This window comes from Providencia sp. PROV269, from assembly GCF_028477785.1.
GTDB lineage: Bacteria > Pseudomonadota > Gammaproteobacteria > Enterobacterales > Enterobacteriaceae > Providencia > Providencia rettgeri.
The window spans coordinates 403,084-460,754 of sequence record NZ_JAMPLV010000002.1 but is presented as its reverse complement, the minus strand read 5'-3'; the positions used below and the strand labels follow the sequence as shown (position 1 = coordinate 460,754).

The following is a 57,671-nucleotide window of genomic DNA, read 5'->3' as shown; positions in this document are numbered from 1 at the left end:
GAATTGAGGCTCAGCAAAAACACATTGCGCTTTATGCTCAACCAATTGTGTTCGTATTTGATGTAATTTCTGCGCGCCAGGTTGTATTTCTGGGTTTATCGTAAAGTGCCCCAATGGAGCTAATTGATAGTGTTTTTCAAAGTAGCCATAAGCGTCGTGAAAAACAAAATAACCCTTGTTTTTAGCTGGCTGCAAAATACTAGCAATTTTCTGATCATTTTGCGTCATATTTTCTTTGAATTTACGAAGGTTTACGTCTAGCTTATCTTTTTGTTCAGGATAAAGCTCTACTAAACGCTCATAAATGTCTTGCGCAGCAAAATTTGCAATTTCTGGAGACAACCAGATGTGCATATTATACTCACCGTGGTGATGATGTTCGTGATCCTTGTCATGATTAGCTTCATCTCCATGTTCATGGTCGTGTTCATCTTCATGGGACTCTGCCATAAGAAGTGGCTTAATGTTTTTCTGTTCAGCCAATGCTAGGCGTTTATTCTGTGGTAATGTATTGATTGGCTTCTGTAAAAACATCTCCATATCAGGACCAACCCATACGAATAAATCAGCCTGTTTAATTTTTTTCAAATCAGAAGGTTTAAGTGCATAATCATGGGGCGAAGCACCGTCTGGTAATAAAACTTGTGTCTCAGTGACACCATCTGCAATTCCCGCGGCAATAAAGGCCAGTGGGCGTATTGAGGCCACAACATCAGCATTCGCAGCTGATACCATTGTTGCACTTAATACGGAGCTCGCCACTGCTCCAAAAAGAAATTTGCAGGCAATGTTTTTCGATTTATGTATCATAGCAGTCTTTTTCCGTGATTTTGATTTTGAAATGTTATAATATAACACAACATGAATTCTGCAAGATGTTTTTCACATGCAACCATTACTGACTTTAAATAAGATTTCTGTTTCATTTGGCGAAAAACAGGTTCTCAATGATGTTACCTTTGAACTGAATAAAGGTGATATCGTAACCCTTTTAGGCCCGAATGGAGCTGGAAAATCAACAATTGTACGTGTTGTACTCGGGCTACTTGCCCCTACATCAGGTACTATTACGCGTCCTTCTTCTCTCGCTATTGGCTATGTTCCACAAAAACTTCATTTGGATACGACGCTACCCCTTACTGTTAAACGTTTTATGTTATTAAAACTTGGTGTTCGTAAAGAGCATTTGTTACCTGCACTCGAAAGAGTCAAAGCAACGCATTTACTTGAACAACCGATGCAAAAGTTATCAGGCGGTGAAACACAACGTGTTTTACTGGCTCGTGCCCTACTCAATAAACCGGATCTCCTCGTACTTGATGAGCCAGCTCAAGGTGTTGATATCACAGGTCAAGTTGCACTATATGACTTAATCAACCAATTAAGAACTGAGCTTAACTGCGCTGTATTAATGGTTTCCCATGACTTGCATCTCGTGATGGCAAAAACAGATAAAGTACTTTGCATTAACGGCCATATTTGCTGTTCTGGTGCGCCCGATGTTGTTTCAAACCACCCAGAATTTGTCGCTATGTTTGGTTATCGCGGTGCACAACAACTTGGTGTATACCGCCATCAACATAATCATCAACATGATTTAGAAGGCAATATTATTGTTGGTCACCAGCACAGCAAGGACTGCAAACATGATTGAGTTACTATTACCTGGCTGGATAGCAGGCATGCTACTTGCCATTGCGGCAGGTCCTCTAGGCTCTTTTGTTGTATGGCGCCGAATGTCCTATTTTGGCGATACGCTAGCTCATGCTTCATTGTTAGGGGTCGCATTTGGGCTTCTATTAAATATCAACCCATTCTATGCCGTTATTGCTGTCACTTTACTATTAGCCTTAATTTTGGTTTGGCTAGAAAAACGCCCACAACTTGCCGTTGATACTTTACTGGGTATTATGGCACATAGTTCACTGTCTTTAGGTTTAGTCGTTGTTAGCTTAATGGCTAATGTCCGCGTTGACCTAATGGCTTACTTATTTGGTGACTTACTCTCAGTAAGCTATGAAGATATTATAACGATTTTTATTGGCGTTATTGTCGTTTGTGGGTTGCTTTTTTATCGTTGGCGGGCACTTTTGTCCATAACGGTTAGCCCTGAGCTTGCTTTTGTTGATGGGATTAATATTCAAAGACTGCGTTTATTACTGATGTTAGTTACCGCACTAACAATTGGTATCGCTATGAAATTTGTTGGGGCGTTAATTATTACGTCTTTATTGATTATACCTGCAGCAACGGCTCGGCGTTTTGCTCGAACACCTGAGCAAATGGCTTTCATCGCTGTCTTAATTGGTATGATTGCTGTAACCGGGGGGCTAACTTTCTCTGCTTTCTACGATACCCCTGCTGGGCCGTCAGTCGTGTTGGTATCGGCTATTCTATTTGTACTAAGCTTAGCAATAAAAGCGAAAAATTAATTTAAGCTTTAAGCTACATAATTTCAGTCATTACATACTATTTTTAATGCAAATGGCCCCAACATTGAAAACAATGTTGGGGCCATATTTATTCATTTAATATAATTAAATTTCTTTAGGCGTTAAACCAAAGTGGTTATACGCATGAACCGTCGCCATTCGACCTCTAGGGGTACGCTGAATAAAACCTTGCTGGATAAGATAAGGCTCTAAAACATCCTCTATGGTTTCACGCTCCTCCCCAATGGCTGCTGCGAGGTTATCAACACCAACAGGACCACCCATAAATTTATCAATGATAGCAACTAGAAGCTTTCTATCTAAATAATCAAAACCTGCAGCATCGACATTTAACATGTCCAAAGCTTGGTTAGCAATTAGCCCATCAATCGAACCATCACCTTTCACTTGAGCAAAATCCCGCACACGACGTAACAAACGGTTAGTGATACGTGGAGTTCCCCTTGAACGCATCGCAACTTGTAGCGCACCTTCTTCGGTGATATCTAACCCCATATATTGGGCACTACGCTTGACAATATGTTGTAAATCATCAACTTGATAAAATTCTAGCCGTTGCACAATACCAAAGCGATCACGTAATGGTGATGTGAGCGACCCTGCCCGAGTCGTTGCACCAATTAATGTGAAAGGCGGGAGATCAATTTTAATCGAGCGCGCTGCAGGCCCTTCACCTATCATGATATCGAGTTGGTAATCTTCCATTGCGGGATAAAGTATTTCCTCAACAACTGGGGATAATCGATGGATTTCATCAATAAATAGGACATCATGGGGCTCTAAATTAGTTAGCATGGCAGCTAAATCGCCTGCTTTTTCTAATACGGGCCCTGAAGTTGTACGCAGATTAACACCGAGTTCATTTGCAACAATCCCTGCTAAAGTTGTTTTTCCTAACCCTGGAGGGCCAAAGATGAGCAGATGGTCAAGCGCATCGCCTCGCATTTTCGCTGCTTGAATAAATATTTCCATTTGGTCTTTAACCTGAGGCTGACCAATATACTCATTCAATAGCTTTGGCCTGATCGCACGGTCAATAGCTTCTTCATCTGACTGTAATACTTCAGCAGTTATTAGGCGATCAGCTTCAATCATATTAAAATTCTCTCAATCAAAGTGCGGCACGAAGGGCATCACGGATCAATGTTTCAGAATCGCTATCCGGTTTTGCAACTTTACTCACCATTCGACTTGCTTCTTGTGGTTTATACCCTAAAGCAATCAATGCGGCGGCAGCTTCTGCTTCGATATCCGCCATATTGGGAACTTTACTGTTTACATTTGGCAGATTAATGTCGCTATTTGGATTAAATAAATCCCCATTGAGGCCTTTGAAGCGGTCTTTCATTTCGACCACTAAACGTTCTGCGGTTTTCTTACCAATTCCAGGTAATTTAACCAGTGATGCAATAGCTTCTTGTTCGATAGCGGAAACAAATTGTTGAGCAGACATACCGGATAAAATCGCGAGGGCTAATTTGGGGCCAACACCATTTACTTTGATCAGCTCTTTAAATAATGCCCTTTCTTGCTTATCGTTAAAACCATAGAGTAACTGGGCATCTTCACGAACAACAAAGTGAGTAAAAACAATAGCTTCCTGACCAATATCGGGCAGTTCATAGAAACAAGTCATTGGCATATGAACTTCATAACCGACACCTTGTAGTTCTAATAATACGATTGGAGGTTGCTTTTCTAAAACAATACCACGTAAACGACCTATCACATTGAAGCCCTCTATTACTAACTAAACCTTGAGCAGGTTGGTTTATTATCATTAATACTGTTGTTTATACCACAAAAAATGCTGGATGCATATCCAGCTACACGCTATTTATTAATAAGCAATTCTGTTTAAGATAAACTCGCTATCTTAAACGTCCACGAGTTAAAACTAACCGTGGGTCGCCAACTTTTAAAAGATTTTGATTGAAATGGCAATGTGTAATCGCAATTGCCAAAGCATCTGCTGCGTCAGACTGTGGGCTCGCTGACAATTTTAGAATTGATTTAACCATATGCTGTACTTGGCTTTTTTCTGCGGCTCCCGTACCTACAACTGTTTGTTTGACCTGACGAGCTGCATACTCAAATACGGGTATATTCATGTTTGCAGCAGCAACAATGGCCACGCCTCTCGCTTGCCCAAGTTTTAATGCGGAGTCCGCATTCTTCGCCATAAAAACTTGTTCAATGGATAGTACATCCGGTTGATATTGTGTGATAATTTCCGAGACACCCGCGTAAATTCGTTGCAGACGACTTGGTAAATCATCAACTTGTGTACGAATACACCCACTACCTAAATACAGTAGTTGCCGGCCTTGCTGGCGAATAACACCGTATCCCGTAACACGAGAACCGGGGTCAATACCTAAAATAATCGCCATATAAATTTACTTATACCTCTTTATATTAATCATGTTGTTCTAATAAGCTTCATAATACTATCCATCTCATAATACTATCAATTTCAACTAAATAGCTATTTGAATAGCTGATAAAAACTAAAAGCGAGTTAGCTCGTTGATATAGAAGAAAGTATAGCGGATAAGGGAAAGGAAAGAGTAGAAGGCGTTAGAGAAAACAGGCTGCGCCAGCCCGCTTTCTCTACGCGGATTATGCTAAATGACTATGCCGCCATTTAGTGCCTCACAAATTACAGTGTGGCAGCGACTTCGTCAGAAATATCACCATTGTGGTAAACTTCCTGTACATCGTCTGAATCTTCTAACATATCAATAAGACGTAACAATTTAGGCGCCGTTTCAGCATCCAGCTCTGCTTTGGTCGACGGGATCATTGATACTTCTGCAGCTTCACTGGTAAAACCCGCAGCATCTAATGCGTCTTTCACTTCACCAAAAGTTTCTGGCGTTGTGTAAACATCGATTGCACCATCATCATAAGTTTCAACATCATCAGCACCCGCTTCTAATGCCGCTTCCATTATGGCATCTTCATCAACGCCCGGTGCATAAGTGATCACGCCGCGTTTAGTAAATAAGTAAGAAACGGAGCCGTCTGTACCCAAGTTACCACCTGTTTTAGTGAATGCATGGCGCACTTCTGAAACAGTACGGTTACGGTTATCACTTAAGCATTCAACCATAACTGCTGTCCCGCCCGGGCCATAACCTTCATAAATGATGGTTTCCATATTATCGTTATCATCATTACCAACACCACGTGCGATAGCACGGTTTAAGGTGTCACGAGTCATGTTGTTCGATAATGCTTTATCCACCGCTGCACGTAAACGTGGGTTTGTTGCGGGATCACCACCACCTAAGCGGGCTGCTGTGACTAATTCACGGATAATTTTAGTGAAAATTTTACCGCGCTTAGCATCTTGTGCCGCTTTACGGTGTTTGGTGTTGGCCCATTTACTATGACCTGCCATGAAATATCTCCAAAAAACGTCAATAAATAATTAAACAGCAAATTCTAAAATAGCCTGACTATTGCTCCAGGATTTCGTTAAGCTCGCCGCTTCATCAGGGGCTAGCCAACGATATTCGCTGTGTTCCGTCAGTAATGGCATTTTTTCTTCACTTTGCACCATTTTAAACCAATGTTCTTTGCAATGCGTAACATCAGGTGCATAACGATGCCTGAAATGTGGGAAAATTTCAAAGATGATACTGTGCGACAAATCTTGCAGCTGGTTTTGTTCAACCTCAAAACCCGTTTCTTCTTTAATTTCACGACACGCCGTTTCATACGGCGTTTCATCAGGCTCCAAACTTCCGGTCACTGATTGCCAGAAGTCTGGGTCGTCTTTACGTCGTAACATAAGCACCCGTCCACTACTTTGAGCCACAATAATGACTAATATCGATTCCGGGCGCTTATATTTTTTCATTGAACTTACTCTTCGTCTTTCGCAACCACGGCGATAGCGAGCTCCGTCAATGCATCAGGATTCGCATGGCTTGGAGCATTCGTCATTAAACATGCTGCCGCTGTTGTTTTCGGGAAAGCAATAACATCACGAATATTATCGGTTCCTGTTAACAGCATCACTAAACGGTCAAGACCAAAGGCTAATCCTGCGTGTGGTGGCGTGCCATATTTCAATGCATCTAATAAGAAGCCAAATTTTTCGCGTTGGTCTTCTTCATTAATGCCTAAAATACTAAATACCGTTTGTTGCATTTCATTGCGGTGAATACGTACTGAACCACCGCCAACTTCGTAACCATTGATGACCATATCATACGCATTAGCAACGGCTTCTTCGGGTTTACTGGCCAATTCTTCAGGTGAGAAATCTTTAGGAGAAGTAAATGGATGGTGCATCGCAGTTAACCCGCCCTCACCATTATCTTCAAACATTGGGAAATCAATCACCCACAGTGGCTGCCAGCTATTTAAATCGGTTAATTCAAAGTCACGACCGACTTTCAAACGTAGCGCGCCCATTGAATCGGTTACGACATTTTTTGCACCCGCACCGAATAACAAGATATCGCCATCAACTGCGCCTGTGCGGTCTAGTAACTGGTTAATCACATCTTCATTCAAGAATTTTGCGACTGGGCTTTGAATACCTTCAAGGCCTTGAGCTCGTTCGTTAACTTTCATCCAAGCCAAGCCTTTCGCACCATAAATACCGACAAATTGACCATATTCGTCGATTTGCTTACGCGTCATAGCAGCGCCACCTGGGACTTTCAGAGCCGCAACACGGCCTTTCGGGTCGTTTGCTGGACCTGAGAACACCGCAAATTCAACACCTTTTACGATATCCGCGACGTCCACTAACTCCATTGGGTTACGTAGGTCTGGTTTATCTGAGCCATAACGACGCATAGCTTCTGCAAAGGTCATGATTGGGAAGTTACCTAAATCAACCCCTTTTACCTCTAACCATAAATTACGGATCATACGTTCCATAATTTCACGCACTTGCTCTGCGGTCATAAACGAGGTTTCAACATCGATTTGGGTAAATTCAGGTTGACGATCTGCTCGTAAGTCTTCATCACGGAAGCATTTTACGATTTGGTAATAACGGTCAATACCAGACATCATCAGCAATTGTTTAAACAACTGAGGTGATTGCGGTAATGCATAAAATTTACCTTTATGAACACGGCTTGGTACTAAATAGTCACGAGCACCTTCTGGTGTTGCTTTGGTTAACATTGGTGTCTCAACGTCCAAGAACCCTTCGTTATCCATAAAATTACGAACAAAGCTGGTGATTTTGGCGCGCGTGCGCAGACGCTCAGACATCTCTGGGCGGCGTAAATCTAAATAACGATATTTTAAACGACGCTCTTCTGTATTCGTTTGGTTGCTATCTAATGGCAACGGCTCTGACTTATTAAAAACATTCAGTTCTTCAGCAAATACTTCAATCTCGCCCGTTGCCATGTCTTTATTTTTTTGGCTATCTGGACGTGCGCGTACTGTCCCTGTGATTTGGATACAGAACTCATTACGCAGCTCTGACGCTTTTTCAAATATGTCTTTACGATCGGGATCGAAGAAAACTTGCACGATACCTTCACGGTCACGCATATCGATAAAAATCAAACCACCTAGATCGCGACGGCGGTTTACCCATCCACTAAGAGTGACCTTTTGGCCTTCGTGAGCGATGTTTAACTGCCCACAATAATTAGTACGCATACAATATCCTTTTACTCAGCTTGTTGTGCATTTGCTTGCTGCGGAAATTTGGCATTTTGCTGAACATTGAGCTGAAAATTCAGAATGTCAAAAAGGCAGACATTATACAGGAAATTCTGTTAGACAAATAGTTACGTATTCTACATAACACGTAAACCATTTTGTTTTTAATCATATTTTCATCAATTATTGTTGTGGCTAATCAACAATAACAAGATTGAATGGCGAGATAGACGCCTATCATGATGATCCTATCGATTTTAAGGGACTATCCGCACCATGTACATATTGCAGCAGAGGTTTATTTTGTTAGTTCGATGTCTTTTTGAGCAAAGTAACATCACTTAATGTTTTCCAATTCAACTATTGATTAATAAATACTTCTTTAATCATTAATCTTTCTATTTCAGAATCGTTACCTTTTTCAGTTTGCTATAATCACAACAGACAGATATAACGCTGAATTAATCACCATCTGCAGTTTAAGGATTGCCCATGAAAAAATTGTTACTTGCCACTTCCATGTTCGTACTACTCGCTGGATGCCAAAACATGAAACCCGCAGAGACTGATAATACAAAAACTTTTTACATCGATTCTTCACTTGCTGATTGTATGGGAGTTGCCCCAATGAAGTGCATGAAAGTGAAAGAAAATCCAAGTGATGATTGGCAACTTTTTTATAGTTCAATTCAAGGCTTCGAATACCAACCAGGCTTCTCTTATACCTTGCAAGTGAAGCAATTTGATGTGCCAAACCCACCCGCTGATGCGCCAAGTATCCGTTATGAATTGGTAAAAATCGTTGAGAAAAAATAATTTTTAAACAATATAATTTAAGTCATTAAGTAATTTTATCATTTTACTTAATGACTCACTTACAGCAATAATTCTCTTATCATCGTTAAATAACAGAGTGGCCATATTATGAGTGCTAAAATCATTGATAAGCTTGGGTTAATCACCTTATCAGATCACAAAATTGCGATGGTACGTTCCCATAATAAAAGTTTGTTTTACATCCCCGGCGGAAAACGCGAACAAGGCGAGACTGATGAACAAGCGCTCTGCCGTGAGATTAGCGAAGAATTAAAACTTGAGCTAGATGCCGCTTCTATCCGGTTTTATGGTGAGTTTATTGGCCCTGCTGATGGAAAAACAGATGGAACGCAAGTCCGTATTCGTTGCTACTTTGCAGACTATCAAGGCGAGCCACACCCTGCTGCTGAGATTGCTGAGCTAGATTGGTTCAGCATTGACGATTTACCGCGCTGCTCAACCACGGCGGTGACTATTTTAACTCGCTTAAAGAAAGAAGGTTTGATCAACTAGAGCATGAGGACTACCCAAAAAAAGTTGTGATTTCATTTGTCTAACGGCTTTTTAGGATTTACAATTCACAAAATATTGTTAATACCCATTACTATAACTTATATTTTTAGGTGTTTTCATAGTTTGATTCGTTTTATGGTGGAGTAAAAAATGGTCAGCTCTTTGTATGCTGTACTGGGTGCCTTACTGCTGCTTAGATTATCCTTAAATGTTGTGAAGCTGCGTAATCAATACCGTATAGCTTATGGTGATGGCGGTTTTTATGAGTTACAAACCGCAATCCGCGTTCATGGTAATGCCATCGAATACATTCCCATCTCATTAATTTTATTGCTTTTAATGGAAATGAATGGCGCACAAGTGTGGATGATTCATATTTGTGGCCTGATCTTAATTGCCGGTCGAATACTGCACTCTTATGGTTTGAAAAATCACGATTACTCATATCGCCGTTCAGGCATGGTAGCAACTTACCTTGCAATGGCACTGATGGTTATCGCCAATACTTATTACCTACCTTGGCTGCAAATCGTTTCATTTAATCTTTAGTTTTTACTCTCTGTAACGGCACAAGTTATTAATGTGCCGCTCATTATTTCATTGCTTATGGATTGATTTTCAGTAGACAGCCTTTCTGATACAATCCTTTACTACTTTTGTTTTTGCTTAATACAGAACTTATGTCAAACTCAGATCCAACCTCAAAAGATCGCCTTTTCTCTGCGCCTATCGCTAACCTTGGTGACTGGCAATTCGATGAAAAAGTGGCTGAAGTATTCCCTGATATGATTCAACGCTCCGTTCCAGGGTACTCTAATATTATTACGATGATTGGCATGCTTGCGGGTCGTTTTGTCAAACCCCACAGCCATGTTTACGATTTAGGCTGCTCTTTAGGTGCAGCAACCTTATCAATAAGGCGTAATATTACAGTAGAAAAAAGCAAAATTATTGCTGTTGATAACTCTCCGGCTATGGTTGAACGTTGCCGCCGCCATATTGATGCCTATCGAGCGGATACACCGGTTGACGTTATAGAAGGTGATATTCGTGATGTAAATATCGAAAATGCTTCCATGGTTGTGCTCAATTTTACTTTACAGTTTCTCAACCCAGAAGATCGCCAATTATTACTCAGTAAAATATATCAAGGGCTACAACCCGGCGGTATTTTAGTCCTTTCCGAGAAGTTTAACTTCGAAGACAAAGAAATCGGTGAGTTATTATTCAATATGCACCACGATTTCAAGCGGGCAAATGGCTATAGCGAATTAGAAATCAGCCAAAAACGTAGCATGCTAGAAAATGTGATGCTCACAGATTCTGTTGATGCACATAAAGCGCGTTTAAAAAATGCCGGTTTTACTCACTGTGAAGTTTGGTTCCAGTGCTTTAATTTTGGTTCACTGTTAGCCATCAAAGAGGTCTAGGCATGATTGATTTTGGTCGTTTTTACCAACAAATTGCCGTTGGCCCGCTAAGTCATTGGCTTGTAACGCTTCCAGCACAACTTTCAGAATGGAAAAAACAAGGGTTACACGGTGGTTTTTCTTCATGGGAAAAAATGCTAGATAACCTGCCAATCATGGTTCCTACTGATTTGGATTTACAGCATAGCGTGACAGCGACACGTGAACCCGAGCTCACTGCAGGCGAGACTCGCCGCCTAAATAATATTCTTCAACAATTAATGCCATGGCGCAAAGGCCCATTTTCTCTCTATGGTGTCAATATTGATACGGAATGGCGCTCCGATTGGAAATGGGATCGCGTATTACCCCATATTTCATCACTAAAAGACCGTTATGTCTTAGATGTCGGTTGCGGCAGCGGTTATCATATGTGGCGTATGTTAGGACAAGATGCCAAATTTGTCGTTGGGATTGACCCAACGGAATTATTTCTATGCCAATTTGAAGCAGTAAGAAAGCTATTAGGCGATGATCAACGCGCTCACTTGTTGCCTTTAGGTATTGAACAACTGCCTGAGTTGAAAGCATTTGATACTGTGTTCTCAATGGGTGTACTTTACCACCGCCGTTCACCACTCGACCATTTGTGGCAACTTAAGAATCAATTAGTCAGCGAAGGAGAGTTGGTTTTAGAGAGCCTGGTTATTGAGGGGGATGAGTTTCAGTGTTTAATCCCCGGTGAGCGCTATGCCCAAATGCGTAATGTCTATTTTATACCTTCCGCTAAAATGCTCAAAGTTTGGCTAGAGAAATGTGGTTTTGTCGATGTCCGAATTGTTGACCAAGAAGTAACCTCTTTGGAAGAGCAACGCCGCACACAATGGATGAAAACAGATTCACTGGCTGAATTTTTAGACCCCAATGATAAAACTAAAACTATCGAAGGTTACCCCGCACCACTACGTGCAATTTTAGTTGCCCGTAAGCCATAAAGATAAAATGCCTATGGCAATCAAGTCATAGGCATTTATTGTCATAGTGGTTAAGAAGCGATTACATTGTTATTTGCCATAGATTATAGAAGGCAATTCGGCCAGATAACTCTGCTAAAATAACCGCTAGCGCACATAGGCTTAATAGTACGGATGAATTTCTTCCGCGATATAACAGCGCCGGGTAAACAAATAACATCACCGCTAAGACGACTAACTGGAAGCTCCAAAAACCAGCTTGCTCGGCACTAATCTCTGGCCCTGTCTCGCCTAAAAATGACACATAAGCCGCGCGAGTAGCAAAAATAATAATTGAACCAATCAAAAATACCATCGCCCCTAACCGCTGAGCGCCAAATAGGATAGCTAACGCGCCACCAGCGACTAATAGTGTCATCCACATTTGTAATGTCGTGAAAACAGTAAACCAATTGGCTACTGTGGCAATATTATAAACTTGAGGAATTGACCATACGAATGCCAAACCAAAAATAACCGTGGCAATATTACACAGTTCACTTAGCGCTTTATTTTTAATCAATAAGGTGAATAATAAAGTTGCGGCCCCAAAAGCGACAAAAATACCACTGAGTAAAGCTTCATTACTCATTGGTGAGCGGCCTACGCCTAAAAGCATATTAAAGAAGCGTAGAGGCTGCCCAACGTGTAATCCTCCAATGACTAGCGCAATGATCATGATGACAAATGCCGCTATATTGGCATGACGTAATTGGTTTTCGCCCAACATCCCCAGTTTTCGGCTCGCATACGCCAATAAATATAAACCTGCTGCCGACTGCCCCAATACGGTGAAAAAAACGAGTGGAAGTTCGTGCATGTTATACCTCTGCTGGGTTTTGTAATTTCCCGCTTTTGTCACCACAAGGTTTAGCATCTTTATGCGGCTTAATGACAATATTAGGATTAGTAAGAGATGGGTTTGGCATGGGGGCTACCCCACTAATATTGCCATGTCGCTCGCGAAGGATGTTGATATCATCAAAGTCCAATGCGCGTTGTGGGCAAGATTCAACACAAACAGGCTTCATCCCTTTTTCGACGCGTTCATAGCATCCATCGCATTTACTCATCAATTTTTTCTTTTCATCATACTGTGGTGCGCCGTATGGGCAACGTAACTCGCAGTAGCGACATCCAACACAAATTGTTTGGTCGACCACCACTAGTCCGTCTTGCTCACGTTTGTGCATAGCGCCAGTTGGACATCCTGCAACACAGGTTGGGTTAGAACAATGATTACAGGATATTGATAGATAGTAGCTATAAACATTCTGTTGCCATATCCCCTCTTGTTGCTGCCATGTTCCACCACCAAACTCGTATACCCGACGAAATTTAGGCCCTAAATCAAGGTCTTTTTCATCCTTACAACTCACCTGACACGTTTTACACCCAGTGCATTTTGTTGAGTCAAAATAAAAACCATACTGTTTCATTCATCGCTCCTTATGCACGTTTCACGTCAACTAAGTTAGTATGTTGTGGATTCCCTTTAACAAGGGCGGAAGGTTGTTGTGTCGTTAGTGTATTGATACAACCGCCAATATCGACCCCCTCCTCATTGACTTCTCGCCAAGCACCTTGCGGGACTGCAATCACACCGGGTAATACGCGCTCCGTCACTTTTGCTTTAATATGCATACGTCCACGGTCATTGAAAATTTCAGTAATATCACCATCCTGAATACCACGAGCTGATGCATCAATTGGGTTAATCCAATACTGGTGAGGAACGGCTTCGCGTAACATCGCAATATTAAAATATGAAGAATGCGCATGGCCTTTATCGTGATAGCCTGTCATTTGCAGCGGATATTTTTGTTTAGCTTGCTTGTTTTCAACGCCTTCAGCATTTACACAATATTCAGGTACAGCAGGTATTCGCTGGTCAGTTGGGTATTCCCACTCTTTCGCTATCTTAGCGAGCCTTTCTGAATAAATTTCAATTTTACCCGATGGTGTAGGTAATGGCGCGGTTTCAGGTGAGTCTCTGAATGGTTTTAATGCAATATAATCTGCACTGTTTGCCAATTTTCTATCCACGATCCCCATATCATTCGTTTCTTCGAACGTTGGCAAGTGTGGATTTTTTTCTCGCATCAGGTTATAGCAATGTTCTATCCACTGCTCATGAGTACGACCTTCAGTAAATTGGTCTTTAATACCCAGTTTTTCAGCAATATCAGTTAAAACATCATAAGATTGGCGACACTCCCATAATGGGGTAATCGCATTTTGTAGGCGAATAGCGTAGTGATAAGCACCGCTGGCATACGAGTTATTAATTAAATCATTTGATTCAACGCTGGTCACATCGGGTAAAATTAAATCCGCATATTTAGTCGATGGCGTCATATGCGTATCCCACACCAAAATAAATTCGCATAAAGACTCATCTGTTAGAATTTTGTGGGTTTTGTTTAAGTCAGAATGTTGATTACCCGTGACATTACTCGCATAGTGCCATAAAAATTTCACATTCGTTTCAAGACGCTCTTTACCAAGCAGTGTTGAATTTGTCGCCGTCATTTCGGTTCCGCGCGCAATCGCATCTGTCCACATAAAACACGGGATCTTGGTTTTAACTGGATTTGGGATAGCAAAACCTGGCACCGAATACGCCACGTTTCCTCCCCATCCTCCGGCATTCGTTCCTGGACGCCCAATATGCCCCGTGACAATCGGTAACATCATCACAGCCCGTGCTGCTTGTTCACCCGATGCCGTTCTTTGCAATCCCCAGCCTTGAGAAATCCACGCGGCTTTCGCATTACCTAACTCACGAGCCAGTTGAATAATACGAACCGGTGAGACGCCTGTAATTTGGCTAGCCCACTGCGGTGTTTTTTCAATACCATCATCACCGAGCCCTAAAATATAATCCTTATATGAGCCATTTTGGGGTGCAGACTCAGGAAGTGTCTGGCTATCCCAACCCACACAATATTTCGCTAGAAAGTCTTCATCCGTTAATTGTTCTTTAATCAATGTATGGATAATCGCAGCCACAAGTGCACCATCTGTCCCCGGATAAATTGGGATCCATTCAGCGCCTAGCGTTGTCACGCTATCGGTACGGCGCGGGTCAATAATAATGACTTTAGCTTGGCTTTTTTCTAATGCTTTTAGGGTTTCGTAGAATTGGCCGCCACCGGACATCCGTGTTTCCGCAATATTATGACCAAACATCACAACTAAATCGCTATTGGCTATTTCAGACAACAGTGAATCATCCAACTTGCCATAAACATACGGAATAACGCCGTTTATTTGTGCAGTTGAGTAGGTTCCATGTTGATCAAGAAACCCACCGAGTTGGCTTAGTAACCGCTTACAGGCATTACGCCCTTGTAAATTAGCACCAGTAGATCCTGAACCATACTGATAGTAAATCGCTTCATTGCCATATGTATCAATGGTTGAGCGCAATTTTTGCGACACAATCGTCGTTGCTTCATCCCAACTGATCCGTTTAAATTTTCCTTCTCCCCGTTTACCTGTACGCAATAACGGGTATTTCAAGCGGTCTGGGTTATAGGTTTTCCAGCGAACAGAACGCCCTCTCAAGCAAGGACGTATTTGATGTAAACCAAATTGCATGTCGTCATACATGGTTTCATTCGATATACGAGTAATGACGTCATCTTTTACATGTACTTTGAGTGGGCAGCGACTGCCACAATTGACTAAGCATGCGCTGTATTTGATTTTTTCGCTGACTTCATCGGGTTGGATTGTGATGGTTGGTGTTGCTTGAGCGGAAAAAGGGAGAGAGATGGAGCTGATAATAGACGTTGTCGTAGCGACAGAGGCAGAGGCTTGAATAAACTGTCGCCGGCTCAGCGCTTTTTCCCTGATTTTATTGATCATTACATTGCTACCTTATTAATTATTATAAATTGAATTACTTAGTATTCTTATAGTAATTAGATAGTAGCCTTATAAAAATAAGGGTTAATTGACATGCATCAACACAAGCAATAATTAAACCATTAATGATAAATAAATCATATTTTTAGTCTTCTTATTGACTATTTTAATGACATTAAACTAGTTGATGACTAAATAACAATAAGGAAAACCAACGAATTGATTTTCCTTAAAGAATAACAAGCTATGTAAAATTTCTATATCAAAGCTGTGTATTGAGTCCGGCAGCAATTAAACAGAAACTTTTTCTGTAATAGAAATAAAGTCCTTCATCGCTTCGACCGTAGGACCATCCACACAATAATGAGTAAATTCATCTGATTCACTATTAGAGGCCATTGTCACGCCCACTTTGCGGTAACTCATGGTTGATGGTACCGTTTTCCCCGCGGAACTGTGCACCTCAGATAAGCCGATTTCCATAAATTTACTTAAATTGGCCAAACGTACGCCCGCACCTGCCATTATTTGTGGGCCATTAATTTGCTGGCTTTTTTCATGTAACTCTTTCAATAGCGGTAAACCTAGCTCCGCGCTTTGTTGCTGCCCAGAGGTTAAAATGCGAGCTACGCCGAGTTCCTTTAATTGTTCTAAAGCTAACAATGGGTTAATACACATATCAAATGCACGGTGGAAGGTAATATTCATCCCCTGTGCTATTTCCATCAACGTGTGCATCCTGTTGATATCAATGCGCCCTTCGCTATCCAATATACCAATAACAGCGCCTGAAAAACCCATTTCCTTAATCATAATTAAATCTTCACGGATCACGTCAAATTCACTGATGTTATAGCAAAAATCACCACCACGAGGACGAATAATAGGATGAACTGGAATATGCAATTTTTCTTTTGCCAGTTTCAGGTAGCCATAACTGGGTGTTAAGCCACCATCAGCGGCGCCAGAGCAAAGCTCGATACGATCTGCACCATACTCTTGAGCCACTTGGGCGCATTCAATTCCAAAACAACAGATTTCCAGTTTTGCCATCACAACCTCCGAAATAGAGCAATAAAACACCTGCTTTATGTGCCCCAAAAATAATGAAAAGATTTAATGTTAAACGTTAACAATTCGGCTAATAATGCCATTTATTAAAAAATGTTATCGGATGGATATCACACCGCCAAAAGTTAATGAGAATTATTGATCAATAACGTTAATTACATCACTTATTTTTCACTTTCAATTATCTTTTTTAGCGGAAATGGATGGTATTTAACGGTTACTTCACCATTTGACACTGCTAATGTTGGATTTGGCAACCTTTCTTGCTGCCCTTTAGGCTGGCTCATCTTCATTCGGTACCCTTGGGGCAAAGGGTCAGGTAGCAACTGGAATGCCGAAGTTTCTAGCTCACTTGGCTCAACATCAATTACCATTTCAATATGTTCCCAGCTTTCTTTCGGGTAAATTTTGTCTTTTGGGAAAGGTAATTCAATCATAAATACATCTTGGCCTACGATGTTTAATGGCTCGCTTAGCTCATATAAACGAATCGGCCGACCATTAATTACATTGTCAGATAAAAGTTGCGCACATTGCAGTAACCCTTGGTGCCAACGTTCTGCAGTTGCAAGATGATGACAACGCACTGAAATGTGGTCTATCGGAAAGGATGACAATGATAGGTTTATCTCCTGCGCCATCTGTTGTAATTTACTAATAAATACAGGTAGGTCATCCCATAAATCTTGTAATTGCGAAATTTTGCTAAACTGTGGCACTTAAAGCCCCCCTTTACAAAAACTTATCTGCTAAACAATGGCGCAGACTGTAGCATGAGAGCCCCAAAATGTGGTATAAAACCTGCCGATTTTTCTCTTCCACCTTTTAGTTATGCGCATGTGATGGCACAATGCGGTAACTATGTTCGTAATTTAAGGTAATTCGGTGAATATTCAGGCGATTCTTTCAGATAAAATTAGTGCTGCGATGTTAGCAGCGGGTGCTCCAGAAGGCAGTGATGCACTTGTGCGTCAGTCCGCTAAAGCTCAGTTTGGTGACTACCAAGCTAATGGAGTGATGGGCGCGGCTAAAAAGATGGGGATGGCTCCGCGACAACTGGCTGAACAGCTTGTTAATCACTTAGATTTGGAAGGGATTGCCAGCAAAGTTGAAATTGCAGGTCCTGGCTTTATTAATATCTTCCTTGAGCCAACTTGGGTTGAAAAGCATGTTGAAGAAGCATTAGCTTCACAGCGCTTAGGTATCGCACCAGTCAAGTCTGAAACGATTGTTATTGACTATTCAGCGCCTAATGTCGCAAAACAGATGCACGTGGGTCACTTGCGTTCAACCATCATTGGTGATGCTGCGGCACGTACCCAGGAATTTATTGGTCATAAAGTCATTCGAGCCAATCACGTCGGTGATTGGGGTACGCAATTTGGTATGTTAATTGCCTATCTTGAAAAAGTACAAAATGAAGATGCCACGGATATGGCACTTGCAGACCTCGAAGAATTTTACCGTGAAGCCAAAAAGCACTACGACGAAGATGAAGAGTTCGCGGTACGCGCACGTGGTTATGTTGTGAAATTGCAATCCGGTGATGAGTATTGCCGCCAAATGTGGCGTAAATTGGTTGATATCACCATGCAACAAAACCAAGAAACCTACCGCCGCTTAAACGTCACCTTAACTGAAGATGACGTGATGGGTGAAAGCTTATATAACAGCATGCTACCGGGTATTGTTGCAGATTTAAAAGCTAAAGGTTTAGCGGTTGAGAGTGAAGGTGCGACGGTTGTTTTTCTTGACGAATTTAAAAATAAAGAAGGCGAACCTATGGGCGTGATCGTCCAGAAAAAAGATGGTGGCTTCTTGTATACAACAACCGATATTGCCTGTGCTAAATACCGTTATGAAACCCTGCATGCTGACCGCTCACTTTACTATATTGACTCACGCCAACATCAACATTTGATGCAAGCATGGACCATCGTCCGTAAAGCAGGTTATATCCCTGAATCAATGGCGCTTGAGCACCATATGTTCGGTATGATGCTAGGTAAAGATGGCAAACCGTTTAAGACTCGTACCGGTGGTACTGTTCGTTTATCAGACTTGCTTGATGAAGCGGTTGAACGCGCTCAAGCATTGATCCGTGAGAAAAACCCGGATATGCCTGAAGATGAATTACTTAACGTCGCAAATGTGGTCGGTATTGGTGCGGTTAAGTACGCTGATTTATCCAAAAACAGAACGACGGATTATATTTTTGATTGGGACAACATGTTAGCTTTCGAAGGAAATACCGCTCCGTATATGCAATATGCGTATACTCGTGTGGCTTCTATTTTCAAGAAAGCCAATTTAACCCATGCAGACTTAACTCTGCCTATTTCATTACAAGACCCTCGTGAAATTGCACTTGCGACACGTTTATTACAGTTTGAAGAAACCATTCTAACTGTCGCTCGTGATGGTACACCTCATGTTATGTGTGCTTATTTATATGAATTAGCAGGTTTGTTCTCTGGTTTCTATGAGCACTGCCCTATCTTGTCAGCTGATGACGAAGCCCAGCGCCAAAGCCGCTTGAAATTGGCTGCATTAACCCAAAGAACGTTAAAAACCGGCTTAGACACACTGGGTATTGAAACCGTTGAAAGAATGTAATTCAAATCTATAGGTTGTCTATTAACGGTTCACTTCGGTGAGCCGTTTTTGTTTGCGTTGTTTCGCTAGCTTTGTTGTTAGTTTTTGCAATTCATCGATATATTCATTCGCGCAATTACGGAGTACTAAGTTCCATTTACAAAGTATTTTTGCTTGTTCATAAAGTTCAGGGTTATGCGACAACCGGTTATTCTGTTGTAGCCAATCAGCAACACTCGCCCAGTCCCATAACGGAGATGCCCCTCTCAAACGTTGTACGGGCGCAGGGAAATGACCTTTACCTCGAGCCCCATCTTTCAGCAAAGCCACTGCTTGACGGGTTAGTCCTGTCAATTCTGCAATATCACTTAGCCCAACCAAAGCGGAATCAATAGATTCCACTTTTATACTCATTGATGTACTTTCAATATCTGTAATCGCAGTTTCAATTGCACGATCAAAAGATTCCGCTTCCCTATCAAATTCTAAATAAACCGATTTACCATAGAAGCACACCAATGCATCGCCACAGCCTGCGGCAAATATGGTATCAACTAAGCCTTCCGTATCAGCAGTCACACCCGATAGTGTTAATGTGAAAGTAAATACCGCCATAATTTCCCCATCTTACATAAATAAGCGGCCTAAGCCGCTTGGATTAACCTAAAAGAGCAATACAGTGGTTCACTTTACGTATTATCTGTTTAGCATGCACTTCCATAACTTTTGGCGTTGACCAGACACTCATCATATGTGTTTTGTGTTCACCCACTGCGTTACCACAACGTAACTTGCAAAAAGTATGTGATGAGTTTCCTGCTGTAACCCAGACCCAGCCATTTTCTATCGCATATTCAATAGCAGCCTGAACATGCTTATTTGGGTGTTTTTTCATCGACCTCCGTGATACATAACATAGCCATTGCGTTGACAATAGTCAACAAACAATATCCAATAAATTGAATATTTCCCTGAAATTAATTGTTGTCACAACAACCCAGTAAATATACTCCAAAAATAGAGTTGGCTATTGCTTTTATCAATGAAAACAATTAATTGAAATTTCATGAAATGATTTTGAAATTAATAATTCAGTTATAAAGAGAATAAATTTGCGTAGATAATTAGAAATTGAAGGGAAAGAATCTATGCCTGCTGGCACCTTAACTACATAGATTGCAGAGATAAAAAAGCCCAATTTTATGAGATTTCCTCATTAAAATTGGGCTTTTAAGGTCATTGACCTTCTTATTAATTAGGCAATACTACGTTTCATAAAGTCACGAGGGCGGAACCCAAGCACGTATAAAGCAACGAAATAACTTCCCGCTCCAACAATTACGACGCCTATCAAACGTAGCATACGCATCAGCATATTACCTTCTTGCCAAGATGGCATGAAATGTAAGACACTAAATAGCACGGCTCCCATTACAATTAAGGCTATCAATAATTTAAATATAAACCCTTTCCAACCCGCTAAAGGCTGAAAAATATCTTGCTTGCGCAATTGCCAATAGAGAACCCCTGCATTAAAACAAGCTGCTAACCCAATGGATAAGGCTAAGCCTGCATGTTGCAATGGGCCAATAAAGGCTAAGTTCATCAATTGTGTTAATATTAAAGTGACAATCGCAATTTTTACTGGCGTACGAATATCTTGGCGTGAATAAAAGCCCGGTGCCAAAATTTTCACCAAAATCATCCCCGTTAAACCGACACAATAGGCAATTAAAGCATATTGCGTCATTAATGAGTCATGCGCGGTAAAATTACCGTATTGGAATAAAGACACCGTTAATGCTTCAGAGAGTATTGCCAACCCTAACGCACATGGCAAGGCTAATAACAAACAAAGGCGCAACCCCCAGTCCATCAATTGGCGATACTCATTTTGATTACCGCTCGTGAAGCTTTTCGCGAGAGAAGGCAATAAAATCGTTCCGAGAGCCACACCAAGTACTCCAGATGGCAATTCCATTAGCCTATCGGCGTAATACATCCATGACACTGAACCAGATTGCAAAAAAGAGGCGAATATCGTATTGATAATTAAAGAAATTTGAGCGACAGACACCCCAATAATGGCGGGTCCCATCATTTTCATTACACGCCAAACCCCGCTATCACGAAATGACAAGCGTGGTAACACTAACATGCCCACCTTTTTAAGATATGGGAGCTGATAGACTAGCTGTAAGACACCACCAACCAGCACCGCCCATGCCAATGACATAATGGGTGGATTAAAGTATGGGGCTGCGAAAGCGGCAAAAATGATCATACTGACATTGAGCAATGTCGGCGCGAATGCCGGAACCGAAAAACGGTTCCAAGTATTGAGAATTGCCCCAGCGAGGGAGACCAGTGAAATCAGAAAAATATAAGGGAATGTGACCCGTAAAAGGTCAGTAGTCAGCGCAAATTTATCAGCGTCGTCGGTAAATCCAGGAGCGGTGACATAAATGATCCAAGGAGCAGCTATCATGCCAAGGATAGTCACAATCGCCAAAGCAAGGGTTAGCATCCCTGCAATATAGGCGACAAATGTACGGGTGGCTTCCTCTCCCTGTTGGTTCTTGTATTCCGCCAGTATGGGGACAAACGCTTGTGAAAATGCCCCCTCGGCAAAAATTCGGCGTAAAAGATTCGGTAATTTAAATGCGACAAAAAAGGCGTCTGCAGCCGCTCCTGCACCAAAAACTCGAGCGATAATGGCGTCACGAATAAAGCCAAGCACACGAGACATCATGGTCATGGAGCTTACTGCCGCCAATGATTTTAATAAATTCATGATTGATAGACTAAAAGAATACAATCGCATCAGTTTAACAGTGTGCACTGCAACTGACTACGATTGAAAAGTAAATTAGGAATTTAGGCTTTATTCAGCGCCCAAGTGTTATCGGTCAGTGCCGTTAATACATGGTCACGCCACTCACCGTTGATTTGTAAGTATTGCTTTGCATAACCTTCCCGTTCAAAGCCAAGCTTAGTCAATAAATTACCACTACGCATATTATGAGGCATATAATTTGCCATAATTCGGTGCATTTTTTGGTGTTGCTGCATATAACGGATTGCTTGGGTTAACGCCTCATGCATTAGGCCTTGGCCTTGCCATTTTTGACCCAATGAATAACCTAGATAGCATGCATGAAATGAGCCACGTAATACATTACTAAAGTTCGCTACCCCCATGACTTCATTTTCTTCTTTGTCTAATAGTAAGAAATGGAAAGCGCTTCCTTCTCGATGCATTTCATTCATGACTTGTAACCGATTCTGCCAACCCGCAGGCTGGTAATGTGGGTTATCCCTGATGGGTTCCCACGGAATTAAAAAGTCTTTATTCAGGCTGTAATAATCAGCTAGTCGATAATTATCACGCTCATAAGTCAAACGAATAACCATTCTATCAGTGACAAGGCGCACTTTCGGTACATTTGAACGATAACCAAACATCGTTAACCCTTAATTAATAAAAAGCCAGATATTTTCTCTAGTTCCAAGCCAATAACTTAGAAAGTTAAAGTGTAGCTTACAATGCGCTGACGAAAAATATGTTCTGAAAATTAAAATACATCGTTAAGGCCAGCAAGCACAATCAACACCGTCACAGAGTGAAGTATGACCTCTACCAATTATCAATATTCTAAATAATTCGCGCCGTGACTAGGCGACCAGCGAGGATAGCTTGGGGAGCATACACTCGTATGTGACCCAATTAGCCGAACGCAGTCAACACCGTCACAGAGTGAAGTATGACGAATATTTATTGATAAAAATAAATCATCGATACCTCACGTTACTATGATAAAAAAATATCATCTATTGAACCCTATTATACTGATATTATTGATAACTGATTTTAAGAAACTTTCCCCCTTTGCTATTTTTCTAATGGTGTCTCTCATGGCGCAAGTGTCACGGGCAAGAAGCCTTGGCAAGTATTTCCTTTTGCTTGACAACATGTTGGTTGTCCTAGGCTTTTTTGTCGTTTTTCCGCTTATTTCTATTCGTTTTGTTGATCAACTGGGCTGGGCCGCCGTGGTGGTTGGTTTTGCCTTAGGGCTTCGTCAGTTTGTTCAACAAGGTTTAGGTATCTTTGGCGGTGCTATCGCTGACCGGTTTGGCGCGAAGCCCATGATTGTCATTGGAATGCTATTACGTGCCAGTGGTTTTGCAGTCATGGCGGTGGCCCATGACCCTTGGGTTTTATGGCTATCTTGCATACTTTCTGCTCTGGGTGGAACCTTGTTTGATCCCCCACGAACCGCATTAGTTATTAAATTAACTCGCCCATATGAACGTGGCCGTTTTTATTCTTTGCTGTTAATGCAGGACAGTGCTGGTGCAGTTATCGGTGCTTTGATTGGTAGTTGGCTACTACAGTATGACTTCCATTATGTCTGCTGGGTTGGCGCTGCTGTGTTTATTATTGCTGCTATCTGCAATGCTTGGTTATTACCTGCTTATCGAATCTCAACCGTCAGAACCCCCATTAAAGAAGGCATGGGACGCGTACTGAAAGATAAACGCTTTGTAACTTATGTGGTCACATTGGCAGGTTATTTTATGTTGTCAGTACAAGTAATGCTTATGTTTCCTATTGTTGTCAATGAATTAGCTGGCACACCCACTGCCGTCAAATGGATGTATGCGATTGAAGCAGCGATATCTTTAACATTGCTTTATCCCATTGCGCGTTGGAGCGAAAAACATTTTCGCCTTGAACAACGGCTCATGGCCGGGCTATTTTTAATGAGTCTCAGCATGTTTCCGATTGGCATGACAACCTCACTCAATACGCTATTCGCCCTTATTTGCCTATTTTATTTAGGTACGGTAACTGCAGACCCAGCGAGAGAAACATTAAGTGCATCTCTTGCTGACCCTCGAGCACGAGGCAGCTATATGGGTTTTAGTCGCTTAGGCCTTGCTTTAGGTGGAGCAGTCGGTTATACCGGTGGCGGCTGGATGTACGATATTGGTCACCAATGGAACCTGCCTCAACTTCCTTGGTTCTTATTAGGACTCATCGGTTTTATCACTTTATGGGCGCTGCATAAGCAATTTAACCGTAAAAAAATTGAAACAGTCATGTTGAGTGGGCAGTAATGCGCTAAACTAGCGGTATTACTGTAAAAGGAGTCTCTATGAAGAAGTTTTTAATCGCCGCTATGGTAGGCTTTCTCACTCTCTTATCGGGTTGTAATCAATTATCTGAGTTTAGTATTAGTGAGTCACAAATTAATAATTACCTTGCTAATAAAGTAAAATATGACCATAAGGTCGGTATTACGGGTTTTGCTGATGCGGATATTCAGCTCGCTAATTTAAAATCAGAAATTGGCCGCAGTGAACCAGGAAAAGTTGCTTTAACGGGGGATGCAACCGTTAAATTAGACTCGTTGATTGGTAAAGCAGAAGCGCAAATTAACCTGACACTCACTGCTCGCCCTTATTTTGATGCCAAAACAGGTTCAATTTACTTAAAAGAATTGAATATTAGCAGTTACAAAGTGATGCCAGAAAATATGGATACAGCGATGTCAGCGGTTATTCCTTACTTGAATAGTTCCCTTGAAACTTTCTTTGAAACCCAACCTGTTTATGTGTTAAATCCTGATAATGGCGCGGCTGAAGCAACCGCGAAAAAACTCGCTAAAGGGCTTGAAATCAAACCGGGTAAACTGGTCATTCCATTAGTTGATTAATTTTAACCATAAATAATTTCGATTGATAAAAGCATTAAAGGCAACAAGAAAATCTGTTGCCTTTTTTATTCAATCAAAATTATTAATCAATACCGCTAACTAAAACATCAGTAACATCGCCACAAAAAAGTGACAACGTCACAATTATTCAGTTTCTGAGTCAAGTTCATCACGCAGAGCAATGACTGCATCACGCGTAATTTGGGCTAAAGTCCGGTAAAAGGTGGTGGTTGCATGCGCTTCAACTTTACCTAAAAAGCTGCCATACCAACTAAGGATATAGCTATCAAATAATTCTTCTTGAGCGGCAGTTTCATCTTCTGCCGCTTGGTCTTCTAACCAAGAAGCCGCGAGTAGCAATGCGCCAAAAGCGTCAGCAGACGCATTCGTCAGGGTCATTCCTCTAACGGTTAAAAATTCGCGAACTTCTGCTTCTGTAATTTCAGAATCGTAATCATTCGCTAACATTGAAACTGAAGGAGATTCCCCTGCAAATAGGGCTTGGTAATCCGCATTAACTGCATTGACGTCGAGGTCTTTTGCCATGCGTGACCACAACTCATCTTGTTCTAATGGCCATGATGCTTTTAATTTATCTTGAGCAATCATATCAATAAGCGGTTTTACGAGGCTATCAGAGGGACTACGTTGAAATAGTGTCCCTAAAATACGGCAGACGATTGAAAATTCGTTCATATATTATCCTATTTTACAGATTCAGTAGTCACACCTCGTGACTGAAGCAGTTACTATCAGTATATCGAAAAAATAGGAAAGATATTAGGGGGAGATAATTACAAGTGGTCATAAAGACCACTTGCAACAAAGAAGTGACTAATAACCGCGTTGCATATCAACGACACCAACAGGCGCTTGCCCTGCTTCGATGCGTTGGATATTACTGACAATCATATCCATCGCCTCTTTCGGTTTTGTAAAGGCGGCAACATGAGGTGTGATAGCGATGCGGGGATGCGTCCAGAACGGGTGCATTTGCGACAACGGCTCACTCGCAAATACATCAAGTGCAGCACCTGTAACTTGTCCTGATTCAAGGGCTAAAAGCAAATCCTGTTCAATCAGATGGGCGCCACGTGCTAAGTTGATAACATATGCCCCTTGCTCTAACTGGCTAAATAGTTGCTGGTTTAAAATTCCCACCGTTTCTGGAGTACTTGGTAACAGATTAATAATTACACGAGTACCAGAAAGGAAATTAGCTAGTTGGTCATGGCCAAAATAACTTTTTACGTTATCAAGTTGTTTTTCAGAGCGACTCCATGTTCTTACATGAAAACCGAAACTTACTAAGCGCTTTGCAACTGCTTGTCCTAATGCCCCTGCGCCCATCACACCAATGACAAAATCTTCGTGTTGGTAGGCCGGTAACTGTTTCCATTGGCGCTGTGATTGTAATTGGCGATATTCATCCATACGACGAAAGTAACTTAACACTTTTGCACAAGCGTATTCTTCCATTTGAATCGCCATGCCCGTGTCTTCCAGACGCATTACGGGAACCCCTGCAGGCAGGGTCCCAGGTTTATCTTGTTCCTGTTTTAAAATAGCATCCACACCTGCGCCTAAAGCGAAAATTCCCTTTAAATCACTGCGACCAGCGAGACATTCATAAGGAGGTAACCAAACCATGGCGTAATCCGCACTTTGGTTATCCCCTTTTTCCCATTGGCGAATATTCACTTGTGGTAAGCGTGCTTTCATGCCGTCAATCCACTGTTTCGAATCAAAAAATGGATGGTAAAATAAAATATTCATGGCAACTCCTCTTTGGTTTCTAACAGAGTGTGCCGAATGGGATTTCTTTTCAAGTTAATCAAGCCGATACACTGTAAACAATCAGAATTTTGTTAACTAGCTAACGGTTTTTACTTCTGTTACTTGCCGTTTTAAATTAACATTAAAAGTATTATTTATCTTAGCCGATAACATTTGAGATTAGATAATAATCAAATTGTTTTTTATTTAGCTAAACAGCAACAAAAGTCGGAAAAAGGATAAATAGGGAGTTGACGTAAGACGCTATTTTCCCTATAGTAGCGCCCCGTTGCAGAGCAGGTTTTTATTCCCTACTCCACAACAGATTTAGAAAAACGGTGAGGTGTCCGAGAGGCTGAAGGAGCACGCCTGGAAAGTGTGTATACGGCAACGTATCGAGGGTTCGAATCCCTCCCTCACCGCCATTTTTCTTCTAGTTTTTACCTTCTTCTTCTTGATATACCATCCCTTTATTTTGTTTCTCTTTCGGTTCTATACCTATTCCTTGCGCATGGTATTCACGGCTAATATCTTCCCAAAGTTCTGCATTTTCTATTCCAGCCACTTTCGGGTCAAACACTGGATCAACACCTAATTTTTCCTGCCGTTCAAAGTCACGAAGTGCCCGTAGCGCCGGTTTTGATAAGAAGACAATGGCGATAAGATTAAGATAACTCATACTACCGAACCCAATATCGCCAAGGCTCCACATTAAACTGACAGACTGAACACTTCCCATAAAAACAATAATCAAAAATACAAACTTTAGTATCAGTTTTAGAATGGGGTAACGTAATTTTCTATCAAGGTAAACAATTGTGGTTTCTGCAATATAGTAATAGGCCATCAATGTTGTGAATGCGAATAAAAATACGGCGATTGAGACGAATCCCGACCCTGCGGAAGTAAAGACTGTTGATACCGCCATTTGTGTCCATGCGGTTCCCGCAGCAACCCCTGGAACGTACTCAACTAAGGCCGTTGCCGAACCGTCTGGAAAAACGTTATACATATTCGTGACAAGGATCATTAGACCTGATGCTGTACACACAACAACAGTATCAATGTAAATTGAAAATGCTTGAATTAACCCTTGTTTTACAGGATGGCTTACCTCGGCTGCCGCAGAGCTAAATGTAGCTTCACCCGCCCCTGCTACGTTGGAAAAAACCGCACGGCGTACACCCCATGAAACAGCCGTACCAACAATACCGCCGAATACGGCATCCATTCCCATCGCGCTGCGGAAAATTAAACTGAACATTCCCGGCACTTGTTCGTAATGGCTACCTAAGATGATCACCATCATGACGATATACGCTAACGCCATAATTGGCACGATTTTATCCGCAGCACTCGCAATACGTTTTACACCGCCAAAGATTAGCCATGCCATCAGCACTGTCACAATGCCGCCTGTCGCAATTGGGGGTAAGTTGAATGAAGTTTGAAAGGAGTCAGCTATGGTATTGGCTTGAATACCCGGAACTAGTACACCATAAGATAGGCAAATAACAGCAGCTACCATAATGGCAAATGGCTTCAATTTTAACCCTTTCTCGATATAGTAAGGCGAACCGCCACGGTATTGACCATCAGAGCGCTGCTTGTATATTTGAGCGAGTGTTGATTCGATAAACGCACTTGCTCCGCCTAATAACCCCATGACAACCATCCAGAAAATCGCCCCAGGACCACCCGCAGCAATGGCCGTCGCTACACCGGCGATATTACCCACCCCAACTCGCCCTGATAATGCTAAACAGAATGCTTGGAAGGAGGAAATTCCTTCTTTTGACGCTTTATTTTCCTTTAACAAACAGACCATTTTAATAAGATAGCGAAACTGCACACCACGAGTTGCTAATGTAAAATAGAGCCCAACACCTAGCGATAATACTACTAATGCATTACCCCAGATGTAACCAACGATTGTATTAACGATGGCTTCCATTTTGTACTCCTTCGTTATTGTAATTGTTTATTTGTATTTGCAGGGTAAAAAAAAACCTGAGTCCACTAGGGGGCTCAGGCCAACGTTTTACTGATGGATAAACCAGATAACCTTCGTTTGAGTATATTGTTCAAATGCCTCTAACCCGTTGTCTTTACCGCCAAAACCTGATTGACGAAAACCACCAAACGGCGTTGTAATATTGCCCTCACTAAAGCCATTGACTGAAACAGTACCCGCATTAATACGCTGTGCAATTTGCATGGCTCGGTGAATATTTTGGCTATAAAATGAAGCCGCTAAGCCATATTGAGTGTCATTAGCTAAAGCAACAGCTTCATCATCAGTTTTAAACGATGTGACGGCTAAAATAGGGCCAAAAACTTCATGCTTAAATAGCGACATTTCAGGCGTGACTTCATCAAAAATTGTCGGTTCGATATACCATCCCGCCCCCAATTCATGATGAATTTTTCCACCCGCAACTAATTTTCCTCCCTCTTTTAACGTGATATCTAAAAAGGATTTTACTTTCTCAAAATGAGCCTGTTCGACCATTGGCCCAATTGAAATATCTGCTTGCCTTGGGTCTCCGACTTTCCATTCTTTAACGGCGACGGCAAGCTTCTCTAATAGTATTTTTTTGATGCTTTCGTGCACAATTAAGCGAGAACCACAGCTGCAGTTTTCACTCATATTCCAGAAAGCCGCCGCCATAATATGTGGAATTGCGGCTTCAATATTCGCATCTTCAAACACCACTTGCGGGCTTTTACCGCCACATTCGAGTACAATTTCTTTTAAGTTACTTTCGGCGGAATATTTTAAAAATAAGCGTCCCACATCTGTTGAACCGGTAAATGACACCATATCAACATCATGATGGCGGCCAAGCGCTTCCCCGACTTTTTCACCTAATCCACAAACTAGACTTAATGCACCTTTAGGAATACCCGCCTCATAGGCCAGTTCCACCATACGATGCGCGCTTAATGAGGTTAGTTCGGCAGGTTTCACAATCACCGAATTGCCGACAGCAAGAGCTGGAGCTACTTTCCACGCAAACATTTGAGCAGGGAAATTCCACGGTAATACCGCCCCCACCACACCAATAGGCTCATGCACTATTAACCCCAACTCTTGATGACTGGTTGGTGCAATTTTGCCAAACAGTTTATCAATCGCTTCGGCATACCAATAAAAGGTGTCAATCGTTGCGGGCAAATCGGTATTTAAGCATTCGGTGATAGGCTTACCTGCATCAATACAGTCTAGCGCCGCAAGTTCTTCACTGTGTTTTTCAATCAGATTAGCCCATTTAAGCATGATAGCTTTACGTTCTTGCGGCGATAACCCGCGCCATTCACCTTGATTAAACGTGTCACGCGCCACCTGTACCGCGGCATTAATATCGCTCTCATCACCATCTGCAATAAAACCAATAATGCTGTTGTCGATTGGGGTCCGGTTTTCTAGTCTATTTTGCTGTTCTGGGTGCCCTGCAATTAAATTGCCCGCCCACAGTTTTCCTTGTTTTGCGCGTTCAAATACCTGCTGCTGGGTAAGAGTCATATTCCCCCCTAGCGCTTAATTAATTTAATAAAATCATCGCGTTCTTGAGACGCTAGATTTGACAGAGGCAAACGAACCGGGCCGACATTGAATGTGCCATTCAAGCAACCCGCCTTGGCTTTTTGGTTATAATCACCTGATTCCATTGAGTAAATCGCAGGGTAAATTTCATTCATAATCTGCTTGGCTTGTTGCCAGTCACCCGCTTGCGCGGCATTAAAAATAGCAACTTGCTCTGCTGGGTATACATTACCAGCTCCCGCAATCCAACTTTTGGAACCCCAAAAGAAGAAATCCACTGGTTGGTCATCACAACCACAAATGACCTCAAAATTTTTGAATGGTGTTTGTAATAAGTGCAGTGCTCGGCTAAAGTTTCCACTGCTTTCTTTGATAGCGACAATATTGTCAATTTCGGCTAGCTTAATGACCGTTTCAATGTCAATTTCAATACCAATCCGAGCTGGAAAATTGTACATAATTATGGGTAATGGTGTTGATTTTGCGACTTTTTCATAGTGGGCAAATACACCTTGCTGGTCCGGCAAACTATATGGCGGTGGAGACAGCATTAACCCTTCATAACCGAGTTCTTGAGCTTGTTTCGCACGTGCAATAGCCCCCTCAGTTGATAAATCATTAATACCCGCAATTAATGTCACTCGCCCTTTGGCAATTTTGCAAACGGTTGACAGCACGGTCTTACGTTCATCTTCGTTTAATGCGTAATACTCCCCAGTTGTCCCACAAACCACTAAACCCGTCACACCCCGCTCAATAAGTTTTTCAGTTAATTCAGCAAGCGCACTGACATTTAATGTTAAATCATCATGAAATGGGGTCACTAATGGAACAAGAATGCCATGGAAATTCATTTTGAATTCTCCTCAAAATTAAAGAAATCGTTCAATGGAAAAAGGGGTACAGTCGATACTTGTCGGCTGATGATGGATAAAACTATTCACAATATCTGCGGTGATCGCCGCTTGGGTTAGCCCCAAGTGTTGGTGACCGAATGCAAAAATATAGGGGCCTTTATGGTCTAAAATTGGTAATGAATCAGACGTAGATGGGCGAAACCCCATCCATGATGTAGATTGTTGGCTATTTAATGTTTCCTTTAGCATAGGTTGTGCTAACGGGAGAAAATGTTGAGCTCGCTGCATATTCGCAGGACGTTTTAACCCTGCGTATTCTACGGTTCCTGCGAGGCGTAGCCCTTGAGACATTGGCGTCATTATAAAACGCCTATCCATACTTGATACTGGTATCGATAATCGACCTAATTCATGGGGCAACATCAAATGATAACCACGCTCAGTTTCAAGTGGCACTTTGATACGACTCACCATTTTGACTAGCGATTTAGAGAATGCGCCCCCTGCAATCACTATTTTTTGTCCTGTAAACTGCCCTTGAGTGGTTGTCAATATCGCTTGTTGATTCGACGTTGATGTGATTTCTGTTACTTCACAGTGGGTTAATATCTGCCCACCCGCAGCGATAAAAGCTTCTGTCAGTTTTTGGTGTAATGCACATAAATTCACAACATGGCCTGTATCGGGATAAAAAATGCCACCGATTTGGCTTTCAGATAAAGCAGGTTCGCGCGTTAATAGCGTATCTTGATCAATCAATTGATTAGCCACACCAATACTTTGCAGGTACTCACTGTGCTGGCTTAGCTTATCGAGCGTCTCTTTTTTTTCTGCCACCAATAGTGAACCCTTCATTTTGACAAGGTCATTTAATTGCCATTTCTGAATAAATGCTTGCCATGAATCGAAAGCGGCACTATTTAGTGTCATCAATGTGTGATGAATATGGGTAAAAGGCTTATGGCGCATGTTACCCAACAATTTTATTAACCAAGGTGTTAACGGTAATAAATAGCGCCAATCCAGACGCAAAGGGCCTAGTGGATCAAATAACATTTTCGGAATTGATTTTAAAACGCTCGGATCCGCAATCGGAAAAACTTGTTCTGTCGCAATATGCCCTGCGTTACCAAATGAAGCACCTTGGCCAATTTCATGTTTATCAAGCAACAGCACTTGTGACCCATTAGCTTGCACTGTCAGTGCAATACTCAGACCAATAATGCCGCCACCCACTACAATCACTGGATATTTGCGTTCCATTTCATTCCCCTATGCCACTGAAATTCCAAAACGAAATGGATCTTGTTCATCTATCAATAAGGTATTTTTCCCACTGATATAGGCATGCCCGCGAATAGTCGGAATAATGCCTTTTTCATCAGCCTGTTGAAAACTGGCCTGAAATTGGCTGCCAATCACACTGGCTTGATGCCATATTTCACCAGCCGCCAGCTTTTTATCCGCGGCTAAACAGGCAAGTTTGGCACTTGTTCCTGTTCCACAAGGGGAGCGGTCATAAGCGCCACCTGGGCATAAAACAAAACTTTGGCTATTGGCTTCGGGGTGTGTACCGAATAATTCGATATGGTCAATTTCTTGGCCATCTTTACCGTAAATACCTTGATCGGATAAGGCTTGTTTAATCTTTAAACTGACTTCTGTCAGTAATTTAATGTTTTCGTAATCAATAGCGACTGGTGACTTATCAACAAGAAAGAACCAATTTCCGCCCCAAGCAATATCCCCGGCAATGGTACCGAGTTCTGGAACATTAACTTGTACCGCTTTGCGATAACGATATGAATAAACATTCTGAATACTCACACTGCCATCTTGATGCAAATGAGCCGTAACATCCCCTACCGGGGTTTCGATAAGATGTTTACCGAAAGTGATATGACCGAGAAAATGCAATGAAGCCACTAAACCGATAGTGCCATGGCCACACATTCCCAAGTAACCTTGATTGTTAAAAAAAATCACACCGGCTGCTGCTGCTGGGTTTTGTGGTTTACACAATAGTGCCCCCACTAAAATATCATTACCTCGTGGCTCTAAAATGGTGGTTTTACGCCATACATCATGTTGATGGCGTAATATCTCTAGTCTTGATGCGATGCTTTGCTGCCCTAAATCAGGGAATCCATCGATAACGAGCCGAGTTGGCTCACCTGCAGTATGGGAGTCGATAACTTCAATTTTGGTATATTGATATTGCATTGGTTAGCATCCTATCTATTATCGTTGTTAATAGAATGCTTGATTTTTGTTAACAACTCTTGATATCTTTCTAACAAACTTATGCGCTTTTCTGCACAATCTAAAAATATTTAACAGAACTAGTAAAATTAATTTAATATTTCGGAGCGCAGCATGATCAATCTAAATAAATTGTTATTGATTAGTCAGGAGAACATGCTGTTTCCTGTTGATAATATTGATGTTCTATTAAATCATTTAGGCTTAGTGATGCCCCTCATTAATACCTTGCCGAATGTGACTTTCTTTGTGAAAGACCATAATGCAAAGTATGTTTTGGCCAATGATAATTTAGCCACCCGTTGTAAAATCGATAGCGTTAATCATCTGGTTGGTAAATGTGCTGAGGATATTTTTCATTCGGAACTAGGCCAAAGCTATAGTTCTCAAGATTATTTAGTGATGGAGAAAAAAATTAGCGTCATTAATAAACTTGAACTTCACCTGTATAAAGCGGGTTTGTTGGGATGGTGTTTAACAACTAAGGTTCCTATTTTTAATACACGTAACCAAGTTATTGGAGTTGCAGGTATTTCAGTAGATTTACAAGATGTGAAATCGGTCAGCCCTAAGCTAAACAACCAACTTAGCCGTGTTGAACGCTATATTAGTGAGCATTTCGATACCGCAATAAAAATGACAACACTTGCTGACATATCTGGCCTCTCGCTTTCTCAATTAAACCGCCAGTTTAAAGCTATTTTTTTGATAACCCCTCAACAATATATTCAAAAAATGCGCCTTGAACATGCGATTGAACTGCTCGAAGATGATTTTTCAATTACTGAAATTTCCAGTAAGTGTGCTTATGCTGATCACAGCGCTTTCTGCCGAAAATTCAAAGAAATGACCACCATGACACCTAGCCAATTTAAACGAATGCGTTCAAAAATCGATAAACAAAGGATATTGGCCTGACTGAGTATCATATTGGTTAACCCGTTTTTCCTTAATACCGATAAATTCATTCTCTTTAGATTTTATGAAGTGCTTTTTGGCCGTTTATTCAAATAATTACCGCAGTACCTTAGATATAATTACTAAATAACTTCCCTTGGTTATTTCCTAACTTAAGATAGCTCTTATTGCAGACATCCATCAATCGGGTATTGATATATCCCAATGCTGCATCTAAGTGCGGTGACGAGAAAGGAATACTCAATGACCATTTACGATCTGAAACCTAAATTTCAAGATCTTCTTCGTCCAATTGTTCGTAAGCTATTTAGTGCGGGTGTGACGGCTAATCAAGTCACTTTGGCAGCTTTACTTTTGTCTGTGATCTGCGGAATGCTATTACTGTTCATTCCAAACCCACACCTGTTTATTTTATTACCTTTCGTACTGTTTATTCGTATGGCACTCAATGCGATTGATGGCATGTTAGCAAGGGAGCACAACCAAAAAAGCCACCTTGGTGCAATCCTGAATGAGCTTGGTGATGTTATTTCAGATATCGCACTATACCTACCATTTGCGGTTATTTTCCCTCAAGTATTTTGGCTTATTTTATTCATTCTATTTCTTACGCTACTTACTGAATTTATTGGTGTTATCACTCAAGCAATTGGTGCGTCTCGTCGCTATGACGGCCCTATTGGTAAAAGTGATCGAGCCTTTATTTTCGGTGCGTTAGGGCTGCTTGTCAGTATTTTCCCGCAAATCATATTTTCTAGTTGGATAAGTTATCTGTTTATCCTTTTAACTTTGTTGCTGTTTTATACTTGCTATAACCGTATTCGTCGTGCACTTTGTGAATTATCTACATCGGCGAATAATAATTAAGGAAGAATTATGAACGCTCAGACAGATTATCTGACGCAACGTCCCGTTATTGAGTCCCAATTTACCACCAGTGACCATACTTCTCTTTTTTATCGACATTGGCCAACAGAGACTTCGACCAACAAAGCGATTATTTTATTTCATCGTGGCCATGAACATTCTGGCCGTGTCGCCCATTTAGTCGATGAACTCAATTTACCTGACTATGCGATGTTTGCATGGGATGCCCGTGGTCATGGTAAAAATGATGGCCCGCGAGGTTATAGCCCTTCACTAAGCACATCTGTCAATGATGTCGATGAATTCGTACGTCACATTTCCTCCCAATATAATATTCCCTTAGAAAATATCATTGTTATCGGACAAAGTGTTGGTGCCGTCCTTGTCTCCGCTTGGGTTCATGATTACGCCCCCAAAATTCGTGGGATGGTACTCGCCTCTCCTGCATTTAAGGTTAAATTGTATGTCCCATTTGCCCGGACAGGGCTTGCTTTAATGCAAAATGCTCGCGGTTTGTTCTATGTGAATTCCTATGTCAAAGCTAAATTTCTGACTCATGATGAACAACGAATTGATTCGTTTAATCGCGATCCATTGATCACTCGCCCTATTGCCGTCAATATTTTACTTGAATTATATAAAACAGCTGAACGTGTAGTGGCTGATGCAGGTGCAATTACCTTACCAACTCAATTATTTATTTCAGGTAGTGACCACTTTGTCCACCATCGACCTCAACATCAGTTTTTTGAAAGATTAAATACCCCAATAAAAGAAAAACATATATTACCCGGTTTTTACCACGACACATTAGGTGAAAAAGAACGCCATATCCCAATTGAAAAAATTCGTGATTTTATTGGAAAATTATTCGCCTTACCGCGCTACCAACATAATTATCAATATGAAGATATCTGGAGTGGCAGTGCTGAAAAATATCGTTCGCTCATGACTCCTTTGCCTAAATGGTGCCCTAAAAATCTTGCTTATAAAATTATGAGCAAATCAATGAGTACACTAGGTAAAGCTTCTGAAGGTATTTGCATTGGTTATGACAAAGGGTTTGATTCAGGTTCAACTCTCGATTACGTATACCGCGACAAAGCCCAAGGTAAAGGCTTATTTGGCCGTGTGATTGATAGGCAGTATCTCAACAGCATAGGCTGGCAAGGAATACGCCAACGCAAAGTGAATATTGAAAATATTATTCGGCAAGCGATACGTGACCTCACGGAGACAGGTATCCCGGTTCGAATTATGGATATTGCCGCAGGCCAAGGCCGTTATATCTTTGATGCAATTAATGATTATAGCAAAGTTGAGTCTGTCCTATTAAGAGACTATAGCCCTATCAATGTTGAGCAAGGACAATTACATATTAAGGAACGTTACCTTGAAGATAAAATTCAATTTACTGAAGGTAATGCTTTTGACGCCGATGATTTAGCCGCGGTTTCACCCTCTCCAACAATTGGCATTGTCAGTGGTTTGTATGAACTGTTCCCCAGTAATGAAATGATAAACGCTTCATTAAATGGACTTTCTCGAGCTATCCCTCCTGGCGGGCTATTAATTTATACTTGCCAGCCATGGCACCCTCAAGTTGAAATGATTGCTCGGGTACTACCAAGCCACCAAGGTGGCCAAGCATGGGTTATGCGTTGTCGTAGCCAAGGCGAAATGGATACATTAGTTGAAGACGCGGGCTTTGAAAAACTAAACCAATTAATTGATAACTGGGGAATATTCAGCGTATCCATAGCTAGACGACGTTAGTCTATTTATCTCGCATTGTGATTGATGCCACATTGTTGGCATCAATCACTAACTTCAACTTTAGGTGATAGCCATTGTTTATTGCCCGCAAAGCACCTATGCTGCTTAGCGTTATTTGTTTCCCTAATCATTTACTGATATCACCGCCAGTTCGTTGCCATTTAAAGGAATAGGATAAAGGATGATAACCGCAACTCGCAAACCTCAACAGGCTGTATCTCGACGCCAAATAATACGCTCTGGTTTGCTATGGCTAGTTTTTCTAGCACCTTTTTTCTTCCTAACTTATGGCCAAGTCAATACGTATACCGCAACGTTAGACCAGGTTCCTTCTATCGTTTTTTCTTGGGAAACCCATATTCCATTTCTCCCTTGGTCTATCATTCCCTATTGGAGCATTGACCTTTTTTATGGGTTATCTTTATTTATTTGCACAACCCGTAAAGAACAATCGATCCATGGCTTACGGCTCATCACGGCTTCTATTATCGCTTGTATTGGTTTTTTACTATTTCCACTTAAGTTTAGTTTCCCTCGACCAAGCACTGATGGCCTATTTGGCTGGATGTTTGACAGCCTAGAATTATTTGATCTTCCCTTTAACCAAGCTCCTTCATTACATATTATTTTATTGTGGATCTTATGGTTACGTTTTCGAGCGCATACACCAACAAAATGGCGCTGGTTGCTTCATAGTTGGTCGATACTCATTCTCCTGTCCGTATTGACGACTTGGCAGCACCACTTTATTGATGTCGTCACCGGCTTTGCCGTTGGCATATTAATTAGTTATTTACTTCCTATACAAACTCACTGGCAATGGCATTACACTGGCTCACCTCGCAGTTTTAAAATGAGCAAAAACTATGGCATAGGCTCTCTTGCTTGCTTTATTCTTGCGTTTATCTTCCAAGGATTCGCTTGGTTACTATTATGGCCCGCTGTCGCCCTCTTTTTTATTACCCTTGGCTATTTAGGTGCTGGTGCTAGCGTTTTCCAAAAAACACCTGAAGGGAATATTTCCCCTTCTGCCGCTATTTTGTTACTACCATACCGGCTGATTGCTTGGGGAACCTATCATTACTTCGCTAAGCACTGCGCACAACCCAGTATTGTTAATAAACACATTGTTTTGGGAGGGCGCCCACTTTACGCTTTGCAAACTCAAGCTGTGTTAGATATGACTTGCGAATGGCCTCGCAATTCTTACAGCAAAGAGCTGAAATATTGTAGCCAACCGCAAATTGATTTGTTACCACTAAGCGCGGAAGATATCGAAAAGTCAGTCCATACTATGGATACACTGGTAAAACATGGGGCGGTATACATTCATTGCAAATTAGGTTATTCACGAAGTGCAACTGTTGCTGTTGCATGGTTGGTACATCATGGCGATGCAAAAAACATAGAAGAAGCCGTAGCATTAGTTGAACATGCTCGCCCACAAGTAATTTTAAATGCAGCAACGATACAACAACTGAATAATTGGTATGCCGATTACCATATAAGTCGAGTGAATAATGAATACATTGATGAATAAACAACAAGGTGACGTTATCACTATTTTAACGCATAGTTGGCGTTATTTTGCTACTGGGTCTGTATTGGCATTATTTTGTCAATTTGCTTTGTATTTCTATTCTAATTACCCTAAATATATTTTATTCACCAATATAATTATATTTATAGTTTGCCAGTATTATATATATCGCCTGTGGCTAGATAACCATTTTTTTAAAATTATCTACACACATAATGAAACAGAACATTTTGATAATGCATTAAATTTTTTATTTCCGAACAAAATCAAACACCGCACGATGCAGCAAAGGTGGTTTGGGACTAAACGTCTTTTCACCCATGCACTTGGGTTAGTACTACTGCAATGGATAGGCTTATTGGTCGCAATAATAACTAGTTAATTAATTAAGCATTAACCAGTACTATTATTTATATTTACAGTTCAAAAAATAAGATTACTATTGCATATATGTATACCTAAAACTAAAAAGTAGCCATATAAAATGTATTCTAACTGTTTTTCTTTATAATATAACGGTTTTTTACTTTTGTTACTGAAAACGTTATGATAATTGCAGATTCATTGATACATAACAGATTTTTTTCAAGTTACTAAGCGTATCCTTATAGGTACATATTTCGTTTATTTTTCACCCTGTTATTTGGTAGGGTATAATGAGTACAAAAAAAATTAATAGGTTGCGCCCTTTTAGTGCGCTAATAGATTCTTGTTGGAAAGAAAAATATACGGCTACTCGCTTTATTAAGGATTTAATCGCGGGTATTACCGTGGGTATTATCGCTATTCCGCTCGCAATGGCTTTAGCTATTGCAAGTGGCGTTCCCCCCCAATATGGGCTATATACCGCGGCTATTGCAGGTATCGTCATTGCGATAACAGGTGGGTCTCGTTATAGCGTTTCTGGCCCCACCGCAGCTTTTGTGGTGATCCTCTACCCTGTTTCACAGCAATTTGGGTTGAGTGGGTTATTAGTCGCTACCCTAATGTCCGGTGTCATACTCCTTGCCATGGGGTTTGCCCGCTTTGGTAAGTTTATTGAATATATCCCTGTTTCAGTCACATTAGGCTTTACTTCGGGGATAGCTATTACCATTGCCACAATGCAAATTAAAGATTTTTTTGGCTTGCAAATGGTGCATGTCCCAGAAAACTATGTTGATAAGCTAATTGCTATTGGTAATACATTCCCCACGTTTCAATACAGCGACACACTAATTGGGCTTTCAACTCTTTTGGTGCTTATCTTCTGGCCTAAATTAAAATTAAGATTTCCCGGCCATTTACCAGCCCTTATTGTCGGGACTTTCGTCATGTGGGTGCTTTCATTATTTGGCATGGAAGTCGCGACTATTGGTTCTGAATTTAGCTATTTATTGCCTGATGGTACTGAAGGTAATGGTATTCCCCCTATCCTACCGCAGTTTATTTTACCATGGGAACTCCCTGGAAGTGCGCCAATTAATTGGGCGATGATCACCGCATTAATGCCCGCTGCATTTTCTATGGCAGTGCTTGGTGCGATTGAATCACTACTATGTGCCGTAGTATTGGACAACATGACAGGAACCAAACACCATTCCAATAGTGAACTTATTGGCCAAGGTGTGGGGAACATTGCGGCGCCTTTTTTTGGTGGGATCACAGCAACCGCTGCAATAGCCCGCTCTGCAGCTAACGTTCGCGCAGGTGCAACATCCCCCATTTCTGCGATTATTCACTCAATATTGGTGATACTTACATTATTAGTTCTTGCTCCAATGCTCTCTTATTTGCCATTAGCCGCCATGTCTGCATTATTATTGATTGTAGCTTGGAACATGAGTGCGGCGGGTAAAGTCGTTTACCTGATTAAACGCGCGCCAAAAGATGACATTATTGTATTAGTGCTATGTATGTCTCTAACTGTTCTATTTGATATGGTTATTGCTATTACTGTCGGGATTGTTCTCGCGTCATTATTGTTTATGCGACGTATTGCCAATATGACCCGTTCAACACAATTAGCAGAAACAGATGAAGAGCGAAGCCGTTTAGTCGTAAGAATAAACGGCCCATTATTTTTCGCTGCTGCCGAGCGTATTTTTGATGAATTACGTGTCAAAAGCGCAGGTTATGAAACCATCATTATGCAATGGGACGCTGTACCGGTCTTAGATGCAGGTGGCTTAGAAGCTTTCGAAAAATTCATCGATGCCGTACGCAAAGATACCCATGTCTTAGTTTGTGACATTCCGTTCCAGCCATTAAAAACTTTGGCAAGAGCGAAAGTGACACCGATTGAAGGCGTGTTAAGTTTTTATAATTCAATAGATCATGCACTTGAAGCTGTTAAGGCTATCGAACAGGCGAGTTCTATCGACACAGAAAAGGCAACAACAGCGTCTTAATTTAAGTCCCTTAACTAAACCGCCATGTTATTTTACATGGCGGTTTAACTGTTACTCATTGAAGCAAAACATTTCATTCCCTGCTTCTTTCCCTTTTTCGCAAGCTATTGCCCTTAATTTTTTTGCTTTTGCTGGGTCGATAGCCACCGTTCCTGTGTTATCTTCAGAAAATCTAAATGCTGCCATCCATTCTGCATACCCAGGATAAGTCATCTCATTTACCTTATCAAACCATTGTTGTGCTTGCTTTTCATCTTTTGCGACGCCTTGGCCATCTAGGTAGATAACGCCAAGCAAAATTGGAGCAATAAAATAGTCTGGGTTATTTAGCGCGTTAACTTCATTGAGAAGTTCTATAGACTGTTGATAGTCCGTTTTACCTGCAATTGGGTTTATCAATGACTCTGCTAAACTGATTTTTCCACGTGTACTACCCATTTCAACCGCTTTAATCGCGTATTTACGTGCATCAACTAATTCCTGTGAAAAGTAACTATCACTTAATAGATTAATATCCGCTAATAACGCATAAGCATCTGCATTACCATTTTTTGCGGCTTCGTTTGCCCATAAACGCGCACTATTAAGATTTTGTAGAACACCTAAACCGGAAAAATACATTTGAGCCAGCTGATACTGAGCAAGGGTATCTTTCTTCGTTGCTTTTTGATGAGTTTGTACAAATTTTTGTTTATCTTCAGGGGTAATATCAAGTTGAGCGGTAGCTTGAAAAGAAAACGTAATGAGGGATGAAACGATAATAGCTTTATAAGAGTTTGATTTCATAATTATTCTCATGAAAGAAGTCAAAGCGCAGAGCCTTGGCCACCCCATTTTAAGAAGTATTGATATAAGTTATTCATTCCTACCCAATGGTTTTCACACCAGCTCGGGGCGAGTAACGTAGGTTTTCTTGCACTGGCACTAATACGGTGGTAGACAATGTCAGTCGGTGTATGACGCACCATTTCACCGGCAATTTGGGTATATTCATCAAGAGAAAGTGTTGCCAAGCGCCCTGCTCGCCAACTTTTTGCCATTACACTACCTTCAACAATATGTAACGGGTGAAGTTTGATGCCATCCGTTCCACACTCAAGTACTTTATCCAATGTTTGCATATTCATTTGGGCATTTTCACCGGGTAGCCCACAAATCAAATGCGTACAAACTTTTAATCCAAGACTACGCGCTTTTTGCGTTGTTTGTTGGTATGCATCAAAACCATGGCCGCGATTAATACGATGTAGCGTTTTATCATGAGCACTTTGTAAACCTAGCTCAAGCCATATTTCATAACCTTGTTGCTGATAACAACTCAATAAAGATAATACCGCGTCAGGAACACAATCAGGGCGCGTTCCAACACATAAACCAATAATATCAGCCTGTTGTAAAGCATCTTCATAGAGCTGTTTTAGCAGACTCACTTCTGCGTAAGTACTGGTATAGGCTTGGAAATAAGCTAAATAACGTTTTGCGCGGGAAATTCGGGTAATCTGTTGGTGAATTTGTTCACTGATGGTTTTAGAAGATTGGCTTTCATCGGCAAAAGAGGCCACATTACAAAAGGTGCAGCCGCCTCGCCCAAGGGTGCCATCACGGTTTGGGCAATTAAAACCACCATGTAAGGTAATTTTATAAATTTTTTCACCATATCGGCGCTGTAAATCAGCGCCGAACATAGAAACGACTTCGGTGAGCTGCATAAACCGTCTAACTTAGCGACTTGTATCTAACTCAGGGAAGCTTTTTACTACCTCGTCGATTGCTTTCATTTGCTTTAAGAATGGTTCTAGCTTATCTAATGGTAATGCTGATGGGCCATCGCAACGCGCGTTGTCTGGGTCTGGATGGGCTTCAAGAAATAACCCTGCGATCCCAACCGCCATTCCCGCTCTTGCCAGCTCAGCAACTTGACCACGACGGCCACCAGATGCGGCACCAAATGGGTCGCGGCATTGCAATGCGTGGGTTACGTCGAAAATGACAGGACAGCCTTTTGATGCTTGAACCATGACATTAAAGCCAAGCATATCAACAACTAGGTTGTCATAACCAAAGTTTGCGCCACGGTCGCAAAGAATAATTTTATCGTTACCACCTTCGATAAATTTCTCAACGATATTTCCCATTTGTCCTGGGCTGATAAACTGAGGTTTTTTGATATTAATTACCGCATCTGTTTTAGCCATTGCTGCAACTAAGTCCGTTTGACGGGCTAAGAACGCTGGTAATTGAATGACATCAACGACTTCGGCAACAGGGGCTGCTTGTGCTGGCTCATGAACATCCGTAATGATTTTTACGCCAAATGTTTGTTTCAACTCTTGGAATATTTTCATTCCTTCTTCAAGACCTGGACCACGGTAAGAGTGAATTGATGAGCGGTTAGCTTTATCAAATGACGCTTTAAATACGTAAGGAATCCCCAACTTTTGTGTCACTGTGACATAATGCTCACACACTTTCATCGCCATATCGCGAGATTCTAATACATTCATCCCACCAAATAACACAAACGGCAAGTCGTTCGCGACATTGATATCACCAATATTGACTACTTTCTGTTGCATACTCTTACCTTTAATATTGAAACAGGAAAATCGGCCTGTATGTTAATTAATGTAATACGACTGGATGGTTATCCAGCGAATAAATTTGTATTTTAATCATTTCAGAGACAGGGTCTTCTGGGCAATGTTCAATAAAATAATTGAGATCGCTCAATGCCACATGATTACAATCTAAGTGTGCAAGAATTAACCCTCTGTCACGAATTTCGTAAGGGTCTTCAGGATCAAGAGTCAAAAGCGTTTCACAAACCCGTAACGCTAACTCCATCTTTTTTTCTTCCATTAATGCAGCTTTGAGTGTGTCAAAAATTTTACGAATAACAATGCTGTTTTCTGCTGTCTCAAGTTGGTCGTAGTAAAATTCAGAAAAAGGATCAACGGTTCCTTTGAGCCACAAATTTAACGTGTGTAATGATAAAGACTCGCCATTTACAGGGTTAATAACCCATTGGCTGCCATCATTTCTTTCACTAATAAATAATAATTGAGTAGGGAAAATAGCGGGATAAATCGCAATATCAAGGCGTTCGGCAATATATAAAAAAATAGCACCGAGTGTCACTGGCGTACCTTGCTTAGATGACAATACTTTGTCTAGCCACAGCATATCCGATAACAAATAGATCCCTTCAGCTGGGCCAAATGACCACTCTTGGTAAAAAAGTGAGGCCAATTGCTGAATTTTTGTTTCGTTATCAGCGGTTAAATCGATACGAGACTTGGCCGATGAGACTAAGCTATCTAACTGAGCTTGCACTTTCATCAGCGGGAAATCATGACGGATACATTGTGAAACAGTCATGATCCCTTCACTTAAAGGGAGTTGATTAAATTCTATATTCGCTATGGTTTTCATTACATTCCCACTGCTATGCCACTTAACCATTCCATTGACCGAGTGAAATTCGCTCTCTTCCACCATAATCAAGACAGGTCTCAATTTTGGTGTACCCATGTACTTCAAATAAATCACGCACTGCAAGACCTTGTGTCCAGCCATGCTCAAGAAGCAACCACCCTTGATTTTTAAGATATTTTTTAGATTCTTGAATGATATGCATTAAATCAGCTAAGCCTTCATTCTTAGCCACTAGAGCGGTTAATGGCTCAAATCGCACATCACCTTCGCTGAGATGCGTATCATTTTCATCAATATAGGGTGGATTACTGATAATCATATCAAATTGTTGAATTGATAGTGAAGCAAACCAATTACTTTGTATAAAATTGACATTTGAAATATTCAAGCGCTGCTGATTTCGTTGTGCTAAAACAACTGCATCAGGGTTAAAATCAACACCGATAACCTGGCTTTGCGGCATTTCAGATGCCAAGGCTAGTGCAATTGCCCCAGTCCCAGTACCTAAATCTAAAATTTGATTTTTTTGCTCTGTTAACCTGGATAAGGCTTGTTCAACAATGCATTCGGTATCTGGCCGAGGTATTAATGTCGCAGGAGAGACGTAAAGAGGAAGGGACCAGAACTCACGTTCACCGATAATATAGGCAATAGGCTCACCTTTCTCACGGCGTTGCAAAAGACATTCAGCTTGTTGGCATTCTTCAGCGTTGAGTTCTGTCTCACCAAATGCAAAAAGATAGGTACGGCTGCGACCTGTGACATGCTCCAGTAAAATTTCAGCATCTCGCTTCGCGCTGTCACTTGCAGACAGCCGATTGACTGCCTGCTTGACCCATTCGATATACTGCATTATTCCTGCTCAGACAACGCAGAAAGTTGGTCTGCCTGGTATTCATTGATGATAGGTTGGATAAGTGAATCCAATTTTCCTTCCATCACTTCATCCAAACGGTATAACGTTAAGTTAATACGGTGGTCAGTTACTCGACCTTGCGGAAAATTATAGGTACGAATACGGTCAGAACGGTCACCAGAACCTAGCAGATTACGACGTTCAGATGCTTCTGCAGCTTGGCGTTTATCCATTTCGGCTTGGCGAATACGCGCACCTAATACAGACATCGCTTTCGCTTTGTTTTTATGCTGTGAACGTTCATCTTGGCACTCAACAACAATGCCTGTCGGAATATGGGTAATACGTATTGCGGAATCGGTGGTGTTAACGTGCTGCCCACCCGCACCCGATGAGCGGAAAGTATCAATACGTAAATCCGCAGGGCTGATTTCAGGTAATTCAGCTTCTGGCAGCTCAGGTAAAATCGCTACAGTACAAGCGGATGTATGAATACGGCCTTGAGATTCCGTTTCGGGAACACGTTGAACACGATGACCACCTGACTCAAATTTTAAGCGACCATAAACGCTATCACCGGAAATTTTCGCGATGACTTCTTTAAAACCGCCATGTTCGCCATCGCTCGTGCTCATTAATTCAACGCGCCAGCGGTTGTTTTCTGCATAACGGCTATACATACGGAATAAATCACCCGCAAAAATTGCCGCTTCGTCTCCCCCGGCACCCGCACGGATTTCAACGAAACAGTTATATTCATCATCAGGATCTTTTGGAAGCAGCAACAATTGTAATTGCTGTTCGAGCTCTTCATTGCGCGCTTTGGCTTCTTTAAGCTCTTCTTGAGCCATTTCTTTCATTTCAGGATCGTCTAACAACATTTCAGCTGTTTCGATGTCATCCTGTACTGTGCGCCATGCGCTAAAGCATTTAGCGACATCAGATAATTGGGCATATTCTTTTGATAAAGCACGAAAACGGTCTTGATCGGCAATTACACCTGCATCAGCAAGGTGCGCTTCAATTTCTTCGTAGCGTTCTTGTAATGCTTCTAGTTTTGCGACAATAGAAGGCTTCATTCGTTATATAAGACCTATGATTAAAATGTGGTTATTGATGGTCCAGCCCTAGGCTGTCCCTAAGTAGATTTAGACGCTCGACATCCCCATTACCTGCAGCTTGCTGCAAAGATTTGGTTGGAGCGTGAATAAGGCGGTTGGTTAATTGTTGCGATAATTGCATGATCACTTGCTCAGGGTCTGCACCTTGACGGATAGCGGTTAACGCTTTTTCAGTCATATTTGCCCGAATGGCCTCAGCTTGTTCTCTATAATCGCGAATTGTAGACACTGCCGCTTGTGAGCGCAACCAATCCATAAAGTGGCTACTTTCTTGCTCAACAATATATTCAGCTTCAACGGCTGCAGCTTTTCGCTGAGCAAGGTTCTGTGCAATGATAGATTCCAAATCATCCACAGTATAGAGATAAACATCTCTTAATTTTTCAACATCTTGTTCGATATCTCGAGGAACGGCAATATCAATTAATAACATCGGCTTACTACGACGTATTTTCATTGCACGTTCGACCATCCCTTTCCCTATAATAGGTAAAGGACTCGCCGTTGAACTAATGACAATATCAGCTTCCGCTAAACGGTTATCAATATCTGATAACGAAATGACTTGTGCATTGACCTCATTGGCCAATAACTCCGCCCGTTCACGTGTTCGGTTAGCTATCATCATTTTTTGTACGCCATGTTCACGTAAATGACGCGCCACAAGTTCAATTGTTTCCCCTGCACCCACTAACAAGATATTTAAATGTTTGAGTGATTCAAATATTTGGCGGGCAAGTGTACAAGCCGCAAATGCGACAGAAACTGCATTCGCGCCAATATCGGTTTCTGTGCGCACACGTTTTGCAACAGAAAACGATTTCTGGAAAAGACGCTCAAGTTCGCTCGATAACGAGTGGTTACCTTGTGAAAGCGCAAACGCCTTTTTGACTTGCCCTAATATTTGTGGTTCACCCAAAACAAGTGAGTCCAAGCCACTAGCGACACGCATTAGGTGACTCACCGCGCGGTCGTCTTGGTGCCAATAGAGACTCGGTTGTAAATCTTTTTGGGTTATACCATGAAAATCACACAGCCATTTTACTAGCTGTTCTTGAGCTTGTTCTTGCGATTCAAGGCTCAAATAAAGCTCAGTTCTATTACAGGTAGACAGCACAACACCACCATTCACTTGAGGCTGTTTGAGAAGTTCCTCAAGTGCATGGTCAATTTTTTCAGGACCAAACGTTACCCGCTCACGCAGGGCTACTGGTGCTGTTTTATGGTTGATACCTAAGGCTAATAAGGTCATTGTGCTTTACGACTTGCTCACATTGCTTACAGTGCTAATTATTTTCAGTTATGCTCGATGGGTATTTCCTACCAATTTAGCAATACTGTTATTTATATTGTTCTATTGTAGATGATCCGCGTCTCTCTTTCTACGGTTTGCATAAGCCTATCCTTCAGAAAGATGACCCACGCCAAAAAATAAACCGAAATAACAGACGTAATAGCGATTTTATCAGTCAAAACTGATCGTAATTTTATCGTTTATTTATACTATATAAAACTGATTATCAGCCATATCATTATAAACAATGATAAATTAACTGCGATAAGATGCATAGAGGATGCAATTATTTCGCACAGAAAGCAAATGGTGACGAGCTTGGATTGGTTTAATAGCCACTTTAGAAAACCATTCCCGCTGTCAATGCACTATGTTATTTGTATACAAACAGTAAATCACTTACAGATTTTTATCGGTTAGGTATATCATCGAGTGCAATAGATGACTCAGATAGCCATATCGCGCTAAACTAAACCTCTTTAAATGCAAGTAACTCAATAGAGACTGCTATCAGCGCCCAATACAACTTTGAGATTTGATATGCAATTAACTCAAGCTTTACCGTTTATGCACATAAATAAGCACTTTTTTCGCCTCTTACCACTTTCATGCGTCTTGCTAACTGCTTGCGTGACAACGTCACAAACAACCACGAAAGGAACCAGCTCCGCATCGGATGCTAAGTGGAAAGCACATCAACAAGAATTAAGTCAGTTACGTGACTACCAAACACGTGGCTCCTTTGCCTATAACGGAGGAGAAACAAAAACGTACGCTAAGTTTTTCTGGCAACAATATACACCGGAAAAATACCGTTTATTGTTAACCAACCCATTAGGTAGCCGCGAACTTGAACTTACCGTTGAACCTGATTTAGCTCGATTAACTACCAAAGATGGTCAAACCCATATGAGTGACGTGCCGAGCGAGTTAATTTATCAGCTCACTGGTATGGAAATCCCAATTGATGACCTAACCGCTTGGTTAACTGGCTCGCCCGGACGTGCAACAGATTTCACCTTAGATGAAAACCACTTGCTAAAAAGTGTTACGTTTAAAAGCAATGGTGAAACATGGCAGCTCAACTATATTTCCTATGACAGCAAAACAACACCAATGCTGCCAAACTATCTCGAGTTACGCCAAGGGGATAGACTTATCAAATTGAAAATGGATAGTTGGACACTGAAAAAATGACGTTAACATGGCCTTCTCCGGCAAAATTAAATCTTTTTTTGTACATCACCGGCCAACGCCCTGATGGCTACCACGAGTTACAAACTCTATTTCAATTTGTCGAATATGGCGATGAAATCACTATCACAACACGTGATGACGACCAGTTGAATTTATTGACGGATATGCAAGGGGTTCCCCCCGAAAAAAACCTAATTTTACGGGCTGCTAGATTATTACAATCCTATTGCCGCGATACGTTGCAACACAGTGGCCCACTAGGTGCCGATGTCCGTATTCATAAAATATTACCAATGGGCGGTGGTATTGGTGGAGGCTCATCAAACGCAGCAACTACCTTAATTGCGCTTAACGAACACTGGAAAACACAGATTTCTGATGAAGTCCTTGCGCAATTAGGCGCATCATTAGGAGCAGATGTTCCTGTGTTTGTTCGTGGGCATGCAGCTTTTGCCGAAGGGGTTGGTGATATTTTAACCAAAGCTTCCCCTAAAGAGAAATGGTATTTGGTGGCTCATCCCGGAATTGAAATATCAACCCCGATGATCTTCACAGATCCACAATTAAATCGAAATTCTCCAAAACGCTCCCTAGCCGCATTATTACTGGCTCCGTACGCAAATGACTGCGAACCAATCGCAAGAAAACGTTTTCGTGAGGTTGAACAGCTTGTTTCTTGGCTGTTAGAATATGCTCCGTCTCGCCTTACAGGAACAGGCGCATGTGTTTTTTCTGAATTTGAAACACAAGCGGATGCCCTGCAGGTGTTAAATAAAGCCCCATCGTGGGTGCAAGGGTTCGTCGCTCAAGGCGTTAACGTTTCCCCACTGCACAAGTTCCGCGCTGGGATAACCCGTGTATTGCACCAATAAGCCTTGTCGCTGTTGGTCAACAATATCTCTCTGGACGCAAGCCTGAGGTTTTTCTCGTGCCCGATATGAAGCTTTTTGCTGGTAACGCTACACCGGAACTAGCACAACGTGTTGCTAACCGCCTTTACACTAATCTTGGAGACGCGGCTGTTGGTCGTTTTAGCGACGGCGAAGTCAGTGTTCAAATTAATGAAAATGTTCGCGGTGGTGATATTTTTATCATCCAGTCAACTTGTGCACCAACCAACGATAACCTGATGGAACTGGTTGTTATGGTCGATGCCCTACGCCGTGCATCTGCTGGTCGTATTACCGCTGTTATCCCTTACTTCGGTTATGCAAGACAGGATCGTCGCGTACGTTCTGCCCGTGTACCAATCACCGCTAAAGTTGTTGCCGATTTTCTGTCAAGTGTAGGTGTAGACCGTGTGCTCACTGTCGATTTACACGCAGAGCAGATCCAGGGCTTCTTTGATGTTCCTGTGGATAATGTATTTGGTAGCCCTATTCTTCTGGAAGATATGTTACAGAAGAATTTGGAAAACCCAATCGTTGTATCTCCAGACATCGGCGGCGTGGTACGTGCTAGAGCTATCGCAAAACTCCTGAATGACACCGATATGGCCATTATTGACAAACGCCGCCCACGTGCGAACGTTTCTCAAGTCATGCATATCATTGGTGATGTTTCAGGTCGTGATTGCATCTTAGTGGACGATATGATTGATACCGGTGGTACGCTGTGTAAAGCAGCAGAAGCACTGAAAGAACGTGGTGCGAAGCGTGTATTTGCATACGCTACACACCCGATTTTCTCAGGTAATGCTGTAGACAACATCAAAAATTCAGTCATTGATGAAGTCATTGTTTGTGACACTATTCCTCTTTCTCCTGAAATCAAAGCGCTGAGCAATGTTCGCACCTTAACGCTTTCAGGTATGTTAGCTGAAGCTATCCGTCGTATTAGCAACGAAGAGTCAATTTCAGCAATGTTTGAACACTAATTCTCCAATATTGGATTTTAGCGTTCAACCGTGATGAAAAAGTCACAAAAAAATATAAGCCCCTGCAATGTCATTTGCAGGGGCTTTATGATTTTGGCAGAAAAAGCCACTGGGGCTCATTTTTATATTTTATCACCGATCATAGTGGTGATTTCACATTATGAAACGACAAAAATAGCCATCTAAAATAACTAACAATATTCACGACAAAAGAGCAAAATTCTTTGGGATTTCACTCTTCTTAATGCCTAATTATCAAACTCGTTCACCATTATCAGCAATTAATTGCTCTAGACTATTTATGTTATGGATAGCGGTGATTATCTCTGCGTGAATGATATTGTTGTTTCAATTGCCAGTAACGGTCTGCAACTTTTTCACGGCCGCCGATCCTAGCACCGACTAACCATACCATCGCACCGATAAAAATGCCGAATAAGGAACCGTTCGTGATAAGTTCTGAAAGGCCTAAGTTAACGATATGAGAGAATAAGTTGACACCGATACTCCCGATCATCAACACCATTCCGATTCCCATGAAGACATTACCAAGAAGATGAGCGCTTTTCCGTTTCATATATACCTCCAGTACCAGTAAACTGATAAGCAAGCATGTGTAAATAAATTCGGTCATACTTTATATTTATGTAATGATTATAGTGCATTAAGTAAAATTTTTTGCGATAGACATCACAAGGAAGGAAGTTAGCAAGAATATCTGTACAAAAAATGCTTTTCATCAAAAAATCAGAAAACCCGAATAGTTTATTAAGCAATTATAATCATAGTTACTTTATCCATCACAATTTTGTACATCCTGCATTTCACAAGGTAAACTAGGGCATTATTTTCATAACTGATAGTGAAATCACCACCGTGAGCAAAATTAAGTTAATTGTTGGACTTGCCAATCCGGGTGCTGAATATGCACAAACGCGCCATAATGCAGGTGCATGGTATGTTGATTTACTGGCTGAGCGCCATAATCAGCCATTGAAAGAAGAAGCAAAGTTTTTTGGTTATACCGCACGTATTAATATGGGCGGTAATGACATCCGTCTGCTGGTTCCAACCACATTTATGAACCTAAGTGGTAAGTCGGTTGCCGCTATAGCCAATTTTTATCGCATCAATCTCGATGAAATTTTAGTCGCCCATGATGAACTCGATTTACCCCCCGGTGTAGCTAAAATGAAATTAGGGGGCAGCAATGGCGGCCACAATGGGTTGAAAGATATTCAAAGTAAATTCGCCAATAACCCGAATTTTTATCGTTTACGCATAGGTATTGGCCACCCGGGTGATAAAAACAAAGTGGTTGGCTTTGTTTTGGGTAAGCCACCGTTATCTGAGCAAAAACTCATTGATGATGCAATTGATGAAGCGGCTAGGTGTACAGATATTCTGCTAGCAGACGGAATGGACAAAGCCATCAATCGTCTACATGGCTTCAAAGCAACTGCATAAGAGTTCATTTCATCCGAATCGACTTTTTGTGTATAATCAGCGCCAATTTCTAAACATTGGGTGCAGCGTATGTCTGCCCCTCGCTATTAAGGTGAGAAACATATGGGTTTTAAATGCGGTATCGTTGGTCTGCCTAACGTGGGTAAATCCACTCTGTTTAATGCATTGACCAAAGCCGGCATCGAAGCAGCCAACTTCCCTTTCTGTACAATTGAACCAAACACGGGTGTTGTGCCAATGCCAGACCCACGTCTTGATCAATTAGCTGAAATTGTGAAGCCACAGCGTATTTTACCAACTACGATGGAGTTCGTGGATATCGCGGGCTTAGTCAAAGGGGCATCTAAAGGTGAAGGCCTAGGTAACCAATTTTTAACGAATATCCGTGAAACCGAAGCCATTGGTCACGTTGTTCGTTGTTTTGAAAATGACAATATCATCCACGTTGCAGGCCAAGTTGACCCTGCCGCAGATATTGAAGTCATTAATACTGAATTAGCACTTGCTGACCTTGATACCTGTGAGCGCGCTATCCATCGTGTCCAAAAACGCGCAAAAGGTGGCGATAAAGACGCAAAAGCAGAATTAGAAGCATTAGAAAAATGTTTGCCGCACCTAGAGCAAGCAGGTATGTTGCGTACATTAGAGTTATCTAATGAAGATAAAGCCGCTATCCGCTACTTGAGCTTCTTAACATTAAAGCCAACGATGTACATTGCTAACGTTAATGAAGATGGTTTTGAAAATAATCCCTTCTTAGATGTGGTGTATAAAATTGCAGAAGCCGAAGGCTCTGTAGTTGTTCCCGTCTGTGCAGCGATTGAGTCTGATATTGCAGAACTTGAAGACGAAGAGCGCGATGAGTTTATGGCTGATTTAGGTATTGAAGAACCGGGTCTTAACCGTGTTATTCGTGCCGGCTATCAGTTATTAAACCTGCAAACTTATTTTACTGCTGGGGTGAAAGAAGTGCGTGCATGGACTATCCCTGTCGGTGCAACGGCACCACAAGCCGCAGGTAAAATCCATACTGACTTTGAAAAAGGCTTTATCCGTGCTCAAACTATCGCATTTGATGATTTTATCCAGTACCGTGGTGAGCAAGGCGCAAAAGAAGCCGGTAAAATGCGCGCAGAAGGTAAAGACTATATCGTTAAAGACGGCGATGTGCTGAACTTCTTGTTTAATGTGTAAGCCTACACTCTAGTCTCATACTGTTTCACAAAGTATCACTTAATAAGAAAATAGCATAAAATTCATGATATTAACTGGATTTTATGCTTTTTTATGTCTCATTAAGTTTCATAAAAGCTCGCGATTAAATGAGTACGTAACTGAGTACAATTTATTTATCTTCCCTTTTTAAGTGAGTATAATAATATCAACTTACATAACTCGTTGAACTCATTATGCTTACTGATACAAAATGCCGAACTGCAAAACCTAAAGAAAAACTTTATCGTATCAATGACTTCAACGGTTTGTACCTTGAAGTGAAACCTAATGGTAAAAAAGCATGGCGATTCCGTTTTCAAATAAATGGAAAATCAAGCATGCTTGCATTGGGCAACTACCCATTGGTAACACTAGCTGAAGCCAGATCTAAATGTGATGATGCCAGAAAACTCGTATCAGAAGGTATTAATCCAACACAAGCTAAGCAACTAGATAAGATTAGAAAAGCGAACGAATCTGCAAATACATTTCAAATCATCGCAAAAGAATGGTTGCAAATGAAAGATTGGGCTGATGTGACCAAATACCGTCGCCTTGATATGTTGGAGCGCATTGTATTTCCTTCTATCGGCACATTACCAATAAGAGAAATTACATCTCACCATATTCTCAAAATATTGCAACGTGAGGTTCAAAGAGGTGCTCCAACAGTTGCTGCTGAAGCTAAACGGACTATATCCTCGATTTTTGAATTTGCAGTTGCCACATTAAGAGCTGATAGTGATCCAGTATGGGCAATAAGAAAAGCTCTCCCAGCAAACAAAACACAACATAAAAAAGCCCTCACTACGGATCAAATAGGTCAACTACTCAATAACTTTGATAATAGCCGTGGCACCTTTCAACTGAACTATTGTATGTGGTTAATGTGGTGGACGCTTTCTCGTCCATCTGAAGTCGCTGAGGCTGAATGGTCTGAATTCGATCTTGATAATGCACTTTGGACTATCCCAGCTGAGCGTATGAAAGCACGAAGAGAACATATTGTTCCTCTGCCTACACAAGCTATTACGATTCTAAGATCTCTTTATGGTTTTACTGGTAACCGCAAACATTTATTTCCCGGTCGTGATTCTTGCCATAAACCAATGTCTACTAACTCGCTAAGGCAATTTCTTAAAACGAGAGGTTGGAGTGGTATATATAGCCCTCATGCAACACGTACAACAGGCAGCACACGATTAAATGAGTTAGGATATCGACCTGATGCTATCGAAGCACAATTAGCCCATATGGACTCAAATAGCGTTAGACGTTCATATAATCATGCAACTTATCTTGAAGATCGCAAAATCATGATGCAAGATTGGGCTGATAAACTCGATATTTGGGTAAAACGGGCCAACCTTGAATCAAATTCATGATGCATGGGTGTGTTAGCGTTGAAATATAACGATATTTATTAATTTTCCAGAAAAACCTATAATTTAACCTACACTTAATTAATCCGTTGATTTATAGGTAGTTATTATTTATTTGATGTTTTTAGCATTATAACGTACAAAATTCATACCCACACCATAAGAACACGCTTATATGAATAAATACGATGTGTTTAGCAGCGAAGGAAAATTTGCTGACGGATCTGATGAAGAGGTACTGGCTAACAAGCTGGGGCTTTCAAACGTTGATGATATCAATGATGCTGAGCTTGTCCTGTTAGAAAAACTGTATCAAGTCATTTTTGAAGAACAATTTCCCACTGAGCAAATTACCGTATCACTTATTCAGCGTTGGCACCGCCAATGGTTAGGGAATGTTTACGAGTGGGCTGGTCAGTTACGCACGGTGAATATTAGCAAGGGCGGCTTTATGTTTGCCCCTGCGGGTCGTGTTGCAAAGTTACTTGCTCAATTTGAAAAAGAGTTTCTAGCGAAGTACACACCCTGCACCAGTATGAGCCGAGAACAAGTCATAGAAGCTATTGCAACAGTACATGTGGAATTAATTCTGATACATCCGTTTAGGGAGGGTAATGGGCGCTTATCGCGTTTACTCGCGGATGTGATGGCAGTACAAGCAGGTTTCCAGCCACTAGACTATGAAAGTTGGACTCAACACCCCGAGCAGTACATCGCAGCAATCCACGCAGGGTTAAACCTTAACTATGAACCCATGAAATATTGGGTTAATGAAGCCTTAAAAGAAAACTAAATCGCCAGTTTCAAATGTCCAAACTTCTCACGTTTCGCTTTCATTTCTTCTTCAAGGCGACGGGACTCCTGCCCTGTTTCAATCGCTGTAGAGGTTGCTACCGAGCGAATAAGTTGAGTACGAGTTGGTTTTGTTGCTTGAATTAATTCATTCTTTTTCATGGTAGTCTCACTTCAAACTGGCGATAGTTCATTTTATCATCGTTAGTTTATATGACAACATAGAACACTTTTCTAATCAAAAATCTTACAGCACAACGTTATTTCGTTTCCGTCTGCTCTGAGCGAAGAGCAGACATTAACGCCGCGCTCTCCGGAATTCAGGGAGCGAAGCGAGTTAAATTTCCGAGTGAGGTGTTTTATGTTACGTATAATTAGCTAGTGGTATTTCATTTTTCTGTTGTCGAAAGCAGGCATTGTGCCCTCAAGCACATCGACTACCTTTCTATTTATTACACTACATTCGATAGCCCCAGATGTATAAGTAATTTTTTGTGCATTTTTCCTGTCGATTTCACAGTGAACGATTTGCTCCGCATCACAGACTACAGCTAAATTTGGATTATGAGTAACCATTATAATTTGTCGTTTTTGCTTAGCTTCGTTCAGTACTGGCACCAACAAACTAACAATCGTTTCGTTATCTAGGTTTTCTTCCGGTTGATCCAAGATAATAGGATTATTACCTTTATCTACCAGAAGATAGAAAATTAAAAGTAAAGAGCCTCTTTGTCCTGGGGAAAGCTGTTCTATATGAGCATCTTGAAACATCAGAGTGTATCTGGGTTTCAGATACTCCAAGTCGTATAAAAAGTCATAAACTTCACTTGCTGAACGTCCTTTACGTAATATCGACTCGATACCGACGGATCCACTCGAGGACTTTTCCAGCTTATCATGTAATTCGGATAGAAAATTAAGCAAAGACTTTTTATTGTTCAGGTCATACTTGTCTTTTAAATCTTTTATGACCGCTAAACTCTCAGATTCACCTCTAAATTCACCAGATGCTTGTTTGACAATCGAAAATAATTTATCAGCAATTAATTCTGTAGTAGTACTTAGTTCGGCTTTAAACTGTAACTTGTAATCATCCCTAATTAGCTTATTGTTATGAATAAGTTTCTGAACAGGGTGAAATAACTTTTCTCTATTAACTCTTTGCTCGTCTAGCAGCTCAAATATTTGAGCTGATTTAGCCAGTCTTTCATTTTGCAAGCTCTTTCTTTGCTCAGGCAACTTGTCTAACTGCTCTTTTCGGTTTTGCAGTCCATTTAGGCTATCTGGTAAGCCTCTATCCCCGAGCAAACCAATTCTCTTTTCTTCCCATTCTTTTAGTTTTTCTAGGTAATTTTGATAAGCTTGTTGAGGAGCATTTAATTTCAAGTTCAGAGGTTCACGATCCGATAAGAGTACCTGCTCACGTTCTTCAATGGCTTGATTTTCAGCTCTGATTTTAGCTTCTTGAGCGATCATAACATTATCAATATCTGCTATCCTTTGCTCATGTATTTTCAGAGTAATTATTTCCCTTATATCTAGCCCTAATAATTCAGCATCGTCATTAAATGTCGTGATGAATTGTTGTATTGACTTATTAACTACATCTATACCTTCACGAATATTTTTGCCAGCTTTTTTCTTGGCTGCTAACTTTGTTAACTCATTATGATTTTTCTCTTTTTTTGCTTTTATGTCGTTTAATTCATCCGCTATTTTAGCAAGACTATCAGAAGCAGATTTCTGCTCTTCTGACAATTCACTTCTTGGCTGGGATACCTCTTTAGGCTTTGTCTTGTTGTGTTCTTCCAGAAGCCTATTTTTCTGTAAAAGTAGCTCTTCTATTGCGCGCCTTGTTTCGGGCAGCATTTGCTTTTCAATAGAATATATTTGCTGATTAATACTATGTAATTCGCTTCTTAATGCCTCAATACGACTTCTTAGCGAGCGCTCTTGCTGCTCTATTAACTGATCAAAATCAAGCGCCCCCAAAC

Annotated in this window: 56 protein-coding genes and 1 tRNA gene (2 of these 57 only partly in view); 24 read left to right on the top strand and 33 right to left on the bottom strand. The window is 41.3% G+C overall.

All coding sequences use genetic code 11. The features are described from left to right. On the bottom strand, positions 1-810 hold the 5' portion of the coding sequence (znuA, locus tag PR683_RS03545; RefSeq protein ID WP_004910690.1) for a zinc ABC transporter substrate-binding protein ZnuA. 150 nt of this gene lie to the left of the window's left edge; only the first 810 of its 960 coding nucleotides appear in the window; the start codon lies at positions 808-810; the stop codon falls past the left edge of the window. A gap of 76 nt (positions 811-886) precedes the next feature. On the opposite strand from znuA, the gene znuC reads away from it, so the two are divergent. Together znuC and znuB are read left to right on the top strand one after the other, a co-directional pair. After that, a complete protein-coding gene (gene znuC / locus PR683_RS03540) occupies positions 887-1,654 on the top strand; it encodes a zinc ABC transporter ATP-binding protein ZnuC (protein WP_004910688.1) in 768 nt (255 codons plus the stop codon). After that, the gene (gene znuB, locus PR683_RS03535) at positions 1,647-2,432 is read left to right on the top strand and encodes a zinc ABC transporter permease subunit ZnuB (protein ID WP_109911322.1); all 786 of its coding nucleotides are present in this window, start codon (positions 1,647-1,649) and stop codon (positions 2,430-2,432) included. Before znuC ends, znuB begins: the two co-directional genes overlap by 8 nt. A 105-nt stretch (positions 2,433-2,537) precedes the next feature. Here the strand turns inward: znuB and ruvB are convergent, their stop codons facing one another. From ruvB to aspS, 6 genes are all read right to left on the bottom strand, one after another. Next, positions 2,538-3,548, bottom strand: coding sequence for a Holliday junction branch migration DNA helicase RuvB (gene ruvB, locus PR683_RS03530; RefSeq protein WP_004255021.1), 1,011 nt, complete (start codon positions 3,546-3,548; stop codon positions 2,538-2,540). Between the two features lie 16 nt (positions 3,549-3,564). Next, positions 3,565-4,182, bottom strand: a complete 618-nt coding sequence (gene ruvA / locus PR683_RS03525) for a Holliday junction branch migration protein RuvA (RefSeq protein ID WP_004910685.1) — start codon at positions 4,180-4,182, stop codon at positions 3,565-3,567. A gap of 142 nt (positions 4,183-4,324) precedes the next feature. Then, positions 4,325-4,846 carry a crossover junction endodeoxyribonuclease RuvC gene (gene ruvC, locus PR683_RS03520; protein ID WP_004910683.1) on the bottom strand — a complete coding sequence of 174 codons (522 nt, stop codon included), beginning with the start codon at positions 4,844-4,846 and terminating at the stop codon, positions 4,325-4,327. Positions 4,847-5,115: 269 nt separating this feature from the next. After that, positions 5,116-5,859: a YebC/PmpR family DNA-binding transcriptional regulator gene (locus PR683_RS03515; RefSeq protein ID WP_004255032.1), complete on the bottom strand. Its 744-nt coding sequence runs from the start codon at positions 5,857-5,859 to the stop codon at positions 5,116-5,118. 30 nt (positions 5,860-5,889) lie between these two features. Next, complete coding sequence (gene nudB, locus PR683_RS03510) at positions 5,890-6,321, bottom strand: dihydroneopterin triphosphate diphosphatase (RefSeq protein WP_004910680.1); 432 nt, start codon at positions 6,319-6,321, stop codon at positions 5,890-5,892. 5 nt (positions 6,322-6,326) lie between these two features. After that, positions 6,327-8,096, bottom strand: coding sequence for an aspartate--tRNA ligase (gene aspS / locus PR683_RS03505; protein ID WP_123382002.1), 1,770 nt, complete (start codon positions 8,094-8,096; stop codon positions 6,327-6,329). A gap of 495 nt (positions 8,097-8,591) precedes the next feature. On the opposite strand from aspS, the gene PR683_RS03500 reads away from it, so the two are divergent. From PR683_RS03500 to cmoB, 5 genes are all read left to right on the top strand, one after another. Then, on the top strand, positions 8,592-8,915 hold the full coding sequence (locus PR683_RS03500; RefSeq protein ID WP_109911319.1) for a DUF4377 domain-containing protein: 324 nt from the start codon (positions 8,592-8,594) through the stop codon (positions 8,913-8,915). Between the two features lie 108 nt (positions 8,916-9,023). Beyond that, positions 9,024-9,428, top strand: a complete 405-nt coding sequence (locus PR683_RS03495) for an NUDIX hydrolase (protein WP_004910675.1) — start codon at positions 9,024-9,026, stop codon at positions 9,426-9,428. A 150-nt stretch (positions 9,429-9,578) separates the two neighbouring features. Continuing rightward, positions 9,579-9,977 carry an MAPEG family protein gene (locus PR683_RS03490; RefSeq protein ID WP_004255048.1) on the top strand — a complete coding sequence of 133 codons (399 nt, stop codon included), beginning with the start codon at positions 9,579-9,581 and terminating at the stop codon, positions 9,975-9,977. Positions 9,978-10,108: 131 nt separating this feature from the next. Continuing rightward, a complete protein-coding gene (gene cmoA / locus PR683_RS03485) occupies positions 10,109-10,858 on the top strand; it encodes a carboxy-S-adenosyl-L-methionine synthase CmoA (protein ID WP_004910674.1) in 750 nt (249 codons plus the stop codon). A 2-nt stretch (positions 10,859-10,860) separates the two neighbouring features. Beyond that, the gene (cmoB, locus tag PR683_RS03480; RefSeq protein WP_004910673.1) at positions 10,861-11,832 is read left to right on the top strand and encodes a tRNA 5-methoxyuridine(34)/uridine 5-oxyacetic acid(34) synthase CmoB; all 972 of its coding nucleotides are present in this window, start codon (positions 10,861-10,863) and stop codon (positions 11,830-11,832) included. 61 nt (positions 11,833-11,893) lie between these two features. Here the strand turns inward: cmoB and PR683_RS03475 are convergent, their stop codons facing one another. From PR683_RS03475 to PR683_RS03455, 5 genes are all read right to left on the bottom strand, one after another. Continuing rightward, a complete protein-coding gene (locus PR683_RS03475; protein WP_004910672.1) occupies positions 11,894-12,670 on the bottom strand; it encodes a dimethyl sulfoxide reductase anchor subunit family protein in 777 nt (258 codons plus the stop codon). Between the two features lies 1 nt (position 12,671). Further along, positions 12,672-13,289, bottom strand: a complete 618-nt coding sequence (locus PR683_RS03470; RefSeq protein ID WP_004910671.1) for a DMSO/selenate family reductase complex B subunit — start codon at positions 13,287-13,289, stop codon at positions 12,672-12,674. Between the two features lie 10 nt (positions 13,290-13,299). Beyond that, complete coding sequence (locus PR683_RS03465; RefSeq protein ID WP_272581674.1) at positions 13,300-15,723, bottom strand: DMSO/selenate family reductase complex A subunit; 2,424 nt, start codon at positions 15,721-15,723, stop codon at positions 13,300-13,302. 291 nt (positions 15,724-16,014) lie between these two features. Next, positions 16,015-16,776 (bottom strand): copper homeostasis protein CutC, encoded by a 762-nt coding sequence (gene cutC, locus PR683_RS03460; protein ID WP_109911317.1) that lies wholly within the window; start codon positions 16,774-16,776, stop codon positions 16,015-16,017. 182 nt (positions 16,777-16,958) lie between these two features. Next, positions 16,959-17,513, bottom strand: a complete 555-nt coding sequence (locus PR683_RS03455) for a VOC family protein (protein ID WP_004910664.1) — start codon at positions 17,511-17,513, stop codon at positions 16,959-16,961. Positions 17,514-17,679: 166 nt separating this feature from the next. On the opposite strand from PR683_RS03455, the gene argS reads away from it, so the two are divergent. After that, a complete protein-coding gene (gene argS, locus PR683_RS03450; RefSeq protein ID WP_004910662.1) occupies positions 17,680-19,410 on the top strand; it encodes an arginine--tRNA ligase in 1,731 nt (576 codons plus the stop codon). A 21-nt stretch (positions 19,411-19,431) separates the two neighbouring features. Here argS and PR683_RS03445 read toward each other — a convergent pair whose 3' ends face one another. The 4 genes from PR683_RS03445 to rimJ form a co-directional block, all read right to left on the bottom strand. Continuing rightward, entirely contained in the window at positions 19,432-20,004 is a 573-nt protein-coding gene (locus PR683_RS03445) for a helix-turn-helix transcriptional regulator (protein WP_109911316.1), read from the bottom strand. A gap of 43 nt (positions 20,005-20,047) precedes the next feature. Further along, the gene (locus PR683_RS03440; RefSeq protein WP_004255083.1) at positions 20,048-20,284 is read right to left on the bottom strand and encodes a hypothetical protein; all 237 of its coding nucleotides are present in this window, start codon (positions 20,282-20,284) and stop codon (positions 20,048-20,050) included. A 360-nt stretch (positions 20,285-20,644) separates the two neighbouring features. Continuing rightward, positions 20,645-22,183: a murein biosynthesis integral membrane protein MurJ gene (gene murJ / locus PR683_RS03435; RefSeq protein WP_198634928.1), complete on the bottom strand. Its 1,539-nt coding sequence runs from the start codon at positions 22,181-22,183 to the stop codon at positions 20,645-20,647. A gap of 83 nt (positions 22,184-22,266) precedes the next feature. After that, positions 22,267-22,854, bottom strand: coding sequence for a ribosomal protein S5-alanine N-acetyltransferase (gene rimJ, locus PR683_RS03430; RefSeq protein WP_272581673.1), 588 nt, complete (start codon positions 22,852-22,854; stop codon positions 22,267-22,269). 450 nt (positions 22,855-23,304) lie between these two features. On the opposite strand from rimJ, the gene mdtH reads away from it, so the two are divergent. Next, the gene (gene mdtH, locus PR683_RS03425) at positions 23,305-24,510 is read left to right on the top strand and encodes a multidrug efflux MFS transporter MdtH (protein WP_004910648.1); all 1,206 of its coding nucleotides are present in this window, start codon (positions 23,305-23,307) and stop codon (positions 24,508-24,510) included. 38 nt (positions 24,511-24,548) lie between these two features. Continuing rightward, positions 24,549-25,109, top strand: a complete 561-nt coding sequence (locus tag PR683_RS03420) for a lipoprotein (protein ID WP_004910646.1) — start codon at positions 24,549-24,551, stop codon at positions 25,107-25,109. Between the two features lie 144 nt (positions 25,110-25,253). On the opposite strand, the gene PR683_RS03415 is transcribed toward PR683_RS03420, so the two are convergent. Together PR683_RS03415 and ghrA are read right to left on the bottom strand one after the other, a co-directional pair. Then, the gene (locus PR683_RS03415) at positions 25,254-25,805 is read right to left on the bottom strand and encodes a TorD/DmsD family molecular chaperone (protein ID WP_004910645.1); all 552 of its coding nucleotides are present in this window, start codon (positions 25,803-25,805) and stop codon (positions 25,254-25,256) included. 138 nt (positions 25,806-25,943) lie between these two features. Then, positions 25,944-26,885 carry a glyoxylate/hydroxypyruvate reductase GhrA gene (gene ghrA, locus PR683_RS03410; RefSeq protein WP_004910644.1) on the bottom strand — a complete coding sequence of 314 codons (942 nt, stop codon included), beginning with the start codon at positions 26,883-26,885 and terminating at the stop codon, positions 25,944-25,946. Between the two features lie 337 nt (positions 26,886-27,222). On the opposite strand from ghrA, the gene PR683_RS03405 reads away from it, so the two are divergent. After that, positions 27,223-27,310, top strand: a tRNA-Ser gene (locus PR683_RS03405). A gap of 8 nt (positions 27,311-27,318) precedes the next feature. On the opposite strand, the gene PR683_RS03400 is transcribed toward PR683_RS03405, so the two are convergent. From PR683_RS03400 to PR683_RS03380, 5 genes are all read right to left on the bottom strand, one after another. Further along, positions 27,319-28,839, bottom strand: coding sequence for an alanine/glycine:cation symporter family protein (locus tag PR683_RS03400; RefSeq protein ID WP_109911311.1), 1,521 nt, complete (start codon positions 28,837-28,839; stop codon positions 27,319-27,321). Between the two features lie 87 nt (positions 28,840-28,926). Next, positions 28,927-30,411, bottom strand: a complete 1,485-nt coding sequence (locus PR683_RS03395; RefSeq protein WP_110731902.1) for an aldehyde dehydrogenase — start codon at positions 30,409-30,411, stop codon at positions 28,927-28,929. An 8-nt stretch (positions 30,412-30,419) separates the two neighbouring features. Continuing rightward, on the bottom strand, positions 30,420-31,286 hold the full coding sequence (gene dapA / locus PR683_RS03390) for a 4-hydroxy-tetrahydrodipicolinate synthase (protein ID WP_123382005.1): 867 nt from the start codon (positions 31,284-31,286) through the stop codon (positions 30,420-30,422). An 18-nt stretch (positions 31,287-31,304) separates the two neighbouring features. Then, on the bottom strand, positions 31,305-32,552 hold the full coding sequence (locus PR683_RS03385) for an NAD(P)/FAD-dependent oxidoreductase (RefSeq protein ID WP_196718427.1): 1,248 nt from the start codon (positions 32,550-32,552) through the stop codon (positions 31,305-31,307). A gap of 9 nt (positions 32,553-32,561) precedes the next feature. Continuing rightward, positions 32,562-33,512, bottom strand: a complete 951-nt coding sequence (locus PR683_RS03380; RefSeq protein WP_196718428.1) for a 4-hydroxyproline epimerase — start codon at positions 33,510-33,512, stop codon at positions 32,562-32,564. A gap of 153 nt (positions 33,513-33,665) precedes the next feature. On the opposite strand from PR683_RS03380, the gene PR683_RS03375 reads away from it, so the two are divergent. From PR683_RS03375 to dauA, 6 genes are all read left to right on the top strand, one after another. Next, positions 33,666-34,469: a helix-turn-helix domain-containing protein gene (locus tag PR683_RS03375; protein WP_042851586.1), complete on the top strand. Its 804-nt coding sequence runs from the start codon at positions 33,666-33,668 to the stop codon at positions 34,467-34,469. Between the two features lie 243 nt (positions 34,470-34,712). Continuing rightward, on the top strand, positions 34,713-35,336 hold the full coding sequence (locus PR683_RS03370) for a CDP-alcohol phosphatidyltransferase family protein (protein WP_110731898.1): 624 nt from the start codon (positions 34,713-34,715) through the stop codon (positions 35,334-35,336). Positions 35,337-35,345: 9 nt separating this feature from the next. Further along, positions 35,346-37,112, top strand: a complete 1,767-nt coding sequence (locus PR683_RS03365; protein WP_272581672.1) for a bifunctional alpha/beta hydrolase/class I SAM-dependent methyltransferase — start codon at positions 35,346-35,348, stop codon at positions 37,110-37,112. Between the two features lie 181 nt (positions 37,113-37,293). Continuing rightward, positions 37,294-38,652, top strand: a complete 1,359-nt coding sequence (locus tag PR683_RS03360; RefSeq protein ID WP_198634924.1) for a phosphatase PAP2/dual specificity phosphatase family protein — start codon at positions 37,294-37,296, stop codon at positions 38,650-38,652. Beyond that, a complete protein-coding gene (locus tag PR683_RS03355; RefSeq protein WP_226537840.1) occupies positions 38,645-39,034 on the top strand; it encodes a hypothetical protein in 390 nt (129 codons plus the stop codon). Before PR683_RS03360 ends, PR683_RS03355 begins: the two co-directional genes overlap by 8 nt. 274 nt (positions 39,035-39,308) lie before the next feature. Further along, positions 39,309-41,042: a C4-dicarboxylic acid transporter DauA gene (gene dauA, locus PR683_RS03350; protein ID WP_109911302.1), complete on the top strand. Its 1,734-nt coding sequence runs from the start codon at positions 39,309-39,311 to the stop codon at positions 41,040-41,042. A 51-nt stretch (positions 41,043-41,093) separates the two neighbouring features. On the opposite strand, the gene PR683_RS03345 is transcribed toward dauA, so the two are convergent. The 7 genes from PR683_RS03345 to hemA are packed head-to-tail and all read right to left on the bottom strand — an operon-like array spanning position 41,094 to position 47,706. Beyond that, on the bottom strand, positions 41,094-41,828 hold the full coding sequence (locus PR683_RS03345; RefSeq protein WP_272581671.1) for a tetratricopeptide repeat protein: 735 nt from the start codon (positions 41,826-41,828) through the stop codon (positions 41,094-41,096). A gap of 20 nt (positions 41,829-41,848) precedes the next feature. After that, a complete protein-coding gene (locus PR683_RS03340; RefSeq protein WP_004910623.1) occupies positions 41,849-42,751 on the bottom strand; it encodes a TIGR01212 family radical SAM protein in 903 nt (300 codons plus the stop codon). 12 nt (positions 42,752-42,763) lie between these two features. Then, complete coding sequence (gene kdsA / locus PR683_RS03335; RefSeq protein WP_004255137.1) at positions 42,764-43,618, bottom strand: 3-deoxy-8-phosphooctulonate synthase; 855 nt, start codon at positions 43,616-43,618, stop codon at positions 42,764-42,766. Positions 43,619-43,664: 46 nt separating this feature from the next. Next, on the bottom strand, positions 43,665-44,474 hold the full coding sequence (sirB1, locus tag PR683_RS03330; RefSeq protein ID WP_109911300.1) for an invasion regulator SirB1: 810 nt from the start codon (positions 44,472-44,474) through the stop codon (positions 43,665-43,667). Between the two features lie 22 nt (positions 44,475-44,496). Next, positions 44,497-45,330: a peptide chain release factor N(5)-glutamine methyltransferase gene (prmC, locus tag PR683_RS03325; protein ID WP_004910612.1), complete on the bottom strand. Its 834-nt coding sequence runs from the start codon at positions 45,328-45,330 to the stop codon at positions 44,497-44,499. Then, on the bottom strand, positions 45,330-46,412 hold the full coding sequence (gene prfA, locus PR683_RS03320; protein WP_004264135.1) for a peptide chain release factor 1: 1,083 nt from the start codon (positions 46,410-46,412) through the stop codon (positions 45,330-45,332). The genes prmC and prfA overlap by 1 nt, the downstream gene beginning before the upstream one ends. 31 nt (positions 46,413-46,443) lie before the next feature. Continuing rightward, complete coding sequence (hemA, locus tag PR683_RS03315; RefSeq protein ID WP_004910608.1) at positions 46,444-47,706, bottom strand: glutamyl-tRNA reductase; 1,263 nt, start codon at positions 47,704-47,706, stop codon at positions 46,444-46,446. Positions 47,707-48,288: 582 nt separating this feature from the next. Between hemA and lolB the strand changes: the two genes are divergently transcribed. The 3 genes from lolB to prs are packed head-to-tail and all read left to right on the top strand — an operon-like array spanning position 48,289 to position 50,821. After that, positions 48,289-48,945, top strand: coding sequence for a lipoprotein insertase outer membrane protein LolB (gene lolB / locus PR683_RS03310; protein WP_004910605.1), 657 nt, complete (start codon positions 48,289-48,291; stop codon positions 48,943-48,945). Next, complete coding sequence (gene ispE / locus PR683_RS03305) at positions 48,942-49,817, top strand: 4-(cytidine 5'-diphospho)-2-C-methyl-D-erythritol kinase (RefSeq protein ID WP_272571251.1); 876 nt, start codon at positions 48,942-48,944, stop codon at positions 49,815-49,817. Before lolB ends, ispE begins: the two co-directional genes overlap by 4 nt. A gap of 56 nt (positions 49,818-49,873) precedes the next feature. Further along, positions 49,874-50,821 carry a ribose-phosphate diphosphokinase gene (gene prs, locus PR683_RS03300; protein ID WP_004910604.1) on the top strand — a complete coding sequence of 316 codons (948 nt, stop codon included), beginning with the start codon at positions 49,874-49,876 and terminating at the stop codon, positions 50,819-50,821. Positions 50,822-51,125: 304 nt separating this feature from the next. Here prs and ychH read toward each other — a convergent pair whose 3' ends face one another. Further along, entirely contained in the window at positions 51,126-51,398 is a 273-nt protein-coding gene (ychH, locus tag PR683_RS03295; RefSeq protein ID WP_004910602.1) for a stress-induced protein YchH, read from the bottom strand. Positions 51,399-51,697: 299 nt separating this feature from the next. Here ychH and pth point away from each other — a divergent pair, with 299 nt between their 5' ends. The 4 genes from pth to PR683_RS03275 all read left to right on the top strand — a co-directional run bounded on the left by pth (position 51,698) and on the right by PR683_RS03275 (position 55,678). After that, positions 51,698-52,288: an aminoacyl-tRNA hydrolase gene (gene pth, locus PR683_RS03290; protein ID WP_004910601.1), complete on the top strand. Its 591-nt coding sequence runs from the start codon at positions 51,698-51,700 to the stop codon at positions 52,286-52,288. A gap of 102 nt (positions 52,289-52,390) precedes the next feature. Next, the gene (gene ychF / locus PR683_RS03285) at positions 52,391-53,482 is read left to right on the top strand and encodes a redox-regulated ATPase YchF (RefSeq protein WP_004910600.1); all 1,092 of its coding nucleotides are present in this window, start codon (positions 52,391-52,393) and stop codon (positions 53,480-53,482) included. 215 nt (positions 53,483-53,697) lie between these two features. Continuing rightward, positions 53,698-54,888, top strand: a complete 1,191-nt coding sequence (locus tag PR683_RS03280) for a tyrosine-type recombinase/integrase (RefSeq protein WP_166686497.1) — start codon at positions 53,698-53,700, stop codon at positions 54,886-54,888. Between the two features lie 172 nt (positions 54,889-55,060). Continuing rightward, positions 55,061-55,678, top strand: a complete 618-nt coding sequence (locus PR683_RS03275) for a Fic/DOC family protein (protein ID WP_196723366.1) — start codon at positions 55,061-55,063, stop codon at positions 55,676-55,678. Here PR683_RS03275 and PR683_RS03270 read toward each other — a convergent pair. Both PR683_RS03270 and PR683_RS03265 read right to left on the bottom strand, forming a co-directional pair. Then, positions 55,675-55,839 carry a hypothetical protein gene (locus PR683_RS03270; RefSeq protein ID WP_166185107.1) on the bottom strand — a complete coding sequence of 55 codons (165 nt, stop codon included), beginning with the start codon at positions 55,837-55,839 and terminating at the stop codon, positions 55,675-55,677. The genes PR683_RS03275 and PR683_RS03270 overlap by 4 nt on opposite strands. A 216-nt stretch (positions 55,840-56,055) precedes the next feature. Further along, positions 56,056-57,671 carry the 3' portion of a TrlF family AAA-like ATPase gene (locus PR683_RS03265; protein ID WP_161769673.1) on the bottom strand. Its footprint extends 1,468 nt past the window's final position, so only the last 1,616 of its 3,084 coding nucleotides appear in the window; its start codon lies beyond the right edge, outside the window — the gene reads right to left on this strand; the stop codon is at positions 56,056-56,058.

Excerpts from the sequence above, each read along its gene's own strand:
- PR683_RS03355 (WP_226537840.1), top strand. The coding sequence starts at position 38,645 with ATGAATAAACAACAAGGTGACGTTATCACTATTTTAACGCATAGTTGG.
- ruvB (WP_004255021.1), bottom strand. The coding sequence starts at position 3,548 with ATGATTGAAGCTGATCGCCTAATAACTGCTGAAGTATTACAGTCAGAT.
- PR683_RS03385 (WP_196718427.1), bottom strand. The coding sequence starts at position 32,552 with ATGGAACGCAAATATCCAGTGATTGTAGTGGGTGGCGGCATTATTGGT.
- hemA (WP_004910608.1), bottom strand. The coding sequence starts at position 47,706 with ATGACCTTATTAGCCTTAGGTATCAACCATAAAACAGCACCAGTAGCC.
- PR683_RS03395 (WP_110731902.1), bottom strand. The coding sequence starts at position 30,411 with ATGACTCTTACCCAGCAGCAGGTATTTGAACGCGCAAAACAAGGAAAA.
- PR683_RS03475 (WP_004910672.1), bottom strand. The coding sequence starts at position 12,670 with ATGCACGAACTTCCACTCGTTTTTTTCACCGTATTGGGGCAGTCGGCA.
- mdtH (WP_004910648.1), top strand. The coding sequence starts at position 23,305 with ATGGCGCAAGTGTCACGGGCAAGAAGCCTTGGCAAGTATTTCCTTTTG.
- PR683_RS03280 (WP_166686497.1), top strand. The coding sequence starts at position 53,698 with ATGCTTACTGATACAAAATGCCGAACTGCAAAACCTAAAGAAAAACTT.
- znuB (WP_109911322.1), top strand. The coding sequence starts at position 1,647 with ATGATTGAGTTACTATTACCTGGCTGGATAGCAGGCATGCTACTTGCC.
- prmC (WP_004910612.1), bottom strand. The coding sequence starts at position 45,330 with ATGCAGTATATCGAATGGGTCAAGCAGGCAGTCAATCGGCTGTCTGCA.
- PR683_RS03340 (WP_004910623.1), bottom strand. The coding sequence starts at position 42,751 with ATGCAGCTCACCGAAGTCGTTTCTATGTTCGGCGCTGATTTACAGCGC.
- znuC (WP_004910688.1), top strand. The coding sequence starts at position 887 with ATGCAACCATTACTGACTTTAAATAAGATTTCTGTTTCATTTGGCGAA.
- PR683_RS03360 (WP_198634924.1), top strand. The coding sequence starts at position 37,294 with ATGATAACCGCAACTCGCAAACCTCAACAGGCTGTATCTCGACGCCAA.
- PR683_RS03490 (WP_004255048.1), top strand. The coding sequence starts at position 9,579 with ATGGTCAGCTCTTTGTATGCTGTACTGGGTGCCTTACTGCTGCTTAGA.
- PR683_RS03275 (WP_196723366.1), top strand. The coding sequence starts at position 55,061 with ATGAATAAATACGATGTGTTTAGCAGCGAAGGAAAATTTGCTGACGGA.
- PR683_RS03500 (WP_109911319.1), top strand. The coding sequence starts at position 8,592 with ATGAAAAAATTGTTACTTGCCACTTCCATGTTCGTACTACTCGCTGGA.
- PR683_RS03400 (WP_109911311.1), bottom strand. The coding sequence starts at position 28,839 with ATGGAAGCCATCGTTAATACAATCGTTGGTTACATCTGGGGTAATGCA.
- dapA (WP_123382005.1), bottom strand. The coding sequence starts at position 31,286 with ATGAATTTCCATGGCATTCTTGTTCCATTAGTGACCCCATTTCATGAT.
- PR683_RS03465 (WP_272581674.1), bottom strand. The coding sequence starts at position 15,723 with ATGATCAATAAAATCAGGGAAAAAGCGCTGAGCCGGCGACAGTTTATT.
- PR683_RS03375 (WP_042851586.1), top strand. The coding sequence starts at position 33,666 with ATGATCAATCTAAATAAATTGTTATTGATTAGTCAGGAGAACATGCTG.
- cmoB (WP_004910673.1), top strand. The coding sequence starts at position 10,861 with ATGATTGATTTTGGTCGTTTTTACCAACAAATTGCCGTTGGCCCGCTA.
- PR683_RS03440 (WP_004255083.1), bottom strand. The coding sequence starts at position 20,284 with ATGAAAAAACACCCAAATAAGCATGTTCAGGCTGCTATTGAATATGCG.
- PR683_RS03370 (WP_110731898.1), top strand. The coding sequence starts at position 34,713 with ATGACCATTTACGATCTGAAACCTAAATTTCAAGATCTTCTTCGTCCA.
- PR683_RS03445 (WP_109911316.1), bottom strand. The coding sequence starts at position 20,004 with ATGGCGGTATTTACTTTCACATTAACACTATCGGGTGTGACTGCTGAT.
- PR683_RS03345 (WP_272581671.1), bottom strand. The coding sequence starts at position 41,828 with ATGAAATCAAACTCTTATAAAGCTATTATCGTTTCATCCCTCATTACG.
- kdsA (WP_004255137.1), bottom strand. The coding sequence starts at position 43,618 with ATGCAACAGAAAGTAGTCAATATTGGTGATATCAATGTCGCGAACGAC.
- ruvC (WP_004910683.1), bottom strand. The coding sequence starts at position 4,846 with ATGGCGATTATTTTAGGTATTGACCCCGGTTCTCGTGTTACGGGATAC.
- PR683_RS03470 (WP_004910671.1), bottom strand. The coding sequence starts at position 13,289 with ATGAAACAGTATGGTTTTTATTTTGACTCAACAAAATGCACTGGGTGT.
- sirB1 (WP_109911300.1), bottom strand. The coding sequence starts at position 44,474 with ATGAAAACCATAGCGAATATAGAATTTAATCAACTCCCTTTAAGTGAA.
- PR683_RS03420 (WP_004910646.1), top strand. The coding sequence starts at position 24,549 with ATGAAGAAGTTTTTAATCGCCGCTATGGTAGGCTTTCTCACTCTCTTA.
- cmoA (WP_004910674.1), top strand. The coding sequence starts at position 10,109 with ATGTCAAACTCAGATCCAACCTCAAAAGATCGCCTTTTCTCTGCGCCT.
- aspS (WP_123382002.1), bottom strand. The coding sequence starts at position 8,096 with ATGCGTACTAATTATTGTGGGCAGTTAAACATCGCTCACGAAGGCCAA.
- prfA (WP_004264135.1), bottom strand. The coding sequence starts at position 46,412 with ATGAAGCCTTCTATTGTCGCAAAACTAGAAGCATTACAAGAACGCTAC.
- PR683_RS03270 (WP_166185107.1), bottom strand. The coding sequence starts at position 55,839 with ATGAAAAAGAATGAATTAATTCAAGCAACAAAACCAACTCGTACTCAA.
- murJ (WP_198634928.1), bottom strand. The coding sequence starts at position 22,183 with ATGAATTTATTAAAATCATTGGCGGCAGTAAGCTCCATGACCATGATG.
- PR683_RS03515 (WP_004255032.1), bottom strand. The coding sequence starts at position 5,859 with ATGGCAGGTCATAGTAAATGGGCCAACACCAAACACCGTAAAGCGGCA.
- ghrA (WP_004910644.1), bottom strand. The coding sequence starts at position 26,885 with ATGAATATTTTATTTTACCATCCATTTTTTGATTCGAAACAGTGGATT.
- ychH (WP_004910602.1), bottom strand. The coding sequence starts at position 51,398 with ATGAAACGGAAAAGCGCTCATCTTCTTGGTAATGTCTTCATGGGAATC.
- nudB (WP_004910680.1), bottom strand. The coding sequence starts at position 6,321 with ATGAAAAAATATAAGCGCCCGGAATCGATATTAGTCATTATTGTGGCT.
- ychF (WP_004910600.1), top strand. The coding sequence starts at position 52,391 with ATGGGTTTTAAATGCGGTATCGTTGGTCTGCCTAACGTGGGTAAATCC.
- PR683_RS03380 (WP_196718428.1), bottom strand. The coding sequence starts at position 33,512 with ATGCAATATCAATATACCAAAATTGAAGTTATCGACTCCCATACTGCA.
- PR683_RS03415 (WP_004910645.1), bottom strand. The coding sequence starts at position 25,805 with ATGAACGAATTTTCAATCGTCTGCCGTATTTTAGGGACACTATTTCAA.
- dauA (WP_109911302.1), top strand. The coding sequence starts at position 39,309 with ATGAGTACAAAAAAAATTAATAGGTTGCGCCCTTTTAGTGCGCTAATA.
- lolB (WP_004910605.1), top strand. The coding sequence starts at position 48,289 with ATGCAATTAACTCAAGCTTTACCGTTTATGCACATAAATAAGCACTTT.
- rimJ (WP_272581673.1), bottom strand. The coding sequence starts at position 22,854 with ATGTTTGGTTATCGTTCAAATGTACCGAAAGTGCGCCTTGTCACTGAT.
- PR683_RS03365 (WP_272581672.1), top strand. The coding sequence starts at position 35,346 with ATGAACGCTCAGACAGATTATCTGACGCAACGTCCCGTTATTGAGTCC.
- cutC (WP_109911317.1), bottom strand. The coding sequence starts at position 16,776 with ATGGCAAAACTGGAAATCTGTTGTTTTGGAATTGAATGCGCCCAAGTG.
- ispE (WP_272571251.1), top strand. The coding sequence starts at position 48,942 with ATGACGTTAACATGGCCTTCTCCGGCAAAATTAAATCTTTTTTTGTAC.
- PR683_RS03495 (WP_004910675.1), top strand. The coding sequence starts at position 9,024 with ATGAGTGCTAAAATCATTGATAAGCTTGGGTTAATCACCTTATCAGAT.